The 44,049-nt window shown below is 69.9% G+C and carries 45 protein-coding genes and 1 tRNA gene; 36 read left to right on the top strand and 10 right to left on the bottom strand.

Translation table 11 applies throughout. From position 1 onward, the window contains the following. Positions 1-1,165, bottom strand: a 1,165-nt coding sequence (locus tag C3489_RS28365; RefSeq protein ID WP_103784931.1) for a glycosyltransferase, incomplete at its 3' end; no start/stop codon positions are given. A 422-nt stretch (positions 1,166-1,587) separates the two neighbouring features. On the opposite strand from C3489_RS28365, the gene C3489_RS28355 reads away from it, so the two are divergent. The 7 genes from C3489_RS28355 to C3489_RS28325 all read left to right on the top strand — a co-directional run bounded on the left by C3489_RS28355 (position 1,588) and on the right by C3489_RS28325 (position 6,539). Next, positions 1,588-1,827, top strand: coding sequence for a chaplin (locus C3489_RS28355; RefSeq protein WP_103784929.1), 240 nt, complete (start codon positions 1,588-1,590; stop codon positions 1,825-1,827). A gap of 282 nt (positions 1,828-2,109) precedes the next feature. Continuing rightward, complete coding sequence (locus C3489_RS28350) at positions 2,110-2,883, top strand: hypothetical protein (protein WP_103784928.1); 774 nt, start codon at positions 2,110-2,112, stop codon at positions 2,881-2,883. A 201-nt stretch (positions 2,884-3,084) separates the two neighbouring features. Beyond that, complete coding sequence (locus tag C3489_RS28345; RefSeq protein ID WP_103784927.1) at positions 3,085-3,363, top strand: hypothetical protein; 279 nt, start codon at positions 3,085-3,087, stop codon at positions 3,361-3,363. Between the two features lie 349 nt (positions 3,364-3,712). Continuing rightward, the gene (locus tag C3489_RS28340; protein WP_103784926.1) at positions 3,713-4,210 is read left to right on the top strand and encodes a DUF5949 family protein; all 498 of its coding nucleotides are present in this window, start codon (positions 3,713-3,715) and stop codon (positions 4,208-4,210) included. 205 nt (positions 4,211-4,415) lie between these two features. Then, positions 4,416-4,925, top strand: coding sequence for a hypothetical protein (locus tag C3489_RS28335; protein WP_103784925.1), 510 nt, complete (start codon positions 4,416-4,418; stop codon positions 4,923-4,925). A 275-nt stretch (positions 4,926-5,200) separates the two neighbouring features. Beyond that, positions 5,201-5,689 carry a tyrosinase cofactor gene (locus C3489_RS28330; protein WP_103784924.1) on the top strand — a complete coding sequence of 163 codons (489 nt, stop codon included), beginning with the start codon at positions 5,201-5,203 and terminating at the stop codon, positions 5,687-5,689. Continuing rightward, positions 5,673-6,539: a tyrosinase family protein gene (locus C3489_RS28325; RefSeq protein WP_103784923.1), complete on the top strand. Its 867-nt coding sequence runs from the start codon at positions 5,673-5,675 to the stop codon at positions 6,537-6,539. The genes C3489_RS28330 and C3489_RS28325 overlap by 17 nt, the downstream gene beginning before the upstream one ends. Positions 6,540-6,647: 108 nt before the next feature. On the opposite strand, the gene C3489_RS28320 is transcribed toward C3489_RS28325, so the two are convergent. Continuing rightward, entirely contained in the window at positions 6,648-6,962 is a 315-nt protein-coding gene (locus C3489_RS28320; protein ID WP_103784922.1) for a chaplin, read from the bottom strand. A gap of 215 nt (positions 6,963-7,177) precedes the next feature. Continuing rightward, complete coding sequence (locus tag C3489_RS28315) at positions 7,178-8,140, bottom strand: D-2-hydroxyacid dehydrogenase family protein (RefSeq protein WP_103784921.1); 963 nt, start codon at positions 8,138-8,140, stop codon at positions 7,178-7,180. Positions 8,141-8,294: 154 nt separating this feature from the next. Here C3489_RS28315 and C3489_RS28310 point away from each other — a divergent pair, with 154 nt between their 5' ends. Further along, the gene (locus C3489_RS28310) at positions 8,295-9,062 is read left to right on the top strand and encodes a hypothetical protein (RefSeq protein ID WP_103784920.1); all 768 of its coding nucleotides are present in this window, start codon (positions 8,295-8,297) and stop codon (positions 9,060-9,062) included. Positions 9,063-9,268: 206 nt separating this feature from the next. On the opposite strand, the gene C3489_RS28305 is transcribed toward C3489_RS28310, so the two are convergent. Then, on the bottom strand, positions 9,269-9,517 hold the full coding sequence (locus C3489_RS28305) for a hypothetical protein (protein WP_258054990.1): 249 nt from the start codon (positions 9,515-9,517) through the stop codon (positions 9,269-9,271). A 52-nt stretch (positions 9,518-9,569) separates the two neighbouring features. Next, the gene (locus C3489_RS28300) at positions 9,570-10,325 is read right to left on the bottom strand and encodes a GntR family transcriptional regulator (RefSeq protein ID WP_103784919.1); all 756 of its coding nucleotides are present in this window, start codon (positions 10,323-10,325) and stop codon (positions 9,570-9,572) included. A gap of 79 nt (positions 10,326-10,404) precedes the next feature. Here C3489_RS28300 and C3489_RS39595 point away from each other — a divergent pair, with 79 nt between their 5' ends. The 8 genes from C3489_RS39595 to C3489_RS38415 all read left to right on the top strand — a co-directional run bounded on the left by C3489_RS39595 (position 10,405) and on the right by C3489_RS38415 (position 20,388). Beyond that, positions 10,405-10,683 carry a hypothetical protein gene (locus tag C3489_RS39595; protein WP_103784918.1) on the top strand — a complete coding sequence of 93 codons (279 nt, stop codon included), beginning with the start codon at positions 10,405-10,407 and terminating at the stop codon, positions 10,681-10,683. 520 nt (positions 10,684-11,203) lie between these two features. Next, complete coding sequence (locus C3489_RS28280; protein WP_103784915.1) at positions 11,204-11,425, top strand: hypothetical protein; 222 nt, start codon at positions 11,204-11,206, stop codon at positions 11,423-11,425. Between the two features lie 7 nt (positions 11,426-11,432). Beyond that, the gene (locus tag C3489_RS28275; RefSeq protein ID WP_103784914.1) at positions 11,433-12,164 is read left to right on the top strand and encodes a GntR family transcriptional regulator; all 732 of its coding nucleotides are present in this window, start codon (positions 11,433-11,435) and stop codon (positions 12,162-12,164) included. Continuing rightward, complete coding sequence (locus C3489_RS28270; protein WP_103784913.1) at positions 12,161-12,463, top strand: hypothetical protein; 303 nt, start codon at positions 12,161-12,163, stop codon at positions 12,461-12,463. The genes C3489_RS28275 and C3489_RS28270 overlap by 4 nt, the downstream gene beginning before the upstream one ends. 439 nt (positions 12,464-12,902) lie before the next feature. Beyond that, positions 12,903-14,264 carry a hypothetical protein gene (locus C3489_RS28265; RefSeq protein WP_103784912.1) on the top strand — a complete coding sequence of 454 codons (1,362 nt, stop codon included), beginning with the start codon at positions 12,903-12,905 and terminating at the stop codon, positions 14,262-14,264. Continuing rightward, complete coding sequence (locus tag C3489_RS28260) at positions 14,261-14,824, top strand: hypothetical protein (RefSeq protein ID WP_103784911.1); 564 nt, start codon at positions 14,261-14,263, stop codon at positions 14,822-14,824. Before C3489_RS28265 ends, C3489_RS28260 begins: the two co-directional genes overlap by 4 nt. A gap of 50 nt (positions 14,825-14,874) precedes the next feature. Next, positions 14,875-16,737 (top strand): AAA family ATPase, encoded by a 1,863-nt coding sequence (locus C3489_RS28255; RefSeq protein WP_258054989.1) that lies wholly within the window; start codon positions 14,875-14,877, stop codon positions 16,735-16,737. 888 nt (positions 16,738-17,625) lie between these two features. Further along, entirely contained in the window at positions 17,626-20,388 is a 2,763-nt protein-coding gene (locus tag C3489_RS38415) for a hypothetical protein (RefSeq protein WP_146075359.1), read from the top strand. Between the two features lie 340 nt (positions 20,389-20,728). On the opposite strand, the gene C3489_RS28245 is transcribed toward C3489_RS38415, so the two are convergent. Then, positions 20,729-21,193, bottom strand: coding sequence for an NUDIX hydrolase (locus C3489_RS28245; protein ID WP_181139889.1), 465 nt, complete (start codon positions 21,191-21,193; stop codon positions 20,729-20,731). A gap of 18 nt (positions 21,194-21,211) precedes the next feature. Here C3489_RS28245 and C3489_RS28240 point away from each other — a divergent pair, with 18 nt between their 5' ends. From C3489_RS28240 to C3489_RS28195, 11 genes are all read left to right on the top strand, one after another. Beyond that, on the top strand, positions 21,212-21,991 hold the full coding sequence (locus C3489_RS28240) for a GntR family transcriptional regulator (protein WP_103784908.1): 780 nt from the start codon (positions 21,212-21,214) through the stop codon (positions 21,989-21,991). A gap of 139 nt (positions 21,992-22,130) precedes the next feature. Beyond that, complete coding sequence (locus tag C3489_RS28235; protein WP_103784907.1) at positions 22,131-22,487, top strand: hypothetical protein; 357 nt, start codon at positions 22,131-22,133, stop codon at positions 22,485-22,487. A gap of 2 nt (positions 22,488-22,489) precedes the next feature. Then, the gene (locus C3489_RS28230) at positions 22,490-23,845 is read left to right on the top strand and encodes an FtsK/SpoIIIE domain-containing protein (RefSeq protein WP_103784906.1); all 1,356 of its coding nucleotides are present in this window, start codon (positions 22,490-22,492) and stop codon (positions 23,843-23,845) included. An 84-nt stretch (positions 23,846-23,929) separates the two neighbouring features. After that, complete coding sequence (locus C3489_RS38845) at positions 23,930-24,094, top strand: hypothetical protein (RefSeq protein ID WP_181139888.1); 165 nt, start codon at positions 23,930-23,932, stop codon at positions 24,092-24,094. Continuing rightward, positions 24,094-24,777 (top strand): DUF2637 domain-containing protein, encoded by a 684-nt coding sequence (locus tag C3489_RS28225; protein ID WP_103784905.1) that lies wholly within the window; start codon positions 24,094-24,096, stop codon positions 24,775-24,777. Before C3489_RS38845 ends, C3489_RS28225 begins: the two co-directional genes overlap by 1 nt. Positions 24,778-24,796: 19 nt before the next feature. Continuing rightward, positions 24,797-24,988, top strand: a complete 192-nt coding sequence (locus C3489_RS28220) for a mobile element transfer protein (protein ID WP_031098944.1) — start codon at positions 24,797-24,799, stop codon at positions 24,986-24,988. 12 nt (positions 24,989-25,000) lie between these two features. Further along, entirely contained in the window at positions 25,001-25,156 is a 156-nt protein-coding gene (locus C3489_RS28215; protein WP_103784904.1) for a hypothetical protein, read from the top strand. A 21-nt stretch (positions 25,157-25,177) separates the two neighbouring features. Beyond that, entirely contained in the window at positions 25,178-25,495 is a 318-nt protein-coding gene (locus C3489_RS28210; RefSeq protein ID WP_103784903.1) for a SpdD-like protein, read from the top strand. Positions 25,496-25,583: 88 nt separating this feature from the next. Further along, entirely contained in the window at positions 25,584-26,990 is a 1,407-nt protein-coding gene (gene repSA, locus C3489_RS28205) for a replication initiator protein RepSA (RefSeq protein ID WP_103784902.1), read from the top strand. Continuing rightward, positions 26,987-27,184 (top strand): AlpA family transcriptional regulator, encoded by a 198-nt coding sequence (locus C3489_RS28200; RefSeq protein ID WP_103784901.1) that lies wholly within the window; start codon positions 26,987-26,989, stop codon positions 27,182-27,184. The genes repSA and C3489_RS28200 overlap by 4 nt, the downstream gene beginning before the upstream one ends. After that, a complete protein-coding gene (locus C3489_RS28195) occupies positions 27,184-28,578 on the top strand; it encodes a site-specific integrase (RefSeq protein ID WP_103784900.1) in 1,395 nt (464 codons plus the stop codon). The genes C3489_RS28200 and C3489_RS28195 overlap by 1 nt, the downstream gene beginning before the upstream one ends. A 176-nt stretch (positions 28,579-28,754) precedes the next feature. On the opposite strand, the gene C3489_RS28190 is transcribed toward C3489_RS28195, so the two are convergent. Next, positions 28,755-28,827: transfer RNA gene (locus C3489_RS28190), tRNA-Arg, on the bottom strand. A gap of 313 nt (positions 28,828-29,140) precedes the next feature. Between C3489_RS28190 and C3489_RS28185 the strand changes: the two genes are divergently transcribed. The 6 genes from C3489_RS28185 (at position 29,141) to C3489_RS28160 (ending at position 36,854) form a co-directional block, all read left to right on the top strand. Beyond that, positions 29,141-30,751 carry a dynamin family protein gene (locus C3489_RS28185; protein WP_103784899.1) on the top strand — a complete coding sequence of 537 codons (1,611 nt, stop codon included), beginning with the start codon at positions 29,141-29,143 and terminating at the stop codon, positions 30,749-30,751. A gap of 219 nt (positions 30,752-30,970) precedes the next feature. Continuing rightward, positions 30,971-32,992, top strand: a complete 2,022-nt coding sequence (locus C3489_RS28180; RefSeq protein ID WP_374936786.1) for a YfjP family GTPase — start codon at positions 30,971-30,973, stop codon at positions 32,990-32,992. Between the two features lie 326 nt (positions 32,993-33,318). Next, positions 33,319-33,792, top strand: coding sequence for a single-stranded DNA-binding protein (locus C3489_RS28175; protein WP_103784898.1), 474 nt, complete (start codon positions 33,319-33,321; stop codon positions 33,790-33,792). 265 nt (positions 33,793-34,057) lie between these two features. After that, the gene (locus C3489_RS28170) at positions 34,058-35,500 is read left to right on the top strand and encodes a TQXA domain-containing protein (protein ID WP_103784897.1); all 1,443 of its coding nucleotides are present in this window, start codon (positions 34,058-34,060) and stop codon (positions 35,498-35,500) included. A gap of 125 nt (positions 35,501-35,625) precedes the next feature. Beyond that, the gene (locus tag C3489_RS28165; protein ID WP_103784896.1) at positions 35,626-36,114 is read left to right on the top strand and encodes a SigE family RNA polymerase sigma factor; all 489 of its coding nucleotides are present in this window, start codon (positions 35,626-35,628) and stop codon (positions 36,112-36,114) included. Beyond that, positions 36,111-36,854 carry a hypothetical protein gene (locus tag C3489_RS28160; protein WP_103784895.1) on the top strand — a complete coding sequence of 248 codons (744 nt, stop codon included), beginning with the start codon at positions 36,111-36,113 and terminating at the stop codon, positions 36,852-36,854. Before C3489_RS28165 ends, C3489_RS28160 begins: the two co-directional genes overlap by 4 nt. An 18-nt stretch (positions 36,855-36,872) precedes the next feature. On the opposite strand, the gene C3489_RS28155 is transcribed toward C3489_RS28160, so the two are convergent. Next, a complete protein-coding gene (locus tag C3489_RS28155; protein WP_219821989.1) occupies positions 36,873-37,454 on the bottom strand; it encodes a hypothetical protein in 582 nt (193 codons plus the stop codon). A 199-nt stretch (positions 37,455-37,653) separates the two neighbouring features. On the opposite strand from C3489_RS28155, the gene ettA reads away from it, so the two are divergent. From ettA to C3489_RS28140, 3 genes are read left to right on the top strand one after another with little or no spacing between them, the layout of a single operon-like run. Continuing rightward, on the top strand, positions 37,654-39,318 hold the full coding sequence (gene ettA / locus C3489_RS28150; protein ID WP_103784894.1) for an energy-dependent translational throttle protein EttA: 1,665 nt from the start codon (positions 37,654-37,656) through the stop codon (positions 39,316-39,318). Between the two features lie 6 nt (positions 39,319-39,324). Then, entirely contained in the window at positions 39,325-39,741 is a 417-nt protein-coding gene (locus tag C3489_RS28145) for a thioesterase family protein (RefSeq protein ID WP_103784893.1), read from the top strand. After that, positions 39,738-40,415: a hypothetical protein gene (locus tag C3489_RS28140; RefSeq protein ID WP_103784892.1), complete on the top strand. Its 678-nt coding sequence runs from the start codon at positions 39,738-39,740 to the stop codon at positions 40,413-40,415. Before C3489_RS28145 ends, C3489_RS28140 begins: the two co-directional genes overlap by 4 nt. A gap of 45 nt (positions 40,416-40,460) precedes the next feature. On the opposite strand, the gene C3489_RS28135 is transcribed toward C3489_RS28140, so the two are convergent. Together C3489_RS28135 and C3489_RS38840 are read right to left on the bottom strand one after the other, a co-directional pair. Continuing rightward, positions 40,461-41,420 (bottom strand): ABC transporter ATP-binding protein, encoded by a 960-nt coding sequence (locus C3489_RS28135; RefSeq protein ID WP_103784891.1) that lies wholly within the window; start codon positions 41,418-41,420, stop codon positions 40,461-40,463. Positions 41,421-41,511: 91 nt separating this feature from the next. Beyond that, positions 41,512-44,049: FtsX-like permease family protein (locus C3489_RS38840; RefSeq protein ID WP_181139886.1), on the bottom strand; the 2,538-nt coding region annotated here is incomplete at its 5' end.

Genomic DNA, 44,049 nt, shown 5'->3' with positions numbered 1-44,049 from the left:
AGTGGATGGACTCCCTGCACTCGGAGGGCACGGGTGCGGGCCGTGCGCCGAGCACCTCGCGGTAGACGTCCGCGAGTCGTTCGGCGGTGTGCCGCACGTCGTGCGTGGACAGGACGTGACGGCGTGCCAGCCGGCCCAGCGACGCGCACAGTCGGGGGGCGCGCAGCAGCCCGGTGACGGCGGCGGCCAGCGCGGCCGGGTCCGCGGGCGGCACCAGACCGGGACCGGCGAGCGCGGCCGGGAGGCTCTCCCGGGCCCCGTCCACGTCCGTGACCACCACGGGCCGTGCGCAGGCCATCGCCTCCAGCGGGGCCAGGGCCATGCCCTCCCAGCGGGAGGGCAGCACCACCAGGTCGGCGGCCCGGTACCACGGCAGGGGATCGGCGACGGCGCCCGGGAACAGCACGGAGCGCGGGGCGCGGGAGCGCAAGGAAGCGCCCTCGGGCCCGTCGCCGACCAACGCCAGCCGGGCGCCGGGCACTTCGCGGGTCACGGTGTCCCAGGCCGCCAGCAGGACGTCCTGTCCCTTCTGCCGGCACAGCCGTCCCACGCACACCACGAGCGGGGCCTTCCCGGCCAGGTCCGGCAGCAGCGCGGCGCGAGCGGGGGCGGCGGGGGCGGGCCGGAAGCGGCCGGGGTCCACGCCGTTGGGGACGACGGACCAGCGCCCGCGCACCCCGGCGCGTACACCCCGCGCGCGCTCCGCCTCGCTCACGCACACCACCCGGGACGCCCAACGCGCCCCCCACCGCTCCCAGGCCGCGGTCAGCGCGGCCACCGGCCCGCCGACCGCCTCGAAGGACCAGGCGTGCGGCTGGAACACGGTCGGGATGCGGCCGCGCACCGCCAGCCGCCCGGCGAGCCCGGCCTTCGCGCTGTGCAGATGCACCACGTCCGGGCGGACCTCGGCGACCAGGCGCGTCAGACTCCCCACCTCCCCGGCGAGGCCGGCGCCCGGCGCACGGGTGGCGTGCCAGGGCCGTACATCCGCGCCGAGGGCGCGCACCGCGGCGGCGAGCGGGCCGTCGGGGCAGGCCACCGCCACCTCCCAGCCGGCGCCGAGCTGGGCGCGCGCCAGGTCGGTCACGACCCGGGCGACCCCACCCTCCACGGGCTGCGAGACATGCAGCACCCGGGCCCGAGGGGCGGTGGCTGACTGGTGCATGGCGCGGTTTCCTCGCTCACGGATGGTCCTCGTCACGGGCGGGAACGCGTCTGCTGCCGGTCGTCGATGGCGACGAAGAGCGCGTCGGCCCATGCCGCGTCCCGCTGGGAAACGAGCCGGCGGGCCGGCTGGTCACCACCGCGCCGCGATGCCTTGGCCAGATCGAACGCATGGGCGATCCTGTTCGCACAGGTGGTCGGAGGGCTCCGCTGTCGGAGAGATCCCGTCGGGCGCCTCGGAGGCCGCAACTCTAGTCGGCAATCGGACCAATGCGGTGAAATCCGGCAAGTGTGTCGGGGTGGTGAACCGTGGCCGCGGGTGCATCACCCCTTTGGCGGCACAACTCCCCAGGGGGTCACGCGTTGACACAGCGCCGGGCAATCGCCCGGGTGTTTTGCGTCAACCCCAAGGAGCACCTCTCCATGTCGCGTATCGCGAAGGGCCTGGTCCTGACCTCCGCCGCCGTCGCGGCCGTTGCCGGTGGCGCCGGCGTCGCCGCCGCTGACAGCGGCGCGGGTGCCGCCGCCCACGGTTCGCCCGGCGTCATCTCGGGCAACGTCGTGCAGGTCCCGATCCACGTTCCGGTGAACGTCTGCGGCAACACCGTCGACATCATCGGCCTGCTGAACCCGGCCTTCGGCAACACCTGCGTCAACGACTGACGTCGGACGCACCCCCCCGACCGGCCGTCCTTCCGTCTCCGGAAGGGCGGCCGATCCGCGTGTGCCCGGTCCGGGTGCGCGCGGTCCGCGTGTGCCCCGAACGGGCGGAAGCGGGGGTGACCCGCGTGGCGGGACTTGACCGGCCGGCCCGGGCGTCTCACCAGGGCAGGACGACGGTGGTGCGGCGAACGGGTGATCACCCTGCGCATCCGATCGGTTGCGGGGTGCACCCACCCCTCGCACGGTGGGCTTGAGAACCCTCGCCCACCGAAAGGAACCCCCATGCGTGGTCTGTCCGTCCGGCACGTCGCGTCCACCGCACTGTGCGCCACCCTCGCCCTCGGCCTCGCCGCCCCCGCCGCCATGGCGGCCGACGCCACCCACGAGGGCACCCGTGCGGCGTCCCGTACGCCGGAACCCGACGCGGACACGGTGCTCGACCAAGTCGTGGACCTGGGCGACCTCGGCAAACTGCTCACCCCGGTCACCGACCTGCTCGGCTCCCTGCTCAAGGACGACGACCCGGACGTCACCGCCGCAGAAGCGGACGACCTCACCGATGCCGTGCAGGACGCCCTCGCCGACGTCCAGACGTCCCTGCCGTCGTCGTCCACCGCCACGGTCACCACCACGCCGAGCACGGCGGCGACGCCGAGCACCGCAGCCACGCCGAGTACGCCTACCACGCCGAGTACGCCTGCCACTCCGAGTGCGGCGGCCACGCCCAGCACCGCCGCCACGCCGAGCACGGTGGCCACCCCGGCCAATCAGACGGACGCCGCGCTCGCCGACCTGCAGAAGGCCATCGACGCCCTGGTCAAGGCCACCAGCTCGATGAACACCGCCCAGGTGGGGCCGGCCACCACCGGCCTCGTGAACGGCGTGGTCAACCTCGTCAACGCCACCCTCAAGGACAGCGGCGTGTCCAGCACGGGCCTGACCGGCCTCACCGGCCTGACCGACGTGCCGGCGGTGTCCACACTGCCCGCGCCCCTCCCGGCGACGCCGGCCGTGGCGACCCCGGCCGTGGCGACGCCTGCGCCGACGGCCTCGTGAGGCGTGCGCGGTCGGCGGGCGAAATTCCAGAGATCTCATATGACGTTGAGAAACGCCGATGAGACACACCGTTCAATCGGGTGGGATTCCGGGTGCGTTGCAGAAATTTCTGCGCACCCGGTTTCCGTGTCCGGCGGGAGTCGTTAGGCACGGCGTCACCATTCCCCTGAGGCGACCTGGGTTGCCGAAGAAAGGAACACGATGAAGTCCCTGAAGGCTGCAGCGGTCGTTGCCGGGTCCATGGTCCTCGCGGGTGCCGCCGCGCCCGCGTTCGCCTACAACACCGCCGACCTCACGCCGACCAGCCTCAACGGCGCCGTGAACTCGCTCACCAAGGGCCCCATCGACGTCATGCCGCTCAAGCACCAGTCGGACGCGCTGGACACCGAGAACAAGGACTCGGCCCTCAGCACGGTGAAGGGCGCCACCGCCACCCTGAACAAGAGCGGCCTGCTCGGCGGACTGCCGCTGGGCGGCTGAGCGGGGGCACGCCGCCGCCACCTCACGGGGCCGGCTCCGCCGGGCCGGGGCGCACCGCACCCGCCCGGACGCCGAGCCGGCCCTCGGTCGTGTCCGCGACGCTTTTCGAGACGGATCCCTCGGCGGTGTCCGCGGCGCTTTTGGGCACGGATCCCTCGGTGGTGTCCGCGGCGCTTTTCGGCACGGATCCCTCGGTGGTGTCCGCCGGCTCTTCGAGGCGGGTCCCTCTGCCGTGTCCGCGGCGGGCTGTTCGACACGGGTCCCTCGATCGTGTGGAGCACCGGCGTGCCGTCGTCCGGTCGGGTGAGAGCGGGCCGGGCGGCGAGAGGACCGCCGATATGGTCGCGCGGTGACCTCAACCTCCACCGAAGCCCCCTTCCGCGCCGACGACCTGGGCACCCTCGTGATGATGCCCTGGAGCGGCGAGGCGCCCGACGGCGCCGACATGCCGTACCTCCTCGTCTACTCCCTCGGCGACACCGCCGACGGCCCCGACGGGACGGCCGCCGCGATCGAGCGGCTGCTCAGCGGCCACGGCCTGCCCGTCGGCGGCGACCTGGTCGACGGCACCGCCCGGCCCAGTCTGCCGGTGAGCCTGCTCGTCGAGTCCGGCGCGGCCATCGTCACCCTGCCACCGCTGGTCGCACAGTGCCTCCCGCCGCAGGAGTGGATCGCCGCCGCCTCCGCCCGCGGCTACGCCTACCTGGTGTTCACCACGCGCGCGTGGCCCGAGGCCGAGCCCGGCAAGGCCGTCGAGCCGGAGGCCCTGGCGGAGTTCGCCGGCGCCGAGGAGACCCTGCAGGCCGCCGCGCACATCGTTCTGCCGACCCGCAGCGTGCGCCGGTGACGCACTCCCACCGGGCGCGGTGACCGACTCCCCACCGGGCACGGCGGGGACTATCCCTGGGCGCCGTGGAACAGATTGTCCGGCCGACAATCACGCCGTCCTATTACTGCGGCAGCCGGGCGAATTGTGCGCTCGCCGCGTTTTCTGGCTCGTTGAGCGGTACGCACGCCCAGCCTCCGCATTCGTGAAAGGGCCCGTACCCGAAATGAAGTCGACCACCCGAGGAACCCTCGCCGCCGTGTTCACGTGCGTGGCCGCCGCGGCCGGCGCCGCACCCGCCGCCGCCGTGGACGCGGTCCCCGTGCCCGTGCCGCTGAACGGCGTGGAGAAGTCCCTGCACATGGAGCTGCCCGAGGTGGGCGGCGAGGTGCCGGTGCCCAAGCCGGGCTCCCCCGAGGGACCCCGGTACGTCGAGGGCCGCCTGATCCCGGAGCGGGTCGTGCCGCAGCTCCCGGTCGCGGCCGGCCTGCCCGGCGCCGCGCTGCGGTCGCCGCTGCCCCACGTGCTCGGCGACGACTTCGACCACGTAGGCCTCGACGCCCCCGCCTCCGACCTGCGCACCCTCGGCCCGGGCCTGAACCTGGACGCCCCGCTGACCGCCCCGAGGTCCGGCGGCTTCGGCCTGCCCGGCACGAAACTGCCGCAGGCCGGCGTGATCACCCCGGTCCTGCAGACCGTCCCGACGGCGGACCTGGGCCTGGGCCCCGGCCTGTAGGGCACGCTGCACGGCCCGACCGGGCCCGGGTGGACATCGTTCCGCCCGGGCCCGTTGCCGTGTCGCGGCCCCGCGGCCCTCGTTGCGCGGCCTCGTGCGGCCGTATCACCGCGGCGCCCGGACCCGTCGTCCCTGTCCGTCGTATGAGCCGGATGGGCGGCGGTCGGTGACCAGGGCGGGTGTCGGGCGGTTAGCGGTGTCGACACATCTGAGCGGACCCGTCGGCGCCCCGGGACGCGGAGCTGCCGGCGTCCCGGAGCGACGAGGAGCACAGCATGGTCGTGAGCGTCGGGCAAGTGGCGGTGGACGGCGAGGACAAGCCGGCACCGGCCAGATCAGCGGCGGGGCAAGGCACCCGGCGGGAGGTGCTGCGCGGACTGCTCGTACCGGCGATCGCGCTGGCGTTCACGCCGGCCGTCACCGCCTGGCCGCGGCACGCGGCGGACGGCGACGACGAGACCGCGTTCGACGAGACCTACCGCGGCCGCCACATCCAGGGCGTGAAGGTCGCCGACGCGCGCAGCCTGGACGAGGTCGGCTGGCAGGTCACCGTCGACGGCCGCCCGCTGCACCTGATGCGCCGGGCCGACGGCACCTGGCTGAGCATGGTCGACCACTACCGGTCGTACCCGACACCGCTGGAGGCGGCCCGGGCCGCGGTCGACGCCCTCGGCCCCGGGCAGCACCTGCGCGAGACCCCGCTGACCCACGGGGGCCACCGGGTCCACGAGCACACGGGGGGAGAGTATGGCGTACACGCGTAAGAACGTCAGCGCGCTGACCGCCACCGAGAGGCGGCGCTTCGTCGGGGCGATCCTGGAGCTCAAACGCCGTGGTGAGTACGACGACTTCGTGCGGATGCACATCGAGTACTACACGGCCGACGGCGAGGACGGTCTGCGTACGGCGCACATGGCGCCGTCCTTCCTGCCCTGGCACCGCAAGTTCCTGCTGGACTTCGAGCAGGCGCTGCGCCGCCTCGACGACTCGGTGACCGTGCCGTACTGGGACTGGACACGCGACCGCACCACCCGGTCCGTGCCCTGGCGGGACGATCTGCTCGGCGGCAACGGGCGCAGCTGGGACCAGCAGGTGATGACCGGGCCGTTCGCCTACCGCGAGGGCAGGTGGACGATCCGGGAGAACGTCACCGACGGCAGGTTCCTCACCCGGGACCTGGGCCGGGCCCGCGATCCCATCGAGCTGCCGACGGGCACGGAGCTGGAGGCGGCGCTGAACGACCCCGTCTACGACGTCTCGCCGTGGGACTCCACGGTCACCCGGGGCTTCCGCAACAAGCTGGAGGGCTGGGGGACCGGGCGGGGCAGCGCGTCCTGGCGCACCCACAACCGGGTGCACCGCTGGGTGGGCGGCGTGATGCTCGGCGGGGCCTCCGTCAACGATCCCGTGTTCTGGCTGCACCACTCCTTCATCGACCTGCAGTGGTCGCGCTGGCAGCAGCGGCACCGCGGTACCCGCTACCAGCCCGAGCGGCCTCCCGCGCCGGGCAGCGCCCAGCACCGCCGGGTCGTGGCCCGGTACGAGAAGCTGCCGCCGTGGGACGTGACGCCGGACTCGCTGGAGGACGTCGGCCGGATCTACCGGTACGCCTGACATCTACCGGTACGACTGACGCGGCGCGCGACGCGGGCCCGGCCGCGTGCGCGAGAGCCCCGGCGCTCGGAGGTGCCGGGGCTCTCGCGGGGGAAGCGGGGGGCGACGTCAGCTGCCGTAGCCGCCGTTGTCGTCCTCGTCGTAGCCGCCCTTGTCGTCGTCGTAGCCGTCACCCTCGTGGTGGCTGACGTTGGCGCAGGTGTTGCCGAACGCCGGGTTCAGCAGCGCGATGATGTCGACGGTGTTCCCGCACAGGTTGATCGGGATGTGGATGGGAACCTGAACGGCGTTGCCCGACACGACGCCCGGCGAACCGACGGCCGCCGTCCCGGCACCCGCGTCCGCCAGGGCCAGACCGGCTCCGCCGAGCACCATGGCACCCGTGCCGAGCGAGACAACGGCCGCCTTCGCGATGCGAGACATCACATCTCCTTCTTATCGGTGAGCTAGGCGACGGTTCGCCCGCCGCACTGTCCGTTCAACGCGGCGACTGACGCGGGGTCACGGCGTTTTTGGGTGCATCACCCTTTTTGAACAGGGAGTTCCGGCAGACGGGCGGCGGGGGTGGGGACGGGTGGGCCCGGGAGGAAGCGGGAGGAGGTGTGCGCGGACTGCCCACGGCACGTAGGCCGGACTGCTCACGGCAGTTGCCGCAGCGGTGAACCGGCCAGGTAGGCCTGGATGTTCTCCACGGCCTGGCCGTAGTACGTGCGGTAGTTGGCGCGGGACACATAGCCCAGGTGGGGCGTGGCGAGCAGGCGGGGCGCGGTGCGCATCGGATGGCCGGCGGGGAGCGGCTCCACGTCGAAGACATCGACGCCGGCGCCGGCGATGCGGCCCTCGTGCAGGGCGGCCAGCAGGGCGTCCTGGTCGACGATGGCCGCGCGGGAGGTGTTGATCAGGTAGGCGGTGGGCTTGAGCAGGGCGAGTTCGGCCGCGCCGAGCAGTCCGCGGGTGCGCTCGCTCAGCGCGAGGTGGACGGAGACGAAGTCGCTGGAGGCGAGCAGCTCCTCCTTGCTCGCGGCCCGTTCGACGCCGACCTCCTCGGCGCGCTCGGCGGTGAGGTTCTGGCTCCAGGCGCTGACGTGCATCCCGAACGCCAGTCCGACCTGCGCGACCCGGCTGCCGATCTTGCCGAGCCCGAGCAGCCCGAGCCGGCTGCCGTGCAGATCGACGCCGACGGTGGACTGCCAGGGCCCGCCGGAGCGCAGGGCGCCGCTCTCCTCGACGATGCCCCGGGCGAGGCCGAGCAACAGCGCCCAGGTCAGTTCGACGGGCGGGGTGGAGGAACTGGCCGTGCCGCACACGGTGACGCCGTGCTCCTCGGCCGCCGCGTAGTCGATGACGCTGTTGCGCATCCCGGAGGCGATGAGCAGTCGCAGCCTGGGCAGCCGGGCGAGCAGCGAGGCCGGGAAGGGGACGCGTTCGCGCAGGGTGACGACGATGTCGAACTCGGCGAGAGCGGCCGCGAGGGCGTCCTCGTCGGCGAAGTGCGTCCCGAAGGAGACGACCTCGACCTGATCGGCGATCGGTGACCAGTCGACGAGGTCGGTGGCGACGACGTCCTGGAAGTCGTCGAGCAGGGCACAGCGCAGGGGCACGGTGATTCCCGATCGTGGTCGGCGACACGTCATGATCATGCTAGTGGGAAGGAGAGGGACGCGGCAGGCCGGATGACCGTCCGACCCGGGCCGGGTAAAGTGGCGATCTTCGCCCGGCGGAAGCCGTACGGAGTCCCTGAAGGCCGGGTCCCTCATGCAGCGCGCCGACCACCCCGCACACCGCCGTCTCAACGCCGCCCTGGACGAGCTCACCGTCACCTTCGGCGGCATGACCGCGCATCCGGAAGAGCGCAACTGCGAGTGCCACTGGGGCAGCGCGGAGGAGCTCTCCCTGCTGAAGACACCGGACGTGGAACTGGAGCCGGACCTCCTGCGCCGGACCTGGCAGGCCGTCGACTGGGTCGATCACGCGGCCGTGCTGCGCCGCATCCTGCCGCAGTTCGCCAGGGTCCTGGTCGCCGGCCGCGCCGACCCGCTGTTCGGCCTGGAGGAGGCCGGCTCTTCCTTCGCCCGCGGCCGCTGGCAGCAGTGGCCGGAGGAGCAGGCCGGCCCGGTACGCGAGTTCCTGCACGCGTGGTGGGCTTGTGGCCTCACAGACCCGGACGCGGCGGTCCCGGCGCACCAGGTCTTCGCGATGTGCGCAGAGGCGTCCGGAACGGTCGGCCCCTGGCTCGCCGACTGGGAGCAGCAGACCGGCCCCCTCAGCGACCGCCGTCTCGCGGAGGCGGCGGCGGAATGGGAGTACGGGCTGCTGGGAGACAGCCTCCCGTGGAGCGTCGACTGGCACGAGAACGACGAGGAGAAAATGCGCACGGACCTGACAGCCTGGCTCCTCACCCACGCCGCACCGCGCCTCCGCGAGACGGGTGCACCGGAGGACCTACAGCACCGACTAAAACTGCTCGAACTCCCCCCGGAGGCCCGCTGGGCAGCCCCTCACTGGCCGGACCACCATTACTGACGGCTGCCCGACCTGCCGACATCCCGGGGCTTGGCCCTGTCCAGCGGGAGAGCGAACCCGGGTGCCCCCCGGCAGGACCCGAACCTGCGGCTAGGCGCTTAGAAGGCGCTGGGTGGGTTTGGCGCCACCCCATCGCTGACCTGCTGCTCTTACCGCGCCGAGCGCGTCATCGTCTGGCCTTCGACACGCATTCGACCCGGCTCTGACTACTCGTACACCGTCGCTGCTTGCAGAGCTCGCGCGAAGAACGTCCAGTCACCGTCAGGCGGCAACTCACGGCCGGTGTTTTGGTACCAACCGTCCGCGTCGTCGATCCAGGCGGCCAGCGCTTCCAGGAAGCTCGGAAGGCCCGCGTTCTCCCATGAGCTTGCGTCCTCGGTGTGGCTGCGACGCAGGGAACGAACGAAGGCCGCCAGGTCTTCTCTGCTGTCGATGCGGTCAGGCGGAGTCGTCATGCTGCGGACCTTACTCGGCACGCCAAGTTGAAGGCGTCCTGCGCGGGCGGAGCTAGCGGTTGATCGGGATCTCGTAGACGATCTCGCAGTGCGCGGCGGGAACCACGATGTCCGCTGTCTCCACGGGCCGTCCCTCGTCGCTGTAGTACGTCCGCCTGATGTGGGTGACGAGTGCGGACTTCTGAACGCCCAGGAGCGAGGCCTCCTCGGCGGTTGCCTGTCGAGGCTCCGGCTGCTCCACGGCGTGGCTGACGGTGATTCCGATGGCAGCCATGCGGTTCACGACACCCGCCCCGGCGTGCGGCCCTCCCTCGGGGAGGACGACGAGTGTGCCGGCGGTGAGGTCGTACGGCTCCCAACTGGTCGACAGCTGCAACGGCCTGCCATCGGCCAGGAACTCGTACGTCGTGCGGACGCAGAGGTCGCCCTCGGCGATGCCGAGCCGTGCCGCGATGTCCGCCGGCGCCGGAACCTTGGCGTCGGTCCGGCTCTCCCAATCCCCTTGCCTGCCGACGGCCTTCATGTCCGCCCGGAACGGCGACCCATCCGGCCGCTCACGCGCAGACGACCGCACCATGCGCACACGCTGCCGTGGCTCGGCGACGTACGTCCCCGACCCTGCGCGGCCCTCCAACACACCCTGGGAGATCAGCAACTCCTGAGCCCGGCGGACGACGTTCTCACCCACCCCACACTCTTGGCCGATCTGGGCGCGGGACGGCAGGCGATCCCCGGGCTCCCATACGTGTTCCGCGATGCGCCGCCGGAGTTCGTCGGCGATGCGGAGATAGGGCGGCTGCTCAGGCATATGGAAAATCTAGTCCACTAGCACTAATCTAGTTAACTAGCTTCACACAAAGTGATCGCCGGTTGACGGAGGCTGCCCTGTGCCCGCTTCGGGAGTTACTGCGGCGGCCATCGCCGCCCGGCTGTCTGCCGTCGGGCTCCCGGCGCGCATCGAGGAGCACGACCGGTACACGACGGTTGAAGTGGAGGTGCCGGAAACACTGCCCGCCGACTTATGGCGGGAGGTCTTGGAAGTGGTGGCGGAGGCGGACCGCTTCGGTCTCCTCGCCACCAGCCTGAACGGCCGCACCCTCTGGGCGGCCGTACACAAAGCGGTCCCCACGACGGGCGATGTCGGGGGACCGAGCCATCAGCGATAGGAGCTGAGCAGCGTGCTCAACCGTATCCGCCGTGCCGCCTCGCTCACCAGAGAGCGGTACTTCCCCAAGGGCCGGCACCGCCGCCCCCTAATGCCCCACCGGCTCCCGGCTGTTCCCGCTCGTACGACGTCTGTCGGCGAGACGGCCACCCGTGGCCCAGCTCAGAGCGCTCCGAACCACCGACACTTGCTCCGGGGCGAGGACGTCGCGCTTGTGCGTCCGTACGTGCTGGCGTGGGAGAAGCGCGCCCGAAGGCGTGCGCTGGTCGTAACTCCCCACCTACCGGCCGAGGCCTGGTCGGCCCTAGCGGGGGTCCACTGATGCCCCCTCGCAGTCACGTGCGCATCGCCGAGGTCGCGACCATGCCTTACCGATCGACCTCATGCCGGATCGGCACGCACTCCAGCTGCACTGAATCCTCCCCGATCTCCGCGCCGATCGACGTCCCGGTGGTCTACGAGGCGTGCGACTGCCCGTGCCACTCGACGGTCGGCCGGCTCAGGGCTGCGGAGGTAGAGCAGTGATCGAACGGGTACCTGGTGGCGCGCTGGTCTCCAATGTTGAGATCACCGCGGCGACCGTGCAGCGTGGCGACATCATCCAAGTCGGCGGCCGAGCCCACCGTGTGAGCGACCTGTTCCAACTTGCCCAGGGCGCCAAGCAACTCCTCTTCGAGTCGGGCGAGCTGCTGACCATACATGCACGGACCCGGCTCGTCGCCGTGCGTATGAGAAGGCGGTGACTGGTCCATGTCCTCGCGCCATGACGACATCGCCAACGACCTCCGGCACCAAATCACGACTGGCCGCATCAAGCCCGGCGAACGCCTTCCCTCCGAGACTGGCCTGGCCGACCGATTCAAGGTGAGCACCGTGACACTGCGGAAGGCCCTCGCTGTCCTTCAGAGCGAAGGACTCGTCGAGAAGATCCACGGCAAAGGCAACTTCGTCCGTCGCTCACTCCGCAAGATCGTGTACGTCGGCGGATGGGGAACGCTGGACCCCTGGACGGCCGCTGAAGCGGCCCTACGCGTCTCTGTACGCAGCAACACGGTCCAGGCGGACGGTCCCCTGACAACCTTGTTCAAGGTGCCGCAGGGCAGCCCTCTCACAGAGTTCATCTGCATCAGCCACGAGGGGGAGTCACCGCACGGACTTGCCCGGATCTACGTCCCAAGCGACCTGGCACCGGCCGGGATCCTGGACCACGAACCATCGCGCCGCGAAGCGGTGACGAGATTCGCCATCGTCAGCGTGCCGCCGGCTGCTGTTCGGGAGACAGTCTGTGCCCGCCCACCTACGTCGGACGAAGCATCGTCCCTCCGGTCCGACCCCACTGCACCAGTCCTGACGATCACCCGAGTCGCGACTGACGCTGCCGGCCGAGTCGTCGAAGTTGCGCTGCTGGTGTTCCCAGGGAACCGCGTCGAAGGGGTCTTCACTACGCACCCCATGACCGACGAGAGGCTGGCGCAAGCATGACGGCATCAGACAAATTCCGGCTCCTCCCGTGGTCGGGGCCGGAGGGCAAGCCCTGCTACCTGAGCACCGACGACAGGGGCGGCTACATGTCCCGCCTGGCAGACAACATCGAGGCGGTGCAGCTGGGAACAGCGGCAGAGTTACTGGAACAGGCTGCGCAAACTCTCGACGACGAGGACGCCGGCCGGGAGGACGTACGGCAGCTAGCGCAGGAGCTGACTGGGGCTCTGAGAGACGTACTCCGCGTTGCCACCAGCCGCGGTCACCTCCTGGCGGTGAACGAGCCCCCCTCCCTCTGACGGGGAGCGCTATGTTTGCCGACTACAGCCTGTTCAGTGAGGCCTTACTTGCCGGTCTGCTGATCACCGGTTCCGCTGACCAGCGGGCCTGATGAAGTCCACGGCTCTGACCTGGTCGGATGCCGTGGGCTTCTCTCGTTGTTGGTCAGCGTCAGCTGACCTCGGACGGTCCAGGACCGTCCGCAGGGCTGTGCGCCGCGATCAGAACGATGACGTGGCCCGGGCCCGCCTCGACAACTGGCGGGCTGCCGCCAAGTGATCGCCCCCGATGGTGTGTCGACGGACCGCGCCGCACCCAACGATTGCCATCCCCAGTTTCGCCGCCTGACCAGCAGACCCGTAACGACTGAACGTGTGTGCGAAGTGAGCGTCTTGACTGATCGGTCTTGGGTACGCACAGTTAACCCATGTGTGTCGGGGGGTGACATTGGAGTCGCTTGTGGGGGTGGAGAGCGCGCGGCAGTTGTTTTTCTCCTTGCCTCAGCTCGACGACTCGGGTGCAGACACCCTGGACCGGTATAACTGGCAGGCCTCCATGGCAGCTGCGGACGGGCTTCGCCTCTACCTCGACGCGCTCGACGACGACGGGCGCCCGTCTCAGGACATCGACTGCCGAATCGTCTGTGAGTACCACGAGGACTGGGCGGCGGTCGATGGAGATGCAGTTGAACTCGTCTCCGCGAAGCACCGAGATGTGACAACCGGGCCCTTCACGACCATCAACAGCCTCGCGGATGCAGGTGGCGTGGCCCACCTCTTCGGTCGCTGGCACGCTCTCAGCGAGACCCCCACTTGCCGCATGGTCACTACCTTTGGCCTGTCGCCGGAGGTGCAGAAGCTTGAAAAGGCATGGGAGAAGCTAAGAGAGCTTCGCCTCGCGCATCAACCTCTGACCGTGCCTGAGGAGCACCGCAAGCCCGTTATCGATCTTTGTCAGGCGCTTCGCTCCTACTGCAAGGAACTACCCCCGGGGTGGGCGCCGGCTGACAGACCCATGCCATCTCCGACCGATGCGGAGATCGCGCAAGTGGTCCGCTTCATGGCCGTGCTGGACGTGGAAGCGGGAAAGCTCCCCCGTGACCACCTTGGGTACGCTGCGGCGAACATGTACGCGCGACCCTTATGCGACCACCTGCGGCTCGCAATCGACCCCGAGTCCGTCTGGGCCGCCGTGCACGACATCTTCTATGCGCGCATGCGCAAAGCAGGGCGTGTGCCGACTGGAAAACTGCCCGCGGTGCTGGCGTACAGGATTGGTGCGACTTCACCCAGTGCGGCGCAGTTGGAGCGAGCACTCGTCAACCGAATCGTCACACTGCATGACATAGACCTGGCAGTCAGGACCGCCATCTCTCAGCCCCACGGTTACCGGCCGCTTCCTCGCCTTCAGCGCACCACAAAGCTCGCCGTGAAGATGTCAGCGGGGCAGTGTCCAGACAACAGCATCGAGCGGGCTGAGCATCTGGCACAGGAGTACAGAGACTTCTGGCGCGAGGAGCGTAGCGGCAACCCTAGTGCTCGAGTGGCTCAAGCGCGCCTAGATCGTTACTTGTTGCGCATAAGTGATGAAGCAACCCAAAGCACCCTCTCTGAGGCGCCGCGAGGGCCTGCCTTCTGGCGGGAAGTTCAGCAACTCATTGCAGCCTCGCCACCTGCTGACATGCCGAGCGGCATGGACCCCGAGCTCTTGCTCGGAGGAATCTGTGAACTGACCAGCCAGTGCAAGGTGTGGTTCAGTGATCGTTTCGACGTAGACCAAGCTATCGAGGCTATCCGACGAGGACAGGGGCAAACCTCATGAGCGACGCCCTTGACCGTGCCCTGTTGCGCGAGGACCTTGCTTACCACCAAGCGCGTGTCCTACTTCTGGTGACGGCTGTGGCCGGCACCGCTGGCCACAGCGGCAAGCTCGACGGTCTCACCAAGCTGGCTAAGCTCGATTTCCTATTGCGTTACCCAGCCTTGGCTTCGACCGTTCTTGACCCTCTTAATCCTCGCGATGAACGGCTGGCACTGGCTCCTGAGGAATTGGCAGCACCTACCGAAGTTGAGGCGCCGATGACTCGATACAAATATGGACCCTGGGACGACCGTTATTACGCCATCATTGGCGCTCTCGTGGGACGCGGCCTGCTTCGCTACACCAAGGGCCGCAGGGGAAGCGTGGCATTGGTCCCGACGCCGCAAGGAAAAAGGCTGGCAGCGGATCTGGCCAATACTGAGGCGTGGGAAACTATTACAGAACGCTGCGAGGCAGTAGCGGAAGCCTCAGCAAATATGACCGGAAATACTCTGAAGGACCTCATCTATGAGCGGCTGGCAGATCTAATGGACCGCCCCCACAGGGAGGTAATTCAGTGACTACGAAATTTCGCCTCGAAAAGGTAACCATCCACTCTACCGAGGGACCGGTGGAGTACCAGTTCCCGTCTGACATCACCGTGTTGGCTGGCCCCACTGGTGTTGGCAAGACAACACTCCTTGAGCTGATTAAATGGGGCCTTGGAGGCGATGGTCAGCTCGCTCCAGTGGTCACAGATAAAGTTCAGGATCTTTCGCTGCAAATCTCTATCGGAAGCGATCGTTTCCGTCTTTCTCGTAGCGTCGATCCACAAAAGCGAAACAACGTACGCGTCACAGATCTAGTGACCGGTGATCGGCTTCCAGACCATCAGGTGAAGTCAGGTGAACCCAGCCTCAACACACTCCTCATGACGAGTCTGGGGCTTCCTAACGATATGCGCGCCGCCGCACAAACAGGCCGTAGCACAAAAGCAGGCGCCCGCATTACGTTCGCGGACATCTTCACCTACATGTACATTCCGCAATCTGAAATAAACCGTGATATTGCGAGAAGCCAGGACTCGTACCTGGAGCCGAAGCGCAAAGCAGTGTTCGAACTTCTCTTTGCGCTCGCCGATCCAGAGCTGTTCGAGAGCCGCTCACGAGCGAATACACTTAAAGGATCAGTCGACGAAGCAGAGGACCATCACCGAAAAATTCTCCAGTTCTTGCGTGACAGCAACACGCAAAGCCGCGAAGAGGCGCAGCGAGAACTCGACAAAGCCCTTACCGCGCAGCGGGAGGCCGAGGAGCAGAGGGCGCAACTTCGCGACGATATCGACCCCGTAACTGATCGCGAGACCCAGGCCCTGCGGGACCTGCTCAATGAAGCCGAGCGAAGCTTGGCAGATGCCCGCAATGCCGAAGTTAGCCTCGGCAGGCAGAAAGAGGAGCTGTCCAGCGAGCGCCGTCGGGTAAATTCTGACCTGGCCCGCCTTAATCGAATGCGCGACGCGGGAGAGCGGCTCGCGCAAATCGAGTTCACCACCTGCCCCCGATGCATGCAGGCACTCAAGAACCGCGAAGTACCCCATGGGCATTGCAGGCTTTGCCTCCTCCCGGACGAGGCTGCATCCACGGACGAGCTCGACCATTACGAGACAGTGCAGCTCAAAGACCAGCTGGAGGAAATGGAAAAGCAGTTGACTTTTGTTGAGCAACAGACGCGGAATGCGCGGCAGTTGATTTTGGACCGGCAGGAACTCGTGCGTCATCTTGAAGCTGCAATCGATGCACGGACGGCTAATCGTGTCAGCCCGCGACTCCAGGCATACACAGACATCTCGGAAAAGATTGCGGCAGCACGCACTGCACAAAAGCACTTCGAGAACGTCTTGCAGCAATGGGACCGGGTCTCAGATCTGGCCCGGACTGAAGAGGGGCTAAGGAAGGATTATGAACGACTTGTTCGGGCGATCGAGCAGAAAGAGGCAGATCTAAAGACTCGACGCGCATACATTGTTCGTGAGATTTCCAAGGAATTCAATCGAGTTGTCTCTGACCTGCAAATCCCGGGAGTCGAAGAGGCTAGCATCCACGAAACAAACTACCTCCCGCTGCTCAACGGCAAGCCATTTCGGCAGTTCTCCAGGGGGGGCGGCATCGTGACGGCAACTCAAGTTGCCTACTGGACCGCGCTTATTGCGGTAGCCCTGCGAGAAAGGGACGTCCCATACCCGACCTTCCTCCTCATCGACAGCCCTCGTCTGGCCCTGAATGAGGAACAAGACCTCACCTCCGGGCTATATCGGCGGCTAGTGACTCTAGCACAGGCAAACGAAGGACGAGTTCAGATAATCATCGCCGACCATGCCCTTCCTGCTGCATACCGAAAAGACTATGCCGAGATCGATTTCAGCTACAAAAAGCCAACGATCAGCTCGATCAAGCACCCAGGGAAGGGAAGCGTTAAGCCACTGGTTTCTGCCTAACCCAACCAGATACAGCACGCGGTCAAGTGCCTCGAGGGGCAATCAGGCCTTGGTGGGCTTGTCCGCCGGCGCTTCGCACTACCGCGTTGAGCTGTCAGGCGCCCTTGCCATCAGCGCTGCCGTCACTGCCGTCGGCCGCAGCTTCGGCAGCCGTTGCGTCATCGTTGGATGTCAGCGGAATGGCTGCGGCACAGAACAGACCTCCCATGGCCCGTCCGGCCGGTCGGCCCAGCGCCACCAGACCTGTCGGTCGGCGCAAGTGCACAGCGACCGACAAATCCGCCGACCATCGTCCTCCCGCTCGGAGAGCTCTTTAGTGAAGCGACTGCTTCGTTTCGAAGCAACTTGGGAAGGGCGGGCTGAGGTCCTGGGCTGGGGTACTTTTCACCTGCTCTGACGGTCCGCAGACGTTCGAATTCATTCGCCGTTGTTCGACGGCGTGCTCATGCAGTTAGATACTCACCTCAGACACGGCATCGTTGGTCCACTTGGCCGTACTCGGCTGACGGCCGGCCCCTTCGATGGACGCCGTCTGAACCTGAGCCGACGACAGTCAGCCACGATGGCGGGTCGCTGACCGACCAGGTTTGCGTATGCCTCGCTGTACCTCCATCGATCTCAGCCACGCTACCGATGCTGTTGACCAGAGCGAGTCACGACGATCGATCCGTTACGACGATGCCTGGCCCCTCAGCTTGGGAAGCTTGGGTTGTCCGGTGCCAGTTGCCATGTTGCCCTGCGGCTAGGCCGTGATGAGGCCGGCCCTGGGTCGTACACGCGCGACGAGCAATACTCCGGGTGGCTCCGCTACAAGTGCTGTGTGGGTGCGTGGCCCGCTGAGTCGTCTTAGGGTCGGCGCCGAGGGGGCCGACATGCGAGGTGTTCAGCGTGTGGAAAAGCTTGGCACGAGGTGGTGTCGCCGCGGTACTCACTGCCCTGGTAGTCGTCACACCTGCACGAGCAGTGTCAGCGGCGCCGTTCGACGCTGCGGCGGAAGCTATCTGCACCACGGCGAAAGGGCAGCAGCAGGCCGGATTCCTTAAGCGAGCGGAGGACCTTTACGCCAGCGTGAAGGTAGGCGATGCGCGGAAGAACTGCGCGGTCACCGGATTAAAGAGCGTGGCTGAGCAACGTGAGCGCGCAGCGGAAAGTGTCATCGAGGGCCAAAATCTAATCCGAGCCGGAAAATTTACTGAGGCCGAGGCCGCTTTTCGTTCTGCGCTAGCGATGGACCGAGGCAACACAAACGCCTCGAACGGTATCGCGGAGGCGCTCAATCTTCAGAATCGCCCCAATGCCATCGCGTCGACCGTTTGGGATCGATTTTACCGCGACTGGGGCGAGCCCCTCGGTAAAATGCTGCTGTTCAGCGCGGTCGCACTGGCGATCCTTTACACATTGGCTAGCCTGTCGTCGCGCCTTTTCGTCGGTACCCGGACGGTAGCGTGGCGACGGAATTACAGATGGGCTGTCGGCACCCTCGGCTTCCTTTTGATTTTCAGCGCGGCTGTGATGCTTCCGCTCTACGCTATGTTTAAGCCATTCACCGTGAAGGGGACGCTTACTAATTGGGTCGCCGGTATGGTTATTTTGTTCGCATTGGGTGTGGTAATTCTGGCCATCGTTGCCTCCGCTGGCAAGCGTAGCGACTGGAAACACTGGCTGGCATTGCTTATTTTCCTCGGTGTCGCCGTCGTGATTTCGAGTTCTCTGCTGTTGGCTCCGAGAAAGTCGCCGGGTGTCCAGGCGGCCGGTGTTGTGGCGGTGCTTGGATTGACCGGGGTGGCAGTGGTGTTCGTCCTGCTTTCTCACTGCCCTATGAAGATCAGGATGTGGCTATCGATCTCTCTCGGCGTAGCAGTCTTGGTGGCGAGTAGCCTGCTCCTAGTTCCGTTGGAGAATGCCGGACGGTTGATTGCATCCTACGTTGTTCTTACAACAATGGGCGTTGCCCTGACAGGGGCGACACTGGGGCAGAATCTGCGGTTGCAGGTCGAGGTTCAAAATGTCGACGGTACAGTGAGTGCGGGCTCCACGGACTACCTGCTTGCAAGAATGAGGGGGCTCGGCACAGAATCCCCCGAGGAGCTTGATCGCGCCACTTCCGTCCTGGCATCCATGCCGCTAAGTAAAATCACTAGTGAGGATCTAAGCGCGCTGCCTGCGGGTAAGGTAGCCGGCTCATTGTCACGCCTATTCTTCGCTATCAGACCGGACCTTACCTGGCGTGCGCGAGTCACCCTCGTGGATGCAGACCGAGTCGCGATGTCCCTGTCTCGTAACGGACGGCATGTCGAAAGCGCGGTCTTCAGCAGGCGAGATCTCGGCCTCGCTGCCGTCTCACCTGGGCTTGATGAAACCGAGAAGACTGCCGCGCAAAATAGGGCACGCGCACAACTGCTTACCGGAGCTGCCGCCTTCATTCTCCTTCACCTCAGCGAAGTGCACGTAGAACTAAAGGATGATCTATACGGGGCCGAGCGGTGGCAGAGCGTTACTCTGCAGGTTATCGCGACGAGCCGATCGCTGATCGATGATAGCGAGGGGAGCGATGCTGCACGCGTGGAATTGCTGAGCCGCGCGATGGATGAGGATCCCCAATATGCGCTTGCGCGCTATGAATATATGTGCATGACTTTCAAGCGCATTCCGGATGACCAGACCAATTACGCGGCTTTTGCGAAGTCCATCGATGAGCAATATGACAAGCTTGGTCTATCGACCAATGATAATGAGGGGTCGGCCCCGCTTCGAATTCGAATCATGTACGACAGCGCTACCCAGTGGCTCAACGGTTACCTGAACGAGACGCCGCGCAGGCCGGAGATGCTGCAGCGAGCTGCTGAATCCGTTGCGAGGCTTAAGGCCTTGTGTGAAAGGGAATGGAAAGGAAAGCAGCTACGTCAGCAAGCCAAGCGGATGCTTCAATTTGTCGCGAACTTGGAGCACTGCATCGAGGTGCTGCGTGGAGTCTCCCCAGGGGCGGATGCGACATGGCTGCACCCTCACGAACATGCTGCTTCACCAAGACTGGCCTGGGATCATGCATGCCTGGATTGCTTTCTGGCAGAGCTTCCCAGCCAGGACCGCGTACTGCGACTTGGGCAGGCAATCGAAGATTTGGAGTTCGCTCTCGCCACCAACGACGACAGGAATGCTGCGACGGCAGACCCTTGCTTCAAACCATTGTTCTCCGACCACCGATTCAGGCGACTAGTAGGCTTTACCCCTCCACGCCAATTTTTGGACCTGCCGACACTAGCTCCGCATAAGATCCCACTGAGCGAGGTGGGTATCAACTCGGCCCTCGACCTCGAACGCCGGACACGGAGTACAGAGCAGCAAGACCAGTTGGCTGCTCACCTGAAAGTCTCCCGAGTAGTGATCGACCAGATGCGAGAGGTAGCTCTGTTGGCGCAGATCGATCCGAACCTGAATGACCCCGGCATGCTTTACCTGCTTATCGGGCAGAAGGTCAGCTCGCCAGCAGCCCTGCGTGAGAGGGTGAGTCGAAAGCCAAGGCAGTTTGTCCGCCAACTCCGCAGCCAGGCGCGGAAGGACAACGTGCATCCACTCGGGCTGAAGCGGCTGCGGGCTCGGCATTGGCTACGCGCGGCACGAGCAACCGCTGATGGGGCCCTTGCGCCCTGAAGGCAAACATGTCAGCAGGTCGGCGGAGCGGCTTTGGGCTGGAGCTGCTTTGGGGCGAGTGATCATGGCCCCGTAAGCTTGCGGCGCGTCGGGCAGTCTGTGGACCTGCCCGGTAAAGCACGACGTTGGGGCCATGATCTTAGAGGCTCGCCCCAAAGTGGCTGCCTAAAGCCGTGGAGCCGACCGCCCCAGCCACAGCGGGTTTCCCTCCACGATGTGCCCGCAGCCGCCGAGCGCGCCGCCGGGCGCGGCCAGCCGGGGCGGAGACAGGAGGCAGGCCGCGCCGCAGAGGCGGCGCGCGCCCGCGCCGTGCGCGGGCCTTGATGAAGTAGAGAAAGTCTTATCCCGCTGGGATGAGGTGCTTCCCGTCGTGGCTCCTCACGTGAGGGCCGTTGCCGTCCAAGGCGTCCAAGAGCCTGATCGCGTAGACCTCGGCCATGCGCTCGCTGACCTCGTCGGGCGTGAGCCACTCGACGGCTGTCGACTCGCTCGACGTGCGCTCGGCGCCGCCGGATGGCTTGCAGCGGAAGACCAGGGCCACGACTCCTCGGGTGGTGTTCTTGTAGACGCCGGTCAGCTCGTCCACCTCGACCTGGATGCCTGTCTCCTCCAGGACCTCGCGGGCTACGCCGGCTTCCGGGGTCTCGTCGAGTTCGAGCACTCCGCCGGGCAGTTCCCAGGTGCCGTTGTCGGCACGGCGAATCGCCAGGAGCCGCCCGTCTTCACGCACCACCACCCCGGCTACGGATACCGAGTGCAGCGGCGCGGGCGGTGCTCCTTGTGATTCACTCATGTACAGGAGCATAGGAGGCAGAGAAGGACTATGGGAACCGCAGCAGGAGGTGAGCGGTCCGTACCCCGGTACGTGCAGATCGCCGAGGAGATCGTGGACCAGATCCGGGCTGGTGTCCTCAAGCCCGGCGACATGGTGCCGAGTGAATCCGAGCTGGTCGAGCGCTACGGCGTGTCCGGCGGGACGATCCGCAAGGCCATGGTCGAGGTCCGGGCTAGCGGGCTCGTCGAGACCCGGCACGGCAAGGGCTCGATCGTGAAGGACCGGCCGCCGGTGCGGCACCGCTCCTCCGACCGCTTCCGCCGCTCGCACCGCCGCGGTGGCAAGGCCGCGTACCTCGCCGAGTCGGCCCGGTCCGGCGCCACTGCCAAGGTGAGCGTCCTCTACATCGGGCCCATGGAAGCCCCGCAGGATGCGGCCCGACGGCTCGGCGTCGAGGCCGGCGCCCAGGTGCTCGCCCGACGGCGCCTCTACTTCCGCAACGGCACCCCCGTCGAGACCGCCACCTCCTACCTCCCCTGGGACGTGGTGAAGGAGATCCCGGAGCTGTTCGCCGAGAACCCCGGCGGCGGCGGCATCTACGCCCGACTCGAGGAGCACGGGCACGAGTTCGCGGAGTTCGTCGAGACCTTGCAGGCGCGGCCGGCCTCCAAGGCGGAGGCGTCGGAACTCGCCCTCAGTCCCGGTGCACCCGTGGTCCACCTGATCCGCGAGGCACGTACGACCGAGGGCCGCGTCGTCGAGGTCTGCGACACGCTCATGGCCGCTGACCAGTTCGTTTTCGAGTACCGCATCCCGGCTGCCGACTGACGCACGCTCAACTACCCGCAACCCGTCGCGACTTCTGAGCCGCGGCGGGTTGACTCATGTATAGGAGTGATGCACTCTTCTTCATGTCACTCATGTACATGAGTGACGGAGTCCCACCTCTGTAGAGGAGTGCTTTGCCATGCGTCAGATCCCCGTCGACACCGCCGCCGCCACCGTGATGGTCGCCAAGGCCCCGCAGCCTAAGGTGAAGGACCGCCGCACCGGCGAGATCGCCGTGGACGCCGACACCGGCGCCAAGCTCATGACCGTCGACGTGATGTTCGCGGCCCACGAGGAGGTCGAAATCCTCTCCATCACCGTCCCCGAGACCGGCATCTCCGGCGACTTGGCCATGGGCACTCCGGTCGCCCTGACCGGGCTCATCGCCCGCCCCTGGGAGAACGAGTTCAACGGCCAGAAGCGGCACGGCATTGCCTTCCGCGCGGTCGCCGTGACGTCCCTCGCCGACATGGCCGCGAAGGCGAAGGCGGCCTGACCATGACCGCCTTCACGGTCACGCTCGTGCTGGTCGTCGCCACTGCGGGGCTCCTGCGGTGGCGGCGCCCCGCCTGGTACTGGCTGACCTTCGGGGTCACCCTCGCCGCGATCCGCGTCCTCGTCCGGTACGCCTCGGTCATGGACGCCTGCGGACTGACCGTCCCGCCCTCCCGCTGGCGCCTCGCCCTGGCCCGGATGACCAACCGGCCGGTCCCGGAGTCCCGCCCGCCGCGCATTCTGAGCCTGCGGCCCACCCGCACCGGCCTGGTCTTACGGCTCAAGCTGCGGCCCGGACAGGACGCCTTCGACTTCGCCGCCGCCTCCGACCGGCTCCGCCACTCGTTCTCGATGTACGGCGTCACCTCGCGTGAGCTGCGCTCGGGCGTGATCGAGCTGCGGATGACCGGCTACGACGTACTCAAGCGGGTGCAGATGCCCGCCCGGCTCGACACCCGCCCGATGCGGGTCCCGGTCGCCCTGCGCGAAGACGGCTCGGTCCACTACCGCGACTACCGGGCGATACCCCACGCCCTCACCCTCGGTGCCACCGAATCCGGCAAGTCCGTCTACCAGCGCAACCTCGTCGCCGGCCTCGCCCCCATGGACGTCGGCCTGGTCGGCATCGACTGCAAGCAGGGCGTCGAACTCTTCCCGCTCGCCCGCCGCTTCTCCGCCCTCGCCGACAACCCCGACACCGCCGCCGAACTCCTCGACGCACTCGTGACCCGCATGGAGGACATCTACCAACTCATCCGCGCCGAACAGCGCATCACCGCCGACACCCCGGACGCCGAAATCGCCGCCGACATCTGGGACCTGCCCGACCACCTCCGCCCGACCCCCATCGTCGTCCTGGTCGACGAGGTCGCCGAACTCGCCCTCTTCGCCACCAAGGAAGAAGAGAAGCGACGCGACCGCATCATCACCGCCCTGGTCCGCCTCGCCCAGCTCGGCCGCGCCGCCGGCATCTACCTCGAAATCTGCGGACAGCGCTTCGGCTCCGAACTCGGCAAGGGCATCACCATGCTCCGCGCCCAGCTCACCGGCCGCACCGCCCACCGCGTCAACGACGAGACCAGCGCCAACATGGCCTTCGGCGACATCTCCCCGGACGCCGTCCTGGCCGCCATCCAGATCCCCGCCGAGATGCGCGGAATCGCCATCGCCGGTGACTCGACCGGCGGCTGGCACCGCATCCGCGCCCCGCACACCTCGCTCCGCCAGGCCGCGAACATCTGCAACCGGCACGCCGACCGCACCCCGGAACTGCCCGAACTGGCTCCGTTCCGCCCTGTGCTGACCGGCACCTCCGCTACACCGGTGCCGCTGTCCAAGGCAGCCCCCGTAGCGGCCTGACTCCCCGCCCCTCCGCGGTCGGCGCGACCGCCTTCGCGTCAAGTCCCTACCCCCGCCATGCCTGATGAAGGGAGAACGACCGCCATGTGCCCCGACTGCGAGGACTTCGCCCGCACCGTGCTCCTGCTCGGCCAACTCGCCCTCTACGCCGACACGAACGGCGCTGACCTCGACTTTGTCGAAGCCGTCAGCCCCTCGCTGGCCGCCTCGCTCCCCGAGCCGCCCGACACCGCCGCCGAGGGTTCCTGATGACCACCCGACCCGGCCTGCGCGTCGACGCCGTCCTGGTGCAGGCCGTCATTGCCGGAGCCCTGTCCTTCGCCCACCTGCACGACCTCGCCGCCGCTGCCGGACAGGACGGCTGGAAAGCATGGGCCTACCCGGTCAGCGTCGACCTGCTCCTGGTCGCCGCGTGGCGACGGCTCCGCAGCGAGGGACCCTCCCGGCTCGCCTGGTCCTGGTTCCTCATCGCCCTGTTCGCCTCGCTCGGCGCCAACGTCGCCACCGCCGGATTCCTCGACCTGGCCGACCCGCCCGCCCTGCTCCGCCTCGGCATCGCCGGATGGCCCGCACTGGCCTTCCTCGGCGGCACCCTGCTCGCCCACTCCGCCAAGCACCAGCACCAAACGCAGCCGGAACCGCCGGCATCCAAGCCCGAGCCGGCCACCGTCCCCGAGCCGGACCTTGTTCCGGAGCCCGAACCAGAACCCCTGGCTCCCGCAACCGACGAGCCCCAGCCCCCGCGAGCCGACGAGCCCCCGGCATTTCCGGCCCCGTCCCCCGCGGTTCCCCCCGTCCTCGTCGACCACGCCCGCAAGGTCGCCGATGAGTACCGCATCCGCACGGGCTCCCCGATCGACACCGACACTCTCCGCGCCCGCCTCGGCGTCCCGCCGCACCTGGCCGACGCCATCGCCGCCCACCTCGCCTGACCAGGAAGGAGCACCAGCCATGCCCGCCCGCGACAACTTCCACTCCGTGATGCGGATCGGCCCGGTGCAGATCGGTACCCACCGCGACCGCAACGGCCAGACCAAGCACGCCGCCGTGTGCAGCTCCGACGGCTGCGGCTGGTCCGCCGACTACACCAGCCAGACCGCCGCCCAGCTCGCCGCCCGCACTCACCGCTGCCGCGTCCGCTAGGAGGCAACCGCCATGCAGGTCCCGCTCTGGTTCGCGCTCCTCGCCGTCGGCTACCTCGGCGTCAAGCTCATCCGCCCGCCCGCCTGGCTCATCGCCGTGCTGCTCCTCGGCGGCTTCCTCCTGGCCGACAGCGTCCTGGCCCCTGCGATCAACAGCCTCATCAAGTAACCGCCCGAAGGGAGATCACCGATGCTCCGCCCGAAGATCCCCACCATGCCCACGCCGACCGGCCTCACCAACCCGCCCGCCGTCGTCGAGCCGACCACCATCACCCCGAGCGCCCCGCCCCCGCCGGCCACCCCGGCGCCTGCAACGCCGTCCCGGCCCACGGTCCAGCTCACCCCCGGCACCGCGCTCGCCCTCGTCGGCGGCGGCACCGCCGTGGTCCTGGTCGTCGGCGCCGTCCTCGTCTCGATGCTCCTGGCCGTCGCCATCACCGGCGCCTCACTCGCCATCTGCACCCTGGTGATCCGCTCGCTCGTCCACGCGGACACCAAGCGACGCTGACCGGCCCCCGGGCGGCCTCGATACCGCCAAGCATCCGCCGCCCGGGCGCCGTCCCTATCCGATCTCGCAACCGGAAGGAACACCCAGCATGGCCTACCGCGCCTCATCCGCGACACCGAGTGCGCCCACGCCAGACGTTTTGCTCGACCCGATCACCCTGGGCGACGTGCTCCGAGTCGCCTCGGCCTCCGACTACAGCCGGTGGGAGGACCAGGTCCGCCGCACCGGCGGCTGCTCCGACCCCATCCACCTGCGCGGCTGGGTGCTCCACAAGGACAAGACCACCGGCGAGACCCTGCACCACTACTCCACCGAGAACGAGCCCGGCGGCCGCCTCCGCCTCGCCTGCGGCAACCGCCGCGCCTCCCGCTGCCCCGCCTGCGCCTGGACCTACGCCGGCGACACCTACCACCTCATCCGCGCCGGCCTCGCCGGAGACGACCGCCGCGACATCCCCACGACCGTCCGCGACCACCCCCGCGTCTTCGCCACCCTCACCGCCCCGTCCTTCGGCCCGGTCCACAACCGACCCGACCGAGGCACCTGCCGCTGCGGCACCCGCCACCCCGCCGACGACCCGGTCCTCGGCACCGCTCTCGACCCAGAGACGTACGACTACGCGGGCGCGGTCCTGTTCAACAACCACGCCGGGCAGCTCTGGCAGCGCTTCACCACCCGGCTCCGCCGCGAGATCGCCGCCCGCGCCGGCCTCTCCCGCCGGGAGCTTGCCGACCACTGCCGCGTCTCCTACGGCAAGGTCGCCGAGTTCCAGAAGCGCGGAGCCCTGCACTTCCACGCGGTCATACGACTCGACGGCCCCGAAGGCCCGGAGACCCCGCCGCCCGCCTGGGCCACCGTCGACCTCCTCAGCGACGCCATCTGCGCGGCAGCGGCCCACTCCTACACGTCGGTCTCCGTCCCGGCTGCCGCGGACCAACCGGCCCGGACCTTCCGCTGGGGCACCCAGCTCGACGTACGGCCCGTGAAGGCCTTCGGTGACGGCTCCGACATCACCGAACAGGCCGTCGCCTCCTACGTCGCCAAGTACGCGACCAAGGCCGCCGAGAACACCGGCACTCTTGACCGCCGAATCGGCGAACTCTCCGAACTCGACCGCCACCAGGTCCCCGATCACACGCGTCGGCTCATCGCTGCGTGCCGTGACCTGGACAGCCTCTACCCGGACCGGCGCCTTTGGGCCTGGGCTCACATGTTCGGCTTCCGCGGGCACTTCTCGTCCAAGTCGCGCACCTACTCCACCACCCTCGGCGCCCTGCGCCAGGAACGCGCCGACTACCGGGCCGCCCAGGAGCGGGACGCCTTCGGCTTCGACGACCGAGAGCCGGACACCGTACTCGTCCTCGCCGACTGGCAGTACGCCGGCCACGGGCACACGCCGGGCGAGGCAGCCCTCGCCGCGACCATCGCCCGCGACCTTCAGACCAACCGCGAAACCGCCCGCGAAGCCCTCCTGAGCGAAGGGAGTACGGAATGACCACGGCCGTCCGGTCGCGCAACATGCTCACCCTCGCGGAGGTCTGCGAGGAACTGGCCATCTCACGCTCGACCTTCTACGACTGGCGGGCCAAGCGGCGTGCGCCGCGCTGCATCAAGCTCCCGAACGGCGACCTCCGGATCCGGCGCAGCGACCTCGAACACTGGCTCGACGACCGTGAGGACGCCGCCTGATGGAGACGACGTACGACGTCAAGGTCTACAAGATCCTCACGTACAAGGGCGCTCGGAAGACGACGTACACCGTGCGCTGGGTCGTCGCAGGCAAGGCTTGGCGCGAGCCCTTCGGTACTGTCGCGCTCGCTGAAGGCTTCCGCTCCGAGCTGATCCGGGCGACGGGCAAGGGAGAAGCCTTCGTCGTTGCCACAGGCCTTCCCGTCTCCCACCGCTCCAAGTCGGCGGCTATGAGCTGGTACAAGTTCGCCGTCGAGTACGTGGACGCCCGTTGGTCGCAACTCGGCGGCAACAGCCGCAAGAACCTCGCCAAGACCCTGACCGCGACCACCATCGCGCTGTTGCGGGCCCAGCCCACCGCGTTCGCCCCCGTGGCTGTACGCACCGCTCTGCGTGAATGGGCCTTCAACACGAACCGACGCCCGCAGGCGCCCCGAGACGTCGTGGACATCCTCCGCTGGGTCGAGCGGAACTCCCTACCCGTCTCGGCGTGGGAGGACCCGGAGAAGGTCGACGAGGTCTTGCGCGCTATCGATACCCGCCTCGACGGCAAGCAGGCGGCGGCCTGGTCCCGGAAGCGCAACCGCCGGATCCTCAATGTCGCCATGAAGTACGCGATCCGGCGGCGCATCCTCCGGACCAACCCCCTGCCCAAGGGCAAGGAGTCGACGGCCGTCACCAAGACCACGAACGCCGTCGACAAGCGGTCCCTGCTGAATCCCGAGCAGGCGGCGGCCATCCTCGACTGGATACGGCGCCGGCCGCGCGGCGGAAAGCGGCTGCACGCCTTCTTCGCCACCTTGTACTACTGCGGCCCCCGGCCCGAGGAAGCCGTGGCCATGCGCGTCGAGGACGTCACGCTGCCCGAGCCCGACGCCGACGACCAGTGGTGCGAGCTGCTGATCCACACCGCGACCCCTGAGGTCGGGAAGCAGTGGACCGACACCGGGGAGATCCACGAGCAACGCGACCTGAAAGGCCGGGCGGAGGGCGAGACGCGTACCGTGCCGGGGCACCCGGCCCTGACTCGGATCCTGCGGCAGCACATCGAGGACGAACAGCTCCAGCCGGGTGATCTGCTCTTCCAGGGTGAGTCTGGCGGCATCCTCGCCGGATCCGTCATCCGTCGGGCGTGGCGGAGCGCACGCAAGGCTGTACTGCCCCCGCACGTCTACGAGTCGCCCACCGGGCGCCGGGTGTACGACAACCGCAACACCCGGCTCACGAAGTGGCTCAACGACGGGATCCCGCCCGCCCAGGTCGCTGAGTGGGCCGGTAACAGCGTGGTGGTGCTCCTCGCCACGTACGCCCGATGCATCGATGGCCAGCTTCCGGACCTGAAACGGCGGCTCGAAGCCGCGGGCGATCTTCCTGAGGTACGCGGCGCCGGCTGACCCCGGCCCAAAACTTCGACACGTATTCGACAGAGCCACCCGCGAAAACCCGGTGACAGCCGTACAGCCCCGGATCCCGCCCTTGATCATCTAGAGGGCGCCCGGGGCTTCGCCGTGCCGCCCCGCACCAGCTCTGACCAGCAAAAAGCCCTCCCCAGGGGGAGGGCGGAGACATGCGCCCCCGGCAGGACTCGAACCTGCGGCCAAGCGCTTAGAAGGCGCCTGCTCTATCCACTGAGCTACGGGGGCCTGGGTTGGTGGCCTCGGTGGTGGGGCCCGGGTCGGGCCGCCGTTGCCGGGGACAAGGATAGGGCTCCCGGTTCCTTGACCCTGTCGCTTCGCCTCCGTGGCTCGGTGTGGAGGTTCGGTGAAGCGGTCCCGATAATCGCAGGCAGGTGCGAATCGTGCAGCGGTTTTGGCGCCTCGCGGGCCGGGTGTTGTGCACTCGTTATGCCTGGGCTGTGCTCATGTCCCGCTCATCCCTTCCGTCCCTTGTGTTCTATCGGCGCGCAGACATGCTCATATGCTTCAGAATTCCCCTAAAATTGGGCATTCTTCGCATGTGGTGACCTTGGACGTACGGCCTCAGCTGCTCGACGCACTCTCCGCCCTGCGCGACCGTGTCGCCGCCGCACGCTTTCCGCTGCCCTTGGCGGGAGCCCCACGCGCGCGTGCCAACCGCGACGAACTGCTCGCGCAGCTCGACGACTACCTGGTGCCCCGCCTGCGGCAACCCGACGCGCCGCTGCTCGCCGTCGTGGGCGGGTCCACCGGCGCCGGAAAGTCGACGCTCGTCAACTCCCTGGTGGGCAGACGCGTCAGTGAGGCGGGCGTACTGCGGCCGACGACCCGGACCCCGGTGCTGGTCTGCCATCCGGAAGACCATCACTGGTTCAGCGGCACGCGGATCCTGCCCCACCTCACCCGGGTGTGGGTGCCCCATCAGGAACCCGGCGACGACGAGTTGCTCCTTCCCGGTGACAGCCCCCCGCGCGTGCTGCGCATCGAGACCGCCGACACCCTGCCGCCCGGCCTCGCCCTCCTCGACGCCCCCGACATCGACTCCCTCGTCGCCGACAACCGCGTCCTGGCCGCCGAGCTGATCTGCGCCGCGGACATCTGGGTGATGGTCACCACGGCCGCCCGCTACGCCGACGCCGTGCCCTGGCATCTGCTGCGCACGGCCAAGGAGTACGACGTGACCATGGTGACCGTGCTGGACCGGGTGCCCCACCAGGTCGTCTCCGAGGTCTCCCGGCAGTACGGGGCCCTGCTGACCAAGGCCGGCCTCGGCGACGTACCCCGCTTCACCGTCCCCGAACTGCCCGAGTCCGCCTGGGGCGCCGGGCTGCTCCCGGCCACCGCCGTCGCCTCGCTGCGCACCTGGCTGGTGCACCAGACCCAGGACGCGAACGCACGCCGGCAGGCCGTGGCCCGCACCGCCCACGGCATCCTCGACTCCCTCAAGTCGCGCATGCCCGAACTGGCCGCCGCCGCCGCGCAGCAGTACGCCGCAGCCCTGCGGCTGACCGCCGCCATCGACGGCGCCTACGACACCGAGCACGCGCGCGTGCGAGGCCGGCTGCAGTCCGGTGCCGTCCTCGCCGGCGACGCGCTCAAGCGCTGGCGCGCGTTCCCGCTCGACTGCACCGCCGGGGAACTGCTCGACGCGCTCGTCGAGAGCCTCGCCACCCTGCTGCTGTGCGCCGTGACCGCCGCCGACGAGCGCATCGACGAGGCCTGGCGCCGGGAACCGGCCGCCGCCGCCCCCGAACTCGTCGGCCGCGACACCTCCCCGGACAGCGCCGAGCACCGCATCGGACTCGCGGTACGGCGGTGGCGGCGCGAGCTGGAGGAGTACGCCGAGGAAGAGGTGCGGGAGCTGGACCGCAGCGCCGCGCCCGACCCGGAGATGATCGCCGCGCTCGTCGCCACCGCGCTGCTCGGCGGCCGGCGGGCCCGCCCCGCGGGGGAGGGCCTGGCCGAGCGGATCGGCGCCCATGGCGCGCTGCGGCTGCGCGACCGGGGCGGGCGGCTGCTCACCGAACACGTGGACCGGGTGCTGCACCGCGAACGCGAGCGCCGGCTGGCGCCGCTGGACGAACTCGACGTGGACGCCGAGCCGCAGGCCGAACTCATCGCCGCGCTGTCCGTACTGCAGAAGGAGAGGTGACCGGTGACCGCCGTCACTGACCAGGAACAAACGGAGCACACCGATCACCCCGAGCACCCAGGGGAGAGAGCCGTGGATGACGAGGAACGCCTGGGCAGCCTGGGGACACAGGGGAACCAGGGGCTTCTGGGGGACGAGGCCTCCGGTGGTGCGGAATGCTCATCCGAGGGCGCCGACGCCGGCGGGGCCGGGACGCCGTCCGGCGGGGGCGTCGAGAAGGTGCTGGAGCAAGTCGGCGACGACGTCTCCGAGGCGGACGGGGAGGAGGACGGCGCCGGTGAGGCCGACGGGGTGCCCACCGGTGACGGTGACCGGGAGGACGTCCCGTCCGTGCCGTCGCCGACGGGCGGCGAGCACGTGCGCGTGCCCGCGGGGCGTACGGAGAGCCCGTCCGGGGGACGCGCGTCGTCGTCGGGCGACGGAGCGGGCGAGCACCGCACCAAGGCCGATCTTGCCCCCGCCGATCGTGCCCCCGCCGAGCGCCGGTCCGCCGCCTCCGGCGGCGAAGAGGACGGTGGCCGGGGCGAAGGCGAGGCCGTCGGCGTCTGGGACGACGGGCTCATCGCACGGCGCGTGACCGAGGCCACCGCCGCCGAGCAGACGCCGCTCGAACCGCGGGCGCCCGGTCCGCTGAGCGTCGCACCACTGGTGTACGACGGGCCGCTGCGCTCCCGGCTGGACGCGCTGCGCGAACTCGTCGGTCTCTCCCGCACCCGCCTGGAGAACCGCACCCTCGCCGAGGCGGGCCGTGTCCTGGACGAGGCCACCGCGCGGCGCAGGCTCTCCGGGCAGCACACCGTCGTCGCGCTCGCGGGCGCCACCGGCAGCGGCAAGTCGCAGCTGTTCAACGCGCTCGCCGGGGTCCCCATCTCGGAGACCGGCGTAAGGCGGCCGACCACCGCCGCGCCCATCGCGTGCAGCTGGAGCGACGGCGCCGTCGGCCTCATCGAACGGCTCGGCATCCCGCCCCGGCTGCGCCGCCGCCCGCTGCAGAGCGCCGACTCCGAGCAGCAGCTGCGCGGGCTCATCCTGGTCGACCTGCCCGACCACGACTCGGCCGCCGTGCAACACCGCGAGCAGGTGGACCGCATCCTGAAGCTGGTCGACGCCGTCATCTGGGTCGTCGACCCGGAGAAGTACGCCGACGCGATGCTGCACGAGCGCTATCTGCGGCCCATGGCGGGGCACGCGGAGGTGATGTTCGTCGTCCTCAACCAGATCGACCGGCTGCCCGGCGAGGCCACCGACCTGGTCCTGGACGATCTGCGGCGGCTGCTCGACGAGGACGGCATCGCGCTGGGCGAGTACGGCGAACCGGGCGCGAACGTGCTGGCGCTGTCCGCGCTCACCGGCGAGGGGGTCGGTGACCTGCGGGAGGCGCTCGGGCAGTTCGTGGCCGAGCGGGGCGCCGCCGCCCGTCGTATCGCCGCCGACGTCGACGCCGCCGCGGCCGGGCTGCGGCCGGTGTACGCCACGCGGCGGCGGCCCGGGCTGACCGAGGAGGCGCGCGAGGAGTTCGCCGCGAGGCTCGCGGACGCGGTCGGGGCCACGGCCGCCGGCGACGCGGCCGAGCGCGCCTGGCTGCGCAACGCCAACCGGGCCTGCGGGACGCCCTGGCTGCGGCTGTGGCGCTGGTACCAGGACCGTCGCGAACCCCCGACGGGCCGGCTGCCGTTGCGCTCGCAGCCCGACGAGGAGGCCACGGCCCGGCAGCGTGTGGAGCACGCGGTGCGCACGGTGGCCGACCAGGCCTCGGCGGGGCTGCCCGTGCCCTGGGCGCAGGCGGTGCGGGAGGCGGCGGTGCGCGGCGCGCAGGGGCTGCCCGAGGCGCTGGACGAGCTGGCGGCACGGGCCGGGCTGCCGCCGGGACGGCCGCCGCGTCCTGGCTGGTGGCCGGTGGCGGTGCTGGCGCAGGCGTGCATGACCCTCCTTCAGATCGTCGGCGGGCTGTGGCTGGCCGGGCAGATCGTCGGGGTGATGGCGCCGAACCTGGGAGTTCCGGTGCTGCTGATGGTGTGCGGGATCGTCGGCGGCCCGTTCATCGAGTGGGGCTGCCGCATCGCGGCACGCGGTCCGGCGCGGCGCTACGGGCAGGAGGCGGAACGGCGGCTGAGAGAGGCGGCCGCCGCGTGCGGCCGGGGCCGGGTGCTCGATCCGCTCGCCGCCGAGCTGCTGCGGTACCAGGAGGTGCGCGAGCAGTACGCCCGGGTGACGGGGGTGGGGATGACGGCCGGGCGGTGAGCGGGGGAAGGAACCTGCGAGTGTGGGTGGGTGAGGTGCTGCGGGGCGACGGTTCACCCGTGCGGGTGGCGGAGTTTTCCACAGTCCGTGGGTGATCCACAGCGCTCAGCGGGCCCGGCCGAACAGCGGCAGTCTGGCTGTGCGGCGACCGCGAGGGACGCGGTTGCCGCACAGACGACTGCTGCGGATGCGGTCGTCGCACAGGGCGACCGCTGCGGACGCGGTCGTCGGTACGGCGCGGCGGAGACCGGGCGTGGCCCCCGCCGCCGCGCCCGGACGCGGCCGTACGGGACGGGCCCGTACGCCCACCCGGGAGGGGAACGACGATGAACGAGACGATGATCTGCGCGGTCGGCAACGTGGCGACGCAGCCGGTGTTCCGGGAGCTGGCGTCGGGGGCGTCGGCGCGGTTCCGGCTGGCGGTGACCGCGCGCTATCTGGACCGGGAGAAGAACACCTGGACCGACGGGCACACCAGCTTCTTCACGGTGTGGGCCAACCGGCAGCTCGCCGCCCACGTCGCCGCCTCGGTGAACGTGGGCGACCCGGTCATCGTGCAGGGCCGGCTGAAGGTGCGCTCGGAGACCAGGGAAGGGCAGCCGAGCTGGACCTCCGCGGACGTCGACGCGGTGGCGATCGGCCACGACCTGGCACGGGGTACCTCCGCGTTCAAGCGGGCGACCCGGCCGGAGCCGGCCACCGGGCAGCCGCCCCGGACGGACGCCGGGCCCGAGCCCGAGTGGGAGACCCCTCGGCGGGAGGAGCCCCAACAGCCCGCCGTGGCAGCCGCTGTGACGTGATGTCAGCAAGTGCCCGAGGTCGCGATGACTGCGGCTTATCGGCCCATGCATACCGAACCATCCGGTGGATTTGTCGATAAGCCCAGCTCGCGGCCGGTGTGTGCGATAACGATTACGAGTCGGATCATGGCTGCGACAAGGGGACGGTGAATGCCGGTGTGACGCCGTCCCTAGGATGCGGGAGAGCTCTCGGGGCTCCCGATTCTGCTGGTGGGACCGCGTACCCCCCACGTCAACGGGTCCTGCGCGAAGGGGAATTGCTGTGATGTGTTCGTTCGCCGCGCCCACGGCGCGGTCCGTGCGCGGGCGAGGAACAAGCCGGCTCGCCGCCGTGGCGCTGGTGTCCGGGATCGTCGCGGCGAGTGCGCTGACCGCGGCGGGACCGGCCTCGGCCGGCGAGGCGCCGCCGCAGAGCCGGGCCGGGGCCGGCGCGACGATGGGCGGTCTGAAGACCTTCGGCGCCGCGGTCGTGCACGACGGCGGCCAGGACCAGCAGGTGTCGGCGGGTCTGTTCGAGATGTCCGTCGACGGCGGCGGCACCCTGCAGACGTACTGCGTCGACCTGTACAACCCGACGCAGCGGGACGCCAAGTACCACGAGACCCCGTGGAGCGGCACCTCGCTCGGCGCCAACAAGGACGCGGGGCGCATCCGCTGGATCCTGCAGCACTCCTACCCGCAGGTGAACGACCTGGCGGCGCTGGCCGAGGCGGCCGGCATCCACGGTGGCCTCACCGAGCAGGACGCCGCGGCCGGCACCCAGGTGGCCATCTGGCGCTACTCCGACGGGGTGGACGTCGACGCGGTCGATCCGCAGGCGGAGCAGCTGGCCGACCACCTCTTCAAGAGCGCCCGGCAGACGAGCGAGCCGGCGGCCTCGCTGACCCTGGACCCGCCGGCGGTCTCCGGTCACCCCGGTGAGCTGCTCGGCCCGGTGACCGTGCGCACCGGCGCGGCCGGCGTGGCCGTGTCACCGCCCGCGGACGCGGCGATGAGCGGGGTGCGGATCGTCGGCAAGGACGGCAAGCCGGTGATCACCGCGGCCGACGGCACCCAGCTCTTCTTCGCCGTGCCCGAAGGCGCCGCGGCCGGCTCCGCACAGCTGACCGTGCAGGCGTCGACCACCGTCCCCGTCGGCCGGGCGTTCACCTCCGACAGCCGCAGCCAGACGCAGATCCTCGCCGGGTCCAGCGAGTCGACGGTCTCCGCGACGGCGAGCGCGACCTGGGCCGCTCGGGGTCCGATACCCGCGCTGTCCGCGAAGGAGGACTGCGTCAAGGGCGGTGTGGACATCACCGCGGTGAACCGGGGTGACCAGCCGTTTACCTTCGAGTTGATGGGCACCGCGCACAGCGTCCCCGCCGGTGCGTCCCGGACGGTGACCATGCCGCTGCAGGAGGACCAGCCCTACGACGTCACGATCACCGGCGCGGCCGGCCTGTCACAGCGGTTCACCGGGGTCCTGGACTGCAGGACGCGGGGCGGCACGACCACCCTCTCCACCCAGACCGTCGCCGAGCCGAGCCCGGCCACGGTGGGCGGCTCCACCGGCACCGCCGGCTCCTCGGGCTCCGGCGGTCCCACCGACCTCGCCGACACCGGTGGTTCGACCCTCACCCCGCTGATCGCGGGCTCGGCCATCGGCCTGGTGGTGATCGGTGGCGCGGTCCTGGTGCTGCTGCGGCGCCGGGAGGCGGACCAGGGCTGACCGGCACACCCGGCTGTGTGGGAGGCGGTACGAGAAATTCGTACCGCCTCCGCTGCGTCCTGGGGACCCCGCCACGGCACTGAAAGGGGTGAGACGGTCACCGGAGGACCGGGGAAGGGGGACGGATGACGCGCGGAGGGGAAGCGGCTCTGCACGCCTTCGTCGAGGGCAGACGCACGGCGTTGTTCCGCAGCGCCTACCTGCTGTGCGGCAACCGTGACGAGGCCGAGGACCTGGTCCAGACGGCGCTGGTCAAGGTGGTGCTGGGCGCCCGTCGGCACGGGCGGCTGGAGAACCTGGACGCCTACGCCCGCAGGACGCTGGTCAACACCTTCATCGCGGGGCGCCGCCGGTTCTGGCGACGCGAGCGGGCGTACGGCGAGCTGCCCGATGCGCCGCAGCCGCTGCCGGACAACGACACCGGGCTGATGGTGCGGGCCGCTCTCGCGGGGCTCGCGCCCAAACAGCGGGCGGTGCTGGTGCTGCGCTACTGGGAGGACCTCAGCGTCGCCGCCACCGCCGAGCTGCTCGGCATGCGGGAGAGCACGGTCAAGAGCCACACGGCGAGGGGACTGGCGGCCCTGCGGGCCGCGGTGCGGGAGGAACACGTATGAGCGACAGGAACCAGGTGGAAGAGGTCCGCGAGCTGCTCGGCCGGGCCGTCGACGATGTACCCGTGCCGGTGGGGCGGGGCAGTGAGTCCGTCTTCGCCTCGGTGAGGCGGGTACGGCGCCGGCGGCGCGCGGCGATGACCGGCGCGGTGGCCGCGGTGGCCGCCGCGGGCGTCCTCGGCTCCGGCGCTCTGCCGGGTGACGGCGGACAGCGGAGCGTGGCCGCCACGCCCGGCACGAAGGGCGCGGGCATCGAGAAGCTTCTGCCCGGGGACGTCGGCAAGATCAGGAAGGTCTCGCTGCAGCAGCTGATGACCGGGACGAAACCGAAGACGACGAAGGGGAAGGGCCCGTACGACGGGGACTACGCCGTCACCAGGGGCGGGGCCACCGGGTACGTCTCGGTTCACGTGTTCCGGGGCGGCAAGGGCGTCCCGGTCGACCTGTGCGCCGGGAGCCGCACGCCGTCCCGCAAGGACGGAATCGAGCAGTGCACCACCGAGAAGTTGCCCGACGGCGGGCTCCTGAACCTGTGGAGGCATGCCCCGTGGAAGGACGCCGGCGGCATCATGCACGGCGCCTCACTGCACGCCCGCGTGGTGCTGAGGGGCGGCACGATGGTCACCGTCCAGGACTCCGCGGGCTTCCTCGGCAAGGGCTCCCTGGGACCGGTCATGAAGGGCTACCCGCTCACCCGTGAGCAGCTGCGCGCGCTCGCGCTGAACCCCGAGCTGCTGCCCTGACGCCCGAGTCCGCCGGCCTCAGTGCCGGCTGTTGTTGAACCCGATGACCACGGCGCCCCACCAGCACAGCTGGGACACCAGGGCGGTGGCGGCGCCGCGCAGCAGCAGGCGCGGGGCGGGCGCGGTGGCGGGCTGCTGGACCAGGCGCCGGTTCAGCAGCCCGGCCTGCAGGCCGTTGAGGGTGAGGACGAGCACCAGGCCCAGCTTGACCCGGGTGAGCGGGGAGCCGAGGTCGGGGTGGAGCATCACGCCGCTGGCCACCAGGCCGACGAGGCCGGTCCAGATGGGCACGTGGAGGCGTCCGGCCCCGTGCACGGCTTCCCGCAGGGAGCACCGGCGGGTCAGGAACAGCAGCGCGTGGTAGTCGGCCACGAGCACGGCCCCGAAGCCCAGCACGAGGAAGGCCAGGTGAGCGAAGAGGGCGACGGTGTGCAGGGTCGCGTCCACGCGCAGGTGGAGGGACACCCAGGCACAGGCCGCGAGCCCCAGCCCGGCGGCGACCGACGCGGCCGCCACTGTCCACCAGGTGTCGTAGAGCCCCAGGCGCCCGGAGGGGGCGGCCTGCGGGGACGAGGGCGACTCGGAGGACAGCACGGACACAGAAAACTCCCAGAACACGCACAGTAAAGTTTAGGTAAGGCTCACCTAAGAATCGGTACACGTCAAGGTCGTACGCCCACCACCAGCGAACCCCCAGGTCACAGCCCCCGGACGGAACGGGTTTCCCCCCAGGGCTGGCGGTCAGGCAAGATGGGGTGTATCTGCCCACTGCCAGATTCAAGCTGCCGGACGGTTTCTCTTGGCTGAGTTCATTTACACCATGCGCAAGGCGCGCAAGGCGCACGGCGACAAGGTGATCCTCGACGACGTCACCCTGAACTTCCTCCCCGGAGCGAAGATCGGCGTCGTCGGCCCGAACGGCGCCGGTAAGTCGACCGTGCTGAAGATCATGGCGGGGCTGGAGCAGCCGTCCAACGGTGACGCCTTCCTCTCGCCCGGCTACACGGTCGGCATCCTGCTGCAGGAGCCCCCGCTGAACGAGGAGAAGACCGTCCTGGAGAACGTCCAGGAGGGTGTCGCCGAGATCAAGGGCAAGCTCGACCGGTTCAACGAGATCGCCGAGCTGATGGCGACCGACTACTCCGACGCGCTGCTGGAGGAGATGGGCAAGCTCCAGGAGGAGCTGGACCACGCCGAGGCCTGGGACCTGGACGCCCAGCTGGAGCAGGCCATGGACGCCCTGGGCTGCCCGCCCGGCGACTGGCCCGTCACCAACCTCTCCGGTGGTGAGAAGCGCCGCGTCGCGCTGTGCAAGCTGCTGCTGGAGCAGCCCGACCTGCTGCTCCTCGACGAGCCCACCAACCACCTCGACGCCGAGTCCGTGAACTGGCTGGAGCAGCACCTGGCCAAGTACCCGGGCACCGTCGTGGCCGTCACCCACGACCGGTACTTCCTGGACAACGTCGCGGGCTGGATCTGCGAGGTCGACCGCGGCCGTCTGCACGGCTACGAGGGCAACTACTCCAAGTACCTGGAGACCAAGGCCGCCCGCCTCAAGGTCGAGGGCCAGAAGGACGCCAAGCGGCAGAAGCGGCTCAAGGAAGAGCTCGAATGGGTTCGCTCCAACGCCAAGGGGCGGCAGGCCAAGTCCAAGGCCCGTCTCGCCCGGTACGAGGAGATGGCCGCCGAGGCCGACAAGATGCGGAAGCTGGACTTCGAGGAGATCCAGATCCCGCCGGGCCCGCGCCTGGGCAACGTCGTCGTCGAGGTCAACAACCTCAGCAAGGCCTTCGGTGACAAGGTCCTCATCGACGACCTCAGCTTCACCCTGCCCCGCAACGGCATCGTCGGTGTCATCGGCCCGAACGGCGCCGGCAAGACGACCCTGTTCAAGATGATCCAGGGGATCGAGGAGCCCGACTCCGGTTCGATCAAGGTCGGCGACACCGTCAAGATCTCCTACGTCGACCAGAGCCGCGAGAACATCGACCCCAAGAAGACGCTGTGGGCCGTGGTCTCCGACGAGCTGGACTACATCAACGTCGGCCAGGTCGAGATGCCGTCCCGGGCGTACGTGTCCGCGTTCGGCTTCAAGGGCCCGGACCAGCAGAAGCCGGCCGGTGTGCTCTCCGGCGGTGAGCGCAACCGCCTGAACCTCGCGCTCACCCTCAAGCAGGGCGGCAACCTGCTGCTCCTCGACGAGCCCACCAACGACCTCGACGTCGAGACGCTCTCCAGCCTGGAGAACGCGCTGCTGGAGTTCCCCGGCTGCGCCGTCGTCGTCTCCCACGACCGGTGGTTCCTGGACCGGGTCGCCACGCACATCCTCGCCTACGAGGGTGACTCCAAGTGGTTCTGGTTCGAGGGCAACTTCGAGTCGTACGAGAAGAACAAGATCGAGCGGCTCGGCCCGGACGCGGCCCGTCCGCACCGCGCGACCTACAAGAAGCTCACCCGGGGCTGATCGATCTTGCGCCACATCTACCCGTGCCCGCTGCGCTGGTCGGACATGGACGCCTACGGCCATGTCAACAACGCCGTCTTCCTGCGCTACCTGGAGGAAGCGCGGATCGACTTCCTGTCCCGCCGGGGCAAGGAGTCCAAGGACGGGTCCGTCGTGGCACGCCATGAGATCGACTACAAGCGGCAGCTCGTCCACCGGCCCACGCCCGTGGACGTAGAGCTGTGGGTCTCGCAGATCAGGGCCGCGTCCTTCACCGTCTCCTACGAGGTGAAGGACGAGGACCTGGTGTACGTGCGGGCCTCGACCGTGATCGTCCCGTTCGACTTCGAGGCCCAGCGGCCGCGCCGGATCACTCCGGAGGAGCGCGAGTTCCTTCAGCAGTACCTGGACGACGCGTCCGAGCAGGAGGCCGTCGCGGCATGACGGTGCTGCACCTCGCCGACGAGACGGAGGCGGCGGACCTCGCCGCCTTCCTCTCCCGGCTGCTCCACTACGACCGGTCGGCCGCGGTGCGCCTGCAGGCGGCGGGCACCGCGCTGGCCGTGTTCGGGCGGCCGCCGTCGTTCGAGGTGCTGGCCATCCGCGCGGTCCGGCTGGCCAAGCCGTACGAGCACGGGCTCGACGTCACCCTGGACGTCACCGTCTCCGCCGGCGAGCTGCTGGAGTCCGTCGACGAGGCGGGCGCCACGGCCGCCGTCCCCGCCGCCGTGACCGGTCCGCCGTGGGCGGGCGTCCTGCCCCCGCGCGGCGGCTGGCGGCGCGAGCCGGGGCTGCCCCGGGCCGGCGAACTGTCCGGCCTGGTCGGCGCGGCCGTCGCCGAGTTCCGCACCCGTACCCAGGAGCTGGCCCCGGAGCAGCGCACCCGCGCCGAACTGGACCGGCTCGGGCGGGAGATCTGGTCCCGCACGGTCGGTGAGACACGGCTGCCCGTGCGGGTCGTGCACGCCGCGCAGTCACTGGGGTTCCTGCGGCCCGGCCGGGACGCGGAGGAACCGGCGCTGTTCTCCTCGGGCGCGTGGCTGCGGCTGCGCACCGCCTACGGCTCGGTCGCGGTGCGCACGGCGGGGCTCGGGGCGCTCGGCGTCAGCGTGCGCTGACGCCCGCGTTCACCTCGCTTCCCCACTTGCGCCCAGCCGCGCGGTTCACCTCTCCTCCTGGTCCGGCCACACACTGATGTGGTCGCTCTCCAGTTCCAGCGCCACCCGGTCGCGCATGCCCAGCGTGGCGGTGTACTCCGCGGGGAGCTGGAGGCGGCCGGCGCGGTCCAGCATGGCGTACTCGCGGGCCACCACCGTCTCGTGGCCGGTCGTCGCGTCCACCTCGCTGCGGCGCAGCACCTCCGTGGAGGTGCGGCCGTCCCGGATGGCCACCGTGCGGCGCACCTCACCGGCCACCGCCTGGTCGTGGGTGACGATCACGATCGTCGTGCCCAGCTGCTCGTTGGCCGTGCGGAACGCGGCGAAGATCTGCTCCCCGGTGTGCGAGTCCAGCTCACCGGTGGGTTCGTCGGCGAGCAGCACGGCCGGGTCGCACGCCAGGGCCACGGCGATGGCGACGCGCTGCTGCTGGCCGCCGGACATCTGGTGCGGGTGGCGGTCGCGGCAGTCGGCGACGCCGAGCAGCTCCAGCAGCTCCAGGGCGCGTCGGGCGCGGGCGCGACGGCCGCGGTGGACGCGGTTGCCGCTCAGCTGGAGCGGGAGGGCGACGTTCTGGGCCGCCGTCAGATACGGCAGCAGGTTGCGGGAGGTCTGCTGCCAGACGAAGCCGACGGTCTCCCGGCGGTAGGCCAGACGGTCCTTGGCGGTCATCGCCAGCAGGTCGTGCCCGGCGACCCGGGCGGCGCCGGCGGTGGGGGTGTCCAGGCCCGCGAGGATGTTCATGAGCGTGGACTTGCCGCTGCCCGACGCGCCCACCAGGGCCATGAGTTCGCCCTCGCGGACGAGCAGGTCGAGGCCCTGCAGCGCCTGGACCTCGACGCCGTCCGCGGTGAAGATCCGCACCAGGCGGTCGCAGGTGATCAGGGCGTCGTGGCCGTAGGCGGGGGTGTTGCGGGCCTCGGCGGCCCGCGTGGCCAGGTCGGCGAGGGTGGGGTTGGTCGTCATGATGGCCTCCTGCGCGGGGCGTTCGTCCTCACGGTCTCGCGCGCTCGACGTTCTTCGGCATACGGCGGCCTCGGCGCCGGGAGACGGCCGCTCACCGCGCGTCCCCCACCCTCAACTCCCGTACCGTCCCCCGGCGTCCCGCCCACCACGCCTGCACGGTCGCGACGCCCACCGCCACCGCGAGGACCGCCAGTGCCGGCACCGCGAGGGACAGGGCGTCCGTGTGCAGGGCGGCCGTGGGGCCCGCCGACGGGTCGGCGGCCAGGGCGATCGTCGTCAGGTCGATGCCGGGGGCCAGCAGGCGGATCGCCGCCCAGGCGGTCAGGGCGCCGCCGGCTGTCGCGAGGACGGCCTGCGGCAGGGACTCCAGGACGAGCAGCCGGCGGGACTGCGCCCGGGTGAGGCCCATCGTGCGCAGCCGGGCGAGCAGCGCGATGCGTTCGGGCGCGGCGCGCAGCAGGGACAGCAGCAGCGCGAGCACGGCGTATCCGGCCCCGGCCAGGACCGCCGCCGTGTAGACGCGTTCCGCGCCGGACTGCAGCGGCGAGTCGACGTACCCGGCGCGCACCGCCGACCGCAGCTGGACGCCCGCCGTACCGCCGGCCGCCCGGCGCAGCGCGGTCGCGTCGATGCGCTCGCCGGTCAGCAGCAGTGCGGCCGGCCGGGCGGCCTCGGCGGTGAGCGCGCCCCGGTCCACGACCAGGAAGCGCTCGCCGGGCACGGCCGGGGTGTGGTCCCGCACCAGGGTGATGCGCACGCTGACGGTGCTGCCGTCGTCCAGGCGCACCGGGAAGGGCCGGGTGCCGTAGGTGCGGGCGACGGCGGGGGAGGCGAGGGCGGGCAGGACGGCGCCGGAGGCGGTGGGTGCGCGCAGGGCGGCGGCGGGGAAGGCGCCGAGGCCGGTGCGGGCGGTCAGGGCGGCGTAGTCGGCCGGGGGCACGCCCGCCACCGGCAGCGTGGCCGGGCTGTCGGCGGCGGTCGCCTGGTAGGAGATGCTGACCTCGGTCAGCGAGCGCACCCCCGGCACCGGGCGGACGCGTTCGGCCAGGCCGGCCGGCAGCACGCTGGTGGTCTGCGCCTCGACGCGGGCGTCGGCGCCGACCGTGAGCAGGGCCGCGTGGTCGCGGGTCTCGCGCACCCCGGCCAGCACGGAGCCGCCGAACGCGGCGGTGGTCAGGGCCGTGAGCAGCGCCAGCAGCGGCAGCACGGCGGAGGCGGAGGAGCGGCCGGCGCGGGCCAGGGACAGCGGGCCGACCAGGCCGCGCAGCCGTCCGGCCGGGCGGGCCAGAGCGCGCAGCGGCCACGGATACAGCCGGACCAGCACCAGGGCCGCGATCACGCCGACCAGCACCGGCGCGGCGGACACCAGCTGTCCGCCGTCCCCGCCCTGCCGGCGCAGGGTCTCCACGGCGGCGGCCGCCGCGGCGAGCACGGTGAGTTCGGCGACGGTACGGCGCCGGGAGGGGCGCCTGGCCGCGACGTCCTGCCGGCCGGTGGGGACGCCGACCGCGCGGTGCGCGGCCACCGCCCGCAGCGGCAGGGCGGCGCAGCCGACGGCGGTGACCGCGAGGGCGGCGGCCAGCGCGGGCAGCAGCCGGCCGCCGGGCACGGCGAGGACGGCGGCGAGCAGGCCGAGCGCCCCGGCGGGCACGGCGACGACCGCCGTCTCCGCGAGCAGCCGTCCCGCCATGCCGCGCAGGGAGGCGCCGCGGGCGCGCAGCAGGGCCAGTTCGGAGCGGCGGCGGTCGGCGGCGAGGCCGCCCGCCATGGCCAGGATGACGGCGGCGACCGTGCCGGTGCCGAACGCGGCGACGGCGACCAGCGGGGCGACGCCGGAGCTGAGGCCGTCGTAGGAGGTGAGGACGGTGTCCAGGTCGGTGTCGGCGTCGGCGTTCGGGTCGACTGCGGTGCGCACCTCGCGCAGGCCGGGCCCGGCCTCCAGGGCGGCGACGGAGGACTTCAGCTCCGTGACGTCCCGGCCGTGCAGGGCGGCGGTGTCGGGGGCGAACTGCCAGTAGCGCAGCGGGACGCCGGGCGTGCCGAGCAGGGCCGGGGCCGCCTCGGGCGGCAGGAGCACGGTGCCGAGCCAGTAGCGCAGCGGGTCCGCGCCGCCGCCGGGCACGGGCTTGAGCGTCGGGCTGCGCAGCAGGCTGTCGGCGGACCAGTAGGCGCCCTCGGGGCTGCGCGGTTCGACGATGCCGGTGATGCGGACGACGAGCGGGTCGCGTTCGACGGCCGGGACGTGCAGGACGTTGCCCACCCGCACGTGCAGGGCCCTGGCGGTCTGAGTGGTGACGGCGCCCTCGACCTCGGCGGTCCGGGCGGTGACCTGGCCGGCGGCGCGGGGCAGCCGGCCCTCGCGCAGCCGGGCGTGGCCGTCGAGGCCGGCCTGCGCGACGAGGAAGACGCGCGCGGGCAGGCCGTTGGGGCGCGGCAGCCAGGCGTCGGGCACCGTCAGCTCCTCGAACGTCCGCACCCCGTACGCCGACTGGGCGGGGTCGGTGACGAGGGGCGCGCGGAGGGTGCCGAGGATCTTGCGGTACTGCGCGCTCAGCGGGCCGGGGCGCAGCGCCTGCTCCAGTTCCTGCACCGAGGTGGCGCCGTTCGGCGCGGGGGCGCCCACGCGCAG

Origin of the sequence: Streptomyces sp. Ru71, assembly GCF_002920535.1 — a bacterium.
Taxonomy (GTDB): Bacteria; Actinomycetota; Actinomycetes; order Streptomycetales; family Streptomycetaceae; genus Streptomyces.
Note: the sequence above shows the minus strand (reverse complement) of the source record. Positions and strands in the feature narration are given on the sequence as shown.

Coding starts and splice junctions, on each gene's coding strand:
- C3489_RS28330 (WP_103784924.1), top strand. CDS start 5,201: ATGGTCGTGAGCGTCGGGCAAGTGGCGGTGGACGGCGAGGACAAGCCG.
- C3489_RS28270 (WP_103784913.1), top strand. CDS start 12,161: ATGACGGCATCAGACAAATTCCGGCTCCTCCCGTGGTCGGGGCCGGAG.
- C3489_RS28305 (WP_258054990.1), bottom strand. CDS start 9,517: ATGACGACTCCGCCTGACCGCATCGACAGCAGAGAAGACCTGGCGGCC.
- C3489_RS28170 (WP_103784897.1), top strand. CDS start 34,058: ATGTGTTCGTTCGCCGCGCCCACGGCGCGGTCCGTGCGCGGGCGAGGA.
- C3489_RS28320 (WP_103784922.1), bottom strand. CDS start 6,962: ATGTCTCGCATCGCGAAGGCGGCCGTTGTCTCGCTCGGCACGGGTGCC.
- C3489_RS28135 (WP_103784891.1), bottom strand. CDS start 41,420: ATGACGACCAACCCCACCCTCGCCGACCTGGCCACGCGGGCCGCCGAG.
- C3489_RS28220 (WP_031098944.1), top strand. CDS start 24,797: ATGCCCGCCCGCGACAACTTCCACTCCGTGATGCGGATCGGCCCGGTG.
- C3489_RS28345 (WP_103784927.1), top strand. CDS start 3,085: ATGAAGTCCCTGAAGGCTGCAGCGGTCGTTGCCGGGTCCATGGTCCTC.
- C3489_RS28355 (WP_103784929.1), top strand. CDS start 1,588: ATGTCGCGTATCGCGAAGGGCCTGGTCCTGACCTCCGCCGCCGTCGCG.
- C3489_RS28310 (WP_103784920.1), top strand. CDS start 8,295: ATGCAGCGCGCCGACCACCCCGCACACCGCCGTCTCAACGCCGCCCTG.
- C3489_RS28300 (WP_103784919.1), bottom strand. CDS start 10,325: ATGCCTGAGCAGCCGCCCTATCTCCGCATCGCCGACGAACTCCGGCGG.
- C3489_RS28175 (WP_103784898.1), top strand. CDS start 33,319: ATGAACGAGACGATGATCTGCGCGGTCGGCAACGTGGCGACGCAGCCG.
- C3489_RS28225 (WP_103784905.1), top strand. CDS start 24,094: ATGACCACCCGACCCGGCCTGCGCGTCGACGCCGTCCTGGTGCAGGCC.
- C3489_RS28260 (WP_103784911.1), top strand. CDS start 14,261: ATGAGCGACGCCCTTGACCGTGCCCTGTTGCGCGAGGACCTTGCTTAC.
- C3489_RS28235 (WP_103784907.1), top strand. CDS start 22,131: ATGCGTCAGATCCCCGTCGACACCGCCGCCGCCACCGTGATGGTCGCC.
- C3489_RS28240 (WP_103784908.1), top strand. CDS start 21,212: ATGGGAACCGCAGCAGGAGGTGAGCGGTCCGTACCCCGGTACGTGCAG.
- C3489_RS28195 (WP_103784900.1), top strand. CDS start 27,184: ATGGAGACGACGTACGACGTCAAGGTCTACAAGATCCTCACGTACAAG.
- C3489_RS28245 (WP_181139889.1), bottom strand. CDS start 21,193: ATGCTCCTGTACATGAGTGAATCACAAGGAGCACCGCCCGCGCCGCTG.
- C3489_RS38845 (WP_181139888.1), top strand. CDS start 23,930: ATGTGCCCCGACTGCGAGGACTTCGCCCGCACCGTGCTCCTGCTCGGC.
- C3489_RS28140 (WP_103784892.1), top strand. CDS start 39,738: ATGACGGTGCTGCACCTCGCCGACGAGACGGAGGCGGCGGACCTCGCC.
- C3489_RS28210 (WP_103784903.1), top strand. CDS start 25,178: ATGCTCCGCCCGAAGATCCCCACCATGCCCACGCCGACCGGCCTCACC.
- C3489_RS28160 (WP_103784895.1), top strand. CDS start 36,111: ATGAGCGACAGGAACCAGGTGGAAGAGGTCCGCGAGCTGCTCGGCCGG.
- C3489_RS28350 (WP_103784928.1), top strand. CDS start 2,110: ATGCGTGGTCTGTCCGTCCGGCACGTCGCGTCCACCGCACTGTGCGCC.
- C3489_RS28200 (WP_103784901.1), top strand. CDS start 26,987: ATGACCACGGCCGTCCGGTCGCGCAACATGCTCACCCTCGCGGAGGTC.
- C3489_RS28215 (WP_103784904.1), top strand. CDS start 25,001: ATGCAGGTCCCGCTCTGGTTCGCGCTCCTCGCCGTCGGCTACCTCGGC.
- C3489_RS28335 (WP_103784925.1), top strand. CDS start 4,416: ATGAAGTCGACCACCCGAGGAACCCTCGCCGCCGTGTTCACGTGCGTG.
- C3489_RS28325 (WP_103784923.1), top strand. CDS start 5,673: ATGGCGTACACGCGTAAGAACGTCAGCGCGCTGACCGCCACCGAGAGG.
- C3489_RS28275 (WP_103784914.1), top strand. CDS start 11,433: ATGTCCTCGCGCCATGACGACATCGCCAACGACCTCCGGCACCAAATC.
- repSA (WP_103784902.1), top strand. CDS start 25,584: ATGGCCTACCGCGCCTCATCCGCGACACCGAGTGCGCCCACGCCAGAC.
- C3489_RS28230 (WP_103784906.1), top strand. CDS start 22,490: ATGACCGCCTTCACGGTCACGCTCGTGCTGGTCGTCGCCACTGCGGGG.
- C3489_RS28165 (WP_103784896.1), top strand. CDS start 35,626: ATGACGCGCGGAGGGGAAGCGGCTCTGCACGCCTTCGTCGAGGGCAGA.